The 41,573-nt window shown below is 67.1% G+C and carries 27 protein-coding genes and 3 pseudogenes (1 of these 30 running past the window's edge); 9 read left to right on the top strand and 21 right to left on the bottom strand.

Annotated elements, in window-relative coordinates:
• The 5 genes and pseudogenes from CED_RS00140 to CED_RS00120 form a co-directional block, all read right to left on the bottom strand.
• A pseudogene (locus CED_RS00140) lies at nucleotides 1-333 on the bottom strand (hypothetical protein) (it extends 186 nt beyond the left edge of the window).
• A gap of 183 nt (nucleotides 334-516) precedes the next feature.
• Nucleotides 517-2,019, bottom strand: coding sequence for an NAD(P)/FAD-dependent oxidoreductase (locus CED_RS00135; protein ID WP_011435427.1), 1,503 nt, complete (start codon nucleotides 2,017-2,019; stop codon nucleotides 517-519).
• Nucleotides 2,020-2,669: 650 nt separating this feature from the next.
• Nucleotides 2,670-3,713, bottom strand: coding sequence for an SDR family NAD(P)-dependent oxidoreductase (locus CED_RS00130; RefSeq protein WP_035908035.1), 1,044 nt, complete (start codon nucleotides 3,711-3,713; stop codon nucleotides 2,670-2,672).
• Between the two features lie 105 nt (nucleotides 3,714-3,818).
• Nucleotides 3,819-4,958, bottom strand: coding sequence for a sensor histidine kinase KdpD (locus CED_RS00125; RefSeq protein WP_035908032.1), 1,140 nt, complete (start codon nucleotides 4,956-4,958; stop codon nucleotides 3,819-3,821).
• Between the two features lie 64 nt (nucleotides 4,959-5,022).
• On the bottom strand, nucleotides 5,023-5,781 hold the full coding sequence (locus CED_RS00120) for a response regulator (RefSeq protein ID WP_369807763.1): 759 nt from the start codon (nucleotides 5,779-5,781) through the stop codon (nucleotides 5,023-5,025).
• A gap of 197 nt (nucleotides 5,782-5,978) precedes the next feature.
• Between CED_RS00120 and CED_RS00115 the strand changes: the two genes are divergently transcribed.
• The 3 genes from CED_RS00115 to CED_RS00105 all read left to right on the top strand — a co-directional run bounded on the left by CED_RS00115 (nucleotide 5,979) and on the right by CED_RS00105 (nucleotide 8,097).
• On the top strand, nucleotides 5,979-6,659 hold the full coding sequence (locus CED_RS00115) for a glycosyltransferase family 2 protein (RefSeq protein ID WP_035908027.1): 681 nt from the start codon (nucleotides 5,979-5,981) through the stop codon (nucleotides 6,657-6,659).
• A gap of 11 nt (nucleotides 6,660-6,670) precedes the next feature.
• Complete coding sequence (locus CED_RS00110; protein WP_035908245.1) at nucleotides 6,671-7,378, top strand: DUF2064 domain-containing protein; 708 nt, start codon at nucleotides 6,671-6,673, stop codon at nucleotides 7,376-7,378.
• Nucleotides 7,372-8,097: a methyltransferase domain-containing protein gene (locus CED_RS00105; RefSeq protein WP_011435433.1), complete on the top strand. Its 726-nt coding sequence runs from the start codon at nucleotides 7,372-7,374 to the stop codon at nucleotides 8,095-8,097. The genes CED_RS00110 and CED_RS00105 overlap by 7 nt, the downstream gene beginning before the upstream one ends.
• On the opposite strand, the gene CED_RS00100 is transcribed toward CED_RS00105, so the two are convergent.
• Together CED_RS00100 and CED_RS00095 are read right to left on the bottom strand one after the other, a co-directional pair.
• A complete protein-coding gene (locus tag CED_RS00100; RefSeq protein ID WP_235186819.1) occupies nucleotides 8,030-8,515 on the bottom strand; it encodes a hypothetical protein in 486 nt (161 codons plus the stop codon). The two genes, CED_RS00105 and CED_RS00100, sit on opposite strands and share 68 nt — an antisense overlap.
• A complete protein-coding gene (locus CED_RS00095; RefSeq protein ID WP_235186818.1) occupies nucleotides 8,512-9,630 on the bottom strand; it encodes a molybdopterin-dependent oxidoreductase in 1,119 nt (372 codons plus the stop codon). Before CED_RS00095 ends, CED_RS00100 begins: the two co-directional genes overlap by 4 nt.
• 247 nt (nucleotides 9,631-9,877) lie before the next feature.
• Here CED_RS00095 and CED_RS00090 point away from each other — a divergent pair, with 247 nt between their 5' ends.
• Nucleotides 9,878-11,353 (top strand): glycosyltransferase 87 family protein, encoded by a 1,476-nt coding sequence (locus CED_RS00090; RefSeq protein ID WP_035908023.1) that lies wholly within the window; start codon nucleotides 9,878-9,880, stop codon nucleotides 11,351-11,353.
• A gap of 155 nt (nucleotides 11,354-11,508) precedes the next feature.
• On the opposite strand, the gene CED_RS24525 is transcribed toward CED_RS00090, so the two are convergent.
• The 3 genes from CED_RS24525 to CED_RS21795 form a co-directional block, all read right to left on the bottom strand.
• Entirely contained in the window at nucleotides 11,509-11,664 is a 156-nt protein-coding gene (locus CED_RS24525) for a hypothetical protein (protein ID WP_160323931.1), read from the bottom strand.
• A gap of 11 nt (nucleotides 11,665-11,675) precedes the next feature.
• Nucleotides 11,676-12,479: a metalloregulator ArsR/SmtB family transcription factor gene (locus CED_RS24135; protein ID WP_084680657.1), complete on the bottom strand. Its 804-nt coding sequence runs from the start codon at nucleotides 12,477-12,479 to the stop codon at nucleotides 11,676-11,678.
• Nucleotides 12,480-13,323: 844 nt separating this feature from the next.
• Nucleotides 13,324-13,635, bottom strand: a complete 312-nt coding sequence (locus CED_RS21795; RefSeq protein WP_063613394.1) for a hypothetical protein — start codon at nucleotides 13,633-13,635, stop codon at nucleotides 13,324-13,326.
• Between the two features lie 205 nt (nucleotides 13,636-13,840).
• Between CED_RS21795 and CED_RS00070 the strand changes: the two genes are divergently transcribed.
• Complete coding sequence (locus tag CED_RS00070; protein WP_139341523.1) at nucleotides 13,841-14,917, top strand: hypothetical protein; 1,077 nt, start codon at nucleotides 13,841-13,843, stop codon at nucleotides 14,915-14,917.
• Between the two features lie 185 nt (nucleotides 14,918-15,102).
• On the opposite strand, the gene CED_RS24520 is transcribed toward CED_RS00070, so the two are convergent.
• The 6 genes and pseudogenes from CED_RS24520 to CED_RS00045 all read right to left on the bottom strand — a co-directional run bounded on the left by CED_RS24520 (nucleotide 15,103) and on the right by CED_RS00045 (nucleotide 28,674).
• Nucleotides 15,103-15,243, bottom strand: a complete 141-nt coding sequence (locus CED_RS24520) for a hypothetical protein (RefSeq protein WP_157902460.1) — start codon at nucleotides 15,241-15,243, stop codon at nucleotides 15,103-15,105.
• A 16-nt stretch (nucleotides 15,244-15,259) separates the two neighbouring features.
• The gene (locus tag CED_RS21930; RefSeq protein WP_011435438.1) at nucleotides 15,260-15,697 is read right to left on the bottom strand and encodes a helix-turn-helix transcriptional regulator; all 438 of its coding nucleotides are present in this window, start codon (nucleotides 15,695-15,697) and stop codon (nucleotides 15,260-15,262) included.
• A gap of 427 nt (nucleotides 15,698-16,124) precedes the next feature.
• Nucleotides 16,125-21,601, bottom strand: a pseudogene (locus CED_RS25910) (carboxyl transferase domain-containing protein).
• 145 nt (nucleotides 21,602-21,746) lie between these two features.
• Nucleotides 21,747-22,730, bottom strand: a complete 984-nt coding sequence (locus CED_RS00055; RefSeq protein WP_023841298.1) for a 3-oxoacyl-ACP synthase III family protein — start codon at nucleotides 22,728-22,730, stop codon at nucleotides 21,747-21,749.
• A gap of 24 nt (nucleotides 22,731-22,754) precedes the next feature.
• Nucleotides 22,755-25,985 (bottom strand): annotated as a pseudogene (locus CED_RS00050) (type I polyketide synthase).
• A 250-nt stretch (nucleotides 25,986-26,235) separates the two neighbouring features.
• Nucleotides 26,236-28,674, bottom strand: coding sequence for a LuxR C-terminal-related transcriptional regulator (locus tag CED_RS00045; protein ID WP_131728921.1), 2,439 nt, complete (start codon nucleotides 28,672-28,674; stop codon nucleotides 26,236-26,238).
• A gap of 515 nt (nucleotides 28,675-29,189) precedes the next feature.
• Between CED_RS00045 and CED_RS00040 the strand changes: the two genes are divergently transcribed.
• The 3 genes from CED_RS00040 to CED_RS00030 all read left to right on the top strand — a co-directional run bounded on the left by CED_RS00040 (nucleotide 29,190) and on the right by CED_RS00030 (nucleotide 33,636).
• Complete coding sequence (locus CED_RS00040; RefSeq protein ID WP_235186817.1) at nucleotides 29,190-31,148, top strand: NAD(P)/FAD-dependent oxidoreductase; 1,959 nt, start codon at nucleotides 29,190-29,192, stop codon at nucleotides 31,146-31,148.
• Nucleotides 31,145-32,119, top strand: a complete 975-nt coding sequence (locus tag CED_RS25905) for a RimK family alpha-L-glutamate ligase (protein ID WP_035908009.1) — start codon at nucleotides 31,145-31,147, stop codon at nucleotides 32,117-32,119. Before CED_RS00040 ends, CED_RS25905 begins: the two co-directional genes overlap by 4 nt.
• A gap of 158 nt (nucleotides 32,120-32,277) precedes the next feature.
• A complete protein-coding gene (locus CED_RS00030) occupies nucleotides 32,278-33,636 on the top strand; it encodes a cation:proton antiporter (RefSeq protein ID WP_035908239.1) in 1,359 nt (452 codons plus the stop codon).
• Between the two features lie 1,295 nt (nucleotides 33,637-34,931).
• On the opposite strand, the gene CED_RS21235 is transcribed toward CED_RS00030, so the two are convergent.
• From CED_RS21235 to CED_RS00010, 5 genes are all read right to left on the bottom strand, one after another.
• On the bottom strand, nucleotides 34,932-35,783 hold the full coding sequence (locus CED_RS21235; protein ID WP_082456737.1) for an alpha/beta fold hydrolase: 852 nt from the start codon (nucleotides 35,781-35,783) through the stop codon (nucleotides 34,932-34,934).
• A 31-nt stretch (nucleotides 35,784-35,814) separates the two neighbouring features.
• Complete coding sequence (locus tag CED_RS21920; RefSeq protein WP_023841292.1) at nucleotides 35,815-36,336, bottom strand: lipocalin-like domain-containing protein; 522 nt, start codon at nucleotides 36,334-36,336, stop codon at nucleotides 35,815-35,817.
• Nucleotides 36,337-36,627: 291 nt separating this feature from the next.
• Nucleotides 36,628-37,965 carry a crotonyl-CoA carboxylase/reductase gene (gene ccrA, locus CED_RS00020; RefSeq protein WP_035908007.1) on the bottom strand — a complete coding sequence of 446 codons (1,338 nt, stop codon included), beginning with the start codon at nucleotides 37,963-37,965 and terminating at the stop codon, nucleotides 36,628-36,630.
• Between the two features lie 40 nt (nucleotides 37,966-38,005).
• Entirely contained in the window at nucleotides 38,006-39,784 is a 1,779-nt protein-coding gene (locus CED_RS00015) for a 3-hydroxyacyl-CoA dehydrogenase family protein (RefSeq protein ID WP_035908006.1), read from the bottom strand.
• A 4-nt stretch (nucleotides 39,785-39,788) separates the two neighbouring features.
• Entirely contained in the window at nucleotides 39,789-40,133 is a 345-nt protein-coding gene (locus CED_RS00010) for a helix-turn-helix domain-containing protein (protein WP_023841291.1), read from the bottom strand.
• A 1,069-nt stretch (nucleotides 40,134-41,202) separates the two neighbouring features.
• Between CED_RS00010 and CED_RS00005 the strand changes: the two genes are divergently transcribed.
• Nucleotides 41,203-41,573: reverse transcriptase domain-containing protein (locus CED_RS00005; RefSeq protein ID WP_255361081.1), on the top strand; the 371-nt coding region annotated here is incomplete at its 3' end.

Genomic DNA, 41,573 nt, shown 5'->3' with positions numbered 1-41,573 from the left:
GGNGNNNNTCNCCGCNGTCNNNTTCCCGCGTTNCCCCGCCACTACCTGGAAGCCCTTGCCGGTTTTGACCGTTGCCTCACCGTGTACGCCGCCGCCGGCCCAGATGCCGCCATGGGGANGCAGCCCGTCGTGGGAACGCAGCCGGGCCTCGGCGAGTCGCGGATGGTCGCCCAGGAACGTGTGGTCGGCTGGGGTGGCTGCTGCGCTGGCAGTCCGGTCCGAGGCNGCGGATGCGGCTGTCCCGCCGAACCCGAGCCCGACCCCCAACCCGAGCCCAAGCAGACCCGCTGCGGCGACCCCAGCACCCCATCGTCCGGTCAGGAAGCTGCGCATCTGTGTCGTCCTTCCGCGTCGCGTCACTACGCCGCGAACCGGTCGTCGGCCCTGAGCGGCGGCGATCGGCCGGGCGCCGCGCGCCACGGCGGCACGCGGTCGGAGCCCACGATGCGACAGCGAGATGTGAGCAACATGCGAGCGTGGTGCGAACCACGTGGAAGGCCGGATCCGCGCTACGCGCTAGACCCGGGACGGTTGCCGGCTGTCCTCGCCCTTGCCCTCGCCCTTGGCCTGCGGCTGCATCGGCACGATCGTCCGGGCCCCCGTCCAGGACGGCGCCTCCTGACTCGCGTGCGGGGGCAGGGAGGGCGCGAAGTCCGTTCCGAGGCGTTGGACCGCGACCCGGGCGAAGATCTGCTGCTCGGTGACGGTACGTTCCGACCGGCCCCGGCCGATGAAGCTCACCGTCCAGTGAAGCAGGGTGGTCAGCCGGTGCTTGAACCCGATGATGTAGACGAGGTGCACGGCCAGCCAGACGAGCCAGGCGAAGAAGCCGCTGAACTGCACCTTGCCAATGCTCGCCACCGCGCTGAACCGCGAGATGGTGGCCATGCTGCCCTTGTCATGGTATTCGAACGGCCGGCCCGTCTGCTTGCCGGCGACCCAGGCCTGGATCTCCTTGGCGGCGTGCCGGCCGCCCTGGATCGCGACCTGCGCCACGCCGGGCAGCCGGTTGAGGCTCGCCATGTCCCCGATGACGAACACCTCCGGATGACCCGGCAGGGTCAGGTCGGGCAGCACCTCGATGCGGCCGGCGCGGTCGAGCCCCGCACCGGTCTGCTCGGCGAGCTGTCGGCCCAGCGGGCTCGCGGCAACGCCGGCGGCCCAGACCTTGCAGACCGAGTCGATGCGCCGGCGGGTGCCGTCGCTGTCCTCGACGTCGATGCCGGTCGCGTCGACATTGACGACCTTGGCGCCCAGCTGCACATCGACGCCGATCTTGGTCAGCTTGTCGGCCGCCTTCGCGCCGAGCCGCTCGCCGAACGGCGGCAGGACGGCGGGTGCGGCGTCCAGCAGGATGACTCGGGCCTTGGCGGGGTCGATGCTGCGGAAGTCCCGCCGCAGGGTCCGGCGCGAGAGTTCCGCGATCTGCCCGGCCATCTCCACGCCGGTGGGGCCCGCCCCGACGACGACAAAGGTCAGCAACCGCTCCACGTCCGCGGGATCGGTGGACGCCTCGGCGAGCTCGAACATCCCGAAGATCCGGCCGCGCAGCTCGAGCGCGTCGTCGATGCTCTTCATGCCCGGGGCGTGCGTGGCGAAATGGTCGTTGCCAAAGTACGACTGGCCCGCGCCCGCGGCGACGACGAGGCTGTCGTAGTGGTGCACGGTCGTGCGACCCAGCAACTGGGACGTGACCGTTCTTGCGTTCACGTCGATGGTGGTCACCTCGCCGAGGACGACCTGCGCGTTGTCCTGCCGGCTCAGTACCTCACGGGTGGTCGGGGCGATCTCGCCCTCGGACAGGATACCCGTCGCCACCTGGTAGAGCAGCGGCTGGAACAGATGGTGCGTCGTCTTCGCGACGAGAGTGACCTCGACCGGTGCTTTGCGGAGGGCCTGCGCGGTGAACAGACCTCCGAAGCCAGACCCGATGATCACTACTCGGTGCGGGGAGGTGCTTCGCTCCTCGAGCCGTTCCGGTTCGCCGGCCTGCCCTGTCTGGGCGCTGTCCGTGGTCACGATCCTTCTCCGCTCAGCCTCTTGACTCCGGCGGTGCCCCTTGGCGCCGCGAAGACCATATACCTGATGGTGCCGGCCCCCGGCTACTATTTTCCGCCGTATATCCGAGATGGGATCGTGTTTATCGTCACCTCCTGTCGCCGGATAGCATCGACGGGACATGTGGCATGCAACACAATTCGTGGGCGATTGATGCCTCGTCGAGTGATACGCCCAGTTCGGAGTGCGACCATGGGTGGGCACTGAAGATCGTGTCTGACCGGAAGGCGGCGGCGCAGGGCCGAACGGAAATACGGCGAACCGGCCCCGCGGACGCGGACGACCACCCGGTCCCTGGGCCCCGACGGCGGGGATCGGTCTGGCCAGAGCTATGATCATGTTTTCTTCGTGCGGTGGATTTGACCGAGTGCACTTTCCGGGGGTCCGGTTTAGCGCATCAGTCTATTCGGACACTGCTTTCACCACCTGCACCTTCATTCGGTGCTCGTTCTTTGACGTGACGTTCGCGTCCTGCACGTTCACGGGCAGCGTTCACGGGCAGCGTGTTCGGCGGATGCATCTTCGATCTCATGAAGATGGTCGGCGGGGATTAGTCCTTCGTGGGTCTGCCCCGAGCGGGCCCGGGGAGGATTGCGGACCCGGGGAGAATCTCAGTCCCGCAGCGGATCATGGGCAAAGGCCCGCATCCCCTCGGCGAAGTCGACCCGCGGCCNGTAGCCGAGAAGATCGCCTGCTCGGGCCGAGGAGGCTGCGATATGGCGGACGTCGCCGACCCGGGAGGNGCCGGTCACGACGGGCCTCGGACCGCCGAAGGCACGAGCCAGCGCGTCCGCCATGTCCCCGACGGTGTGGGGATCACCGGAGCCGATGTTGAGGGGAACCAGCCGGCCAGGTGCCTGCGGCTGGCCGGACGCCAGCAGGTTAGCCCGCGCGACGTCGTGGACGTGCACGAAATCCCTCAGCTGCCGGCCGTCCTCGAAGACCCGCGGGGCCCGCCCGTGTTCCAGCGCACTGCGGAAGATCGACGCGACGCCGGCGTAGGGGGTGTCCCGGGGCATCCGCGGACCGTAGACGTTGTGGTAGCGCAGTGCCACGGCGGTTCCGCCGGTTTCCGCCGCCCACGCCGCCGCGAGATGCTCCTGGGCGACCTTGGTCGCCGCGTACGCGTTGCGGGGATCCAGGGGGGCGTCCTCGTGGACCACGATGGGCGCGAGCGGCCGGTGGCACCGTGGGCACGGCGGCTCGAAACGGCCCGCGTCCAGCTCGGCGGCCTGCCGTGGTCCGGGGCGCACTGGTCCGTCCGTCGGGCAGCGGTAACCACCCTCGCCGTAGACCACCATGGAGCTCGCCAGGACCAGTCGCCCCACCCCGGCGCGGGCCATCGCCGCGAGCAGGACCGCGGTGCCGAGATCGTTGTTCGTGGCATACGCCGGAAGGTCGTCCAGATCAACCCCCAGACCCACCATGGCGGCCTGGTGGCATACGACATCGATCCCGCTCAGTGCCTCGGCGACCTGGTCCCGATCGGTCACGTCCCCAACGATCATCTCGGCGGCGTTGTTGACCTGGGGCTTCGTCCGGTGCACCGCCGGAAGCAGGGCGTCGAGGATCCTGACCTCGTCGCCCGCCGCGACCAGCGCGTCAACAACGTGAGAACCGATGAAGCCGGCGCCACCGGTGACGAGAACCCGCATGACGCTGACGCNAACGGTGCCGGGACGCGCCGGATCTTACGAACCACGGAACGTCTCCAGCCCGGCCCGGCCCGTGCCGTCGCAACCCCGGGCGGCGTCCGGACGTCAGGACGTGGGGAGCGCGACGACGAAGCGGCAGCCCTCCCGATGGTTGTGCACGGTGACGTCGCCCCCGTGCGCCTCGACGATGCCACGGACGATCGCGAGGCCGATCCCCGACCGCATCCGTGGCTGGTGCGGATGGTCGTCACCACCGGGGGTCCGGGCCGACTCGCCCCGGAATCCGAGGTCGAACACGCGGGGCAGCTCCTCCTGCGGGATGCCGCCGCACCGGTCCGCCACGGCGAAGACCGCCCGGTCGGCGTCCGCGGTAGCGGTGATCTCCACCGTTCCGTCGTCGGGGGTGTGCCTGATGGCGTTGACGAGGAGATTGGTCAGCACGCGCCCCACCTCGGCCGCGTCGGCGTCAACGTACCCGGCGTGGTCGGCCCGCCCGTTGACGACGACTCCCTTGGCCCGCGCGATCGGGTCCACCGCGGCGATCGCGTCCGAGACGACGTCGGCGACGCGCACCTTCTCCAGGCTCAGCCGCAGCGCACCGGCCTGCAGCCGGGCCAGTTCGAACAGGTCGTCGACCATGCCGGTCAGCCGCTCGGCGTCGGCGAGCATCAGCCGGTGGTAGCGGGCCGTCGTCTCGGCGTCCGTGACCAGGCCGTCCTGCAGGGCCTCGGCCGTCGCCCGGATTCCCGCGAGCGGGGTTCTCAGGTCATGACTGATCCAGGCCACCAGCTCGCGGCGACTTGCCTCCAGTGCCCGTTCCCGTTCCCGCGCCTCGACGAGGCGGACATGGGTCGCGTCCAGGGTCGTCGCCAGCGCGCCGAGCTCGGCGGTCGGAACACGGTCGGCGCCGTGATAGCCCGGCTCGCCCAGGGCCGCCGTCGCCCGGGTCAGCGTCCCGATCGCCGCCACGACCGGGCCACCCAGGCGCACCGCGGATGCCGACGCCACCACCGCCGACACGACCACCACGATGAGCACGACCCGCAAGTCATGATCGGAGAGGAACATTGCCTGTGCCGTGCCGGCGACCCCCACCGTCACCGCGACGACCGGTATCACGCTCAATGACGCTGCTGTCGCCCACAATGGCCGCCTCCGGAGCGCCCGCAGCAACGGCAGGCCGGTGAGCGCGGCCGCCGTCGAACAGCCGAGCGCGATCCCCATGNCCTCCAGGTCGGCGTTCATCGGGGCCTCGCTCTCGCTCGCAGCCCGCCCGTGGGGTCGTCGTCCCGCCGCACCGCCTCGGGTCTCATCCTCGGTGTCGTCCCTCGTCCGGTGCCGCCACCTGTCCGGTGGGGGTGCTGTCGGGGCGCGGGGTGCTGTCGGGGCGCGGGGTGCCGGGATCGTAGCGGTACCCGACCCCCCACACCGTGACAAGCATCCGGGGCGCGGTCGGATCATCCTCGATCTTCTCCCGCAGTCGACGGATGTGCACGGTGACCGTCGAGGGGTCGCCATAGCTCCATCCCCACACGTGTTCGAGCAGCTCGCCCCGGGTGAAGGCCCGGCCGGGCCGGCGCNGCAGGAAGGCCAGCAGATCGAACTCGCGCACCGTCAGCCCGAGCGGAACCCCGTGCCGGGTGGCGGTCCGCGCGGCCGCGTCGACGACGAGGGTGCCGGCCCGCAGGACGCCGGCTTCCGCGCCCGGCNCCGTCTCGTTCGCCCGCCGCAGCACCGACTGCACGCGCAGGGTCAGCTCCCGCGGCGAGAACGGCTTGGTCACGTAGTCGTCGGCGCCGATCTCCAGACCGGTGATGCGATCCGACTCGTCGGCACGTGCGGTCAGCATGATCACTGGTACCGGTCGGTGCGCCCGGAGCCGGCGGAACACCTCGATGCCATCGAGACCGGGCAGCATCAGGTCGAGGACGACGAGGTCCGGTGGGGTTGTCTCGGCCACCCGCAGGGCCGTGGGTCCGTCCGCGGCGCGGTCGACGTCGAAGCCGGCGTTGCGCAGGTAGCGGTCAACCACCTCGGAGACGAGGGCGTCGTCGTCAACGACGAGCACACGGGCCACCCAGCCACGATAGGTAAGGCGACGGCCGTCCCGGCCATGATCGGTTCGGATGTCTCCGCTTCGTAATGCTCCGCTTCGTCGTGCTCGTCGTGCTCGTCGTCGTGTCCGTGCCGAGCCGCCGGACGGGACCCGGGCATTCCTTGTTTCGTAAGGGTTGATCACGCGCGGACGGCACTACAGTCCCGATCATGTTCACGCAACGTAGTGGGATCGGGGCCTCCGTCGACGTCGTCCTGCCCTGCCTGGACGAGGCCGGGGCGTTACCTTGGGTGTTGGACCGGATGCCCGTCGACTATCGGCCGATCGTCGCGGACAACGGATCGCGCGACGGCTCCCGCCAGGTGGCGCTGGAACGCGGGGCGGTCGTCGTTGACGTGCCCGAGCGCGGCTACGGCGCCGCCGNGCACGCCGGGCTGCTCGCTGCGGACGCCGACGTGGTCGGCGTGTGCGACGCGGACGCATCCCTCGACCCCGCCGAGCTTCCCGGTCTCGTCACGCAGTTGCTGGCCGGCCGGGCCGATCTGGTTCTCGGTCGCCGTCGCCCGACCTCGATGCGGGCCTGGCCGCCGCACGCCCGACTCGGGAACGCGGTGGTCGCCGGGCGGCTGCGCCGGCACGGCGTTCCCGTCCATGATCTGGGCCCGATGCGGGTGGCCCGCCGGGAGGACCTGCTCCGACTGCCCGTCGCCGACCGCCGGTTCGGCTATCCGCTGGAACTGCTGCTGCGGGCGGCCCAGGCCGGTTGGCGGATAGTCGAGACCGACGTGGCCTACACCCCTCGGGTCGGGCGCTCCAAGGTGACCGGGACACCGCTCGGCGCCGCCCGGACGGCCCGGGACATGTCCGCCCTGTTGGCGAGCCTCCGGTGAGGCTGCTCGTGATGGCGAAGGAGCCGGTACCTGGGCGGGTCAAGACCCGCCTCACGCCGCCCCTGCGCCCGGACCAGGCGGCGGCCGTCGCGGCGGCCGCGCTCGCGGACACGCTGGCCGCGGTTGAGGAGCTGACTCGCCTGCCCGGGTTCGACGCACTGCGCCCGGTCCTCGTCCTCGACGGCGCGGTCGGCCCATGGCTGGAGACCTCGTTCGCACGAATCCCGGCCGGACGAACCCCGGGCGGACGAACCCCGGGCGGACGAATCGCGATCGAAGTGATGCCGCAGGTGTCGGGGCCGTTCGACGTCCGGCTCGCCGCCGCCTTCGACGCCGGCACCGAGCCGACCCTGCTCATCGGGATGGACACTCCCCAGGTGACCGCAGCCCTGCTCGCCTCCGCCTGCCACGCGCTGCACGCGACCGACGCGGTGTTCGGTCCCGCCGCGGACGGGGGATGGTGGGCACTCGGCCTGACCNCCCCCGACGGCGATCTTCTCCGTGGCGTGCCGACCTCGCGCCCGGACACCGGCGCACGGCAGCGGGCCCGCCTGTCCGAAGCCGGCCTGACGGTCACAACCCTGCCGACGGTGCGTGACGTCGACACCATGGCCGACGCCGACGCGGTCGCCCGGCTCGCGCCCGGTGGACGCTTCGCCGCGGCGCTGCGCGCCACGCACGGGGATCGCATCGCCGCCGGCCGGGCCACCGCGTGTTGACCGGCGTCCCCGACGGCCGGTGGGGACCGACGACCGTCTACGAGGCGGGACTGCGCTCCGCCGGTGGACAGCTGTGGATGCGCCGTCCCGACGGGCGACGCGACCCGCTGCCGGTGAACCGCTGGCGTGGCACCCTGTCCCCGGCGGCGTCGACCCCGCCCACCTGGTCCACCTGGTCCACCGGGGCGCTGTCCCCCGGGGATCTGTCGTTGTTGCGTCACTGCGGCGGCCCGACCCTCGACGTCGGCTGCGGGCCCGGCCGGCTCGCGGCCGCGCTCGCGGCCCGCGGGGTGCCGGCCCTCGGCATCGACGTCGCGCCGTTCGCGGTGCACCTTACCCGGCGGGCCGGTGTGCCGGCACTACGGCGGGACGTGTTCGGCCGGGTGCCTGCCGAGGGACGATGGGTCGCGCTGCTGCTTGCCGACGGAAACATCGGCATCGGCGGCGACCCGACCCGGTTGTTGCGCCGGGCCGGGGAACTCCTCGCCCCCTCCGGCCGGGTGCTCGTCGAACTCGAACCGCCGGGCACCCAGACCGGTCCGATGCGGGTCCGGCTGGAGGACGCGACCGGCCGGGTGTCGCGGCCCTTCTCCTGGTGCCTGGTGGACGGGGACGATCTGACCGGCATCGCGCCGGACGCCGGACTGCTGATCACCCGGACCTGGTGCGACGCCGGTCGGCACTTCGCCGCGCTGCGCCGGCGTCTCCCGACTGGATGATTCCCCGCCGGGCGCGGACCGCCCGACTCACCATGAGGGCCGCCGCGCCGGCCCAGACCACTGCGAGAACGAGCGCGAGGTTGCGTCCGTACGGCAGCGGGTTCACCGTCGGGTTCCCAGGGTCCCCGCCGTAGCCACGCCACAGCGGTAGCGACGACAGGGCGACCGCCGCATTCACCAGCAGTGCGCCCTGTGCGACGGACCGGTAGGGCGGTGGGACCAACCGGGTGAGCAGGAAGCCGACGAGCATCGTCGCGGGCACGAGCAACGCGTCATGGACCAGGACCCCGCCGATCAGCCAGACCACGGTGTTCGGCGGCCGGGTGGCCTGCTGGTGGGTGAGCACGCCGTCGACCCCGTAACCGATCGCGGCCAGCCCGGCCGCCACCGCGACACCGCGCAGCACGACGGCGTTCATACCATCACCACCCGATGTACCCATTTCGTCTGGAGGACCCCGGGCCGGTTCGGCGCGATGAGCCGGGCCGGATAACCGTGATCGAGGTCGAGGTCGGCGCCGTTCACTCCGGTCGCGAGCAGGGTCAACGAGTCCCGGGCGTGCGAGGGGTTGACGTCGCTTGCCCGGTAGCCCCCGCGGGCCTCGAGGGACTCGACCCGGACCGTCGCGTCGGCGGGGATCATGGCGGCGTCCAGTAGATTCCGCAGCCGCGGCCCGTGCCAGGTGGCGTCCGCGGCCCATCCCTCGACGCAGGTGATCGGCAGCTTCGAGCTGTACCGACGCAGCGCGTGCAGCTCCTCGATGGTGTACACCACCCGGCGCGGACCGACCACCTCCAGCCGGTACCCGGGGTCACGGGCGAGGGAGGTGACCCGCGCGGCTCGCGCCGTGCGGTTCACCGGGAGCCCCTGCGGGCCGATGTCGGGCCGCCGCGGCGCGAGCAGGTCCAGCCGGGCCAGGCCCGGAACCGACTGACCGGCGGTCGTCGCCACGATCACCCCGGCGGCGGTCCCCGTCGCGAGGCCGAGGCCGCGCCGCGTCAGACCGCCCGTCCCCGGGGCGGCGCCGGCCATGGTGGTGGTGGCCATGGTGGCGGCGGCCAGGTGCGCGCGCTCATGGCGNCGACGGCCCACATTCGCCCGGATGACGGTGAGCTTCGCGACGATGTGGAGGACCAGCGCGCCGATCGTGATCCAGGCGACCCAGTAATGGGTCACGGTGAAGAAGAAGTGGAACCGGTACCACTGCGCGATGTTCGCGATGCCCGTGCTGAGCTGGAAGATCGCCCCTGCGATCAACGGCACGATCGTCATCCGCTNCACCGCATGGGCGACGGAACGGATCGGGGGCCATTCCCACAACAGCGGATACACCGTCCACAGCTTCGCCAGCAGCAGTGGGACGCTCGCGAGTCCGGTGGTCACGTGCAGGCCCTGGGTCACCCGGTACAGCCAGGCGGGTCGGGAAGGCCATTCCAGCCAGGACGGCGGATGCTGCATGAAATGCGATACCAGCCCGGTCAGAAAGCATGTTCCGAAGGCGATCCCGAGCCAGACTCCGAGGAGAGCCGCCATCCGTGGATCGTGCAGCCGACTGGGGAATGCGTTTTCGCGCAGGGGGCCGCGCCGCAGGACCGGGGGTGGTTCCGGCAGCTTTTCGGTCAGNAGACGAGGTAACCGGCGGGGCAACCAGCGGGGCAACTGTCGCACGAATGCACGGTAGGTCGCCGGGACCACTCGCGACCGAGGACCGGCATTACGGAACGAGGAAGGCCCGGCGCGGTGTTCCCGCGCCGGCGCTGCGCCTGCCAGTCTCGGGACCATGCCCAGAACCCGCACCGCGCCACGCCTCAGGCCCGCCCTGGCCCTGGTCGGGGCGGGTGTCGGGCTCGCGGGTCTGCTCGCGACGCAGTGCGCCGTCCTTGCGGCGCCGGGATACCTGCCTGGCCGGGCAGGGGNGCTCTACCCCGTCATGCTCTGGTGGGCGCTCGGTGTCGCCACGGCCGCGCTGCTGGTCCACGCGGCCCCGCGCCGGTTGGCCGTCGCCATGCTGCTCGGCGGAATCGTCGCCATCCACGCCGTAGCGGCCACCACCGGCCCGCAGCTCTCCGACGACCTGTACCGCTACGCCTGGGACGGTCGGGTCCAGGCCGCCGGGATCGACCCCTACCGGTACGGCCCGCTCGCTCCGGAACTGGCCCGGCTGCGCGATCGCTGGCTGTTCCCGGATCCGGCCGGATGCGCGGCGATCGGGCGCGGCCCGCACTGCATCCGGCTGAACTACCCGCGCGCCCACACCATCTACCCGCCGGTGGCGCAGGCGTACTTCACCGCCGTTCATGTCCTGCCGGGGCCGCCACGCGAACACAAACTCCAGCTCTACGCCTCGCTGATGTCCCTGGCGCTGGTCGGGCTGATGATGCGGATGCTGGTGGCGCGAGGCCGCGATCCGCGCCACGCGGCCTTCTATGCGTTCTCGCCGCTCGCCGGCCTGGAGATCGGTTCCGATGCGCACGTCGACGTCCTCGGGGCCGTGCTGGCGCTCAGCGCTCTGGCGGTCCTCACCGCCCGGTCCCGCCCGCTGCGGACGGGGGTCGCCGGGGCGCTGCTCGGCGGCGCGGTAGCGGTGAAGCTGTACCCGGCGTTGCTGCTGCCCGCGGCGGCCCGGCGCCGGCCCGTCACGCTCGTCGGAGCCGCCGCCGGGGTGGTCGTGCTGTCCTACCTGCCGCACATCCTCGCCGTCGGCACACAGGCGCTGGGCTTCCTCCCGCAGTACCTCGACGTCGAGGGCTACGGGGAGGGCAGCCGCTTTCTCCTGCTCGCCGGGCTGCTGCACCTGGACGGATCCGCAGCGAAGGCGGCAGCGGCCACCCTGCTGGCGGCGGTCACGGTCGCCGTGCTGCGGACCGATCCACAGCGGGTTCCCGTCGAACGGGCCGCGCTGTGGCTGGTCGGTGCCGCGTTCCTTGTCGCGACCCCGGTCCAGCCCTGGTACGGGGTGCTGCTGGCGGCGCTCGCCGTCATCGCCGGGCGGCTGGAATGGCTCGCCGTCGCCGCGGCCGCGCACCCCGTCTACGTCTCGCTGTTCACGGATCTGCCCGGTGACGCGTGGACTTTGCGGGTGTATTCCTACGCCGTCGGTGGTGGCGTCGTGCTCGCCGCGACCGGTCTGCGCCGGTGGACCGGCCGACGGCTGGCGGTCGACGAGCGCGCTGCCGCACCCGCGGCCCGATCCGTCGTCGAACCCCGGCCCGAGTCGTCACCGGGCGCAGGGACTGAAGGGCAGGTGAGGGTGTAATGGCGGGCTCGTTGACGAGGCCGGCGAGTACGAGGCCCTGCTCAGAGCTTGGTCGGCGCGGGNGTGGGNCGCTTGGGNTCCCGCCACGCCACGATCAGGGACTGGATTGAGAAGGCCCTTCCCTGAAGACGACGAGCCCTCGGCCCCCGCGCCGTTTACTCTTGGAGTTCGGCGGCTCTGCGCAGGAGTTGCTGGGCGACGTCCCGATGCTCCGCGCCACTGTCCTCGGCGATGACCGCGACCGCCAAGGCCGCGAAGCGCAGCATGCCGACCCGGGGTCCGGGCGGATCCGGTATCTGTCGGACACACACCGCTGATCAACTTACGCTGCATCGCTTTCGGGCAGGCTTGCAGCTCTGCCGAAGGCTTCCTTGATCTCGGCCTCCACCTCCCCGTGGATATCGGAAGCGTTGGTTTCGGTCTCGGGGTAGCAGCGGCGTCTGAAGTCCGCCCAGACCTCGAGATTGTCGGTCGTCACTTTGAAGGACATCCTGCTTTCGTCGCCGCCGACATCCTTGGCCCGCTGGCTCGAGATTGCGAGATTGTCGGTTTTATTGCCAATTGTAAACATTTGCACGATCCAGCCAGGGTCGTACTCGTGGAAGGTGCCGTAGATATCGACCTTCGAGTCCCCGATGAAACGGAGGCGCCAACGTCCACCAGGTCTGGGGTCCCAGAACATGATCCTGACCTGCGTCTCAGGCGGCGCAATCCATTGCACGTACAGCTCAGGATCCGTTCGGATACGGTGCAGCTGCCTTAGGGGGAACGGGAATTCTCGGACAACTACGAATTCTCCCGGGGCCGGGTTAGCTGTCCTTATGATCTCTCCGGTGATATCGTTGTTCTTGGATCTGAGGCGAGAGTTGTAAAATTCCTCGATCCACTGGGCCGCTGGGCCGAGCGCATCCTCTTCGAGACGTACCGGGCTGCGGTGGCCACCTCCAGGGCGGCGGATCAAGCCGGCTTCCTGAAGCACCTTGAGGTGCCTGGAGACCGCCTGGAGGCTTATCCCATACGGCTTGGCGAGCTCACCGACTGTGGCGTCATTTTCGACAAGTCGCTCGACCATGTTACGACGGGTCGCGTCTGCAAGAGCCGCGAAAATTTTGGAATATTCAGTCATAATCGTACCCAATCAACAACATTATCAAAATTTCTCAATCAAGATCAATCGGGCGTCTCNGCCTGCGAATAATACATATTCAGATGTAACTGGCCAGAGGTGCCGCTTGATTGACAGTGACGGATGGTTGCGCGGCGGCGGTGAGGGCTGGGCTGTTTTCGGGCAGCGACGGGCGGCCCGTGGTGAGACGAGCGAGGGCGTCGAGCGCGCCGAGGCCGTTCTTGCGGGCTGTCGAAGATAGCTGTGCAGAGCACAGAAGTGGCGGATCCCAGCGAGCGAGCGCAGACGGCCAGAGATCTTCTGTCTCAGTTTTGACCATGCGAATTATCCGGGCGGCCTCAAGAGGTCGGTGCATCGACAGCTATAGATGTTAGCATATCATCGAGGCAACTGGCGGTGGTTTGTTGTGATGGGCAGTTCGTGATCTGTGATCTACGGGGGTAGGTAGAGGCAGAGCTGGTGTCCGGCGGCGAGCGTGTCGATCAGTTCGCGGGGTGTGGGGCATCGGGGCGGTGTGCCAGGACGGACCGGGTGCGGGCTGTCGCCGGCTGGGCTGGGTGCGGGCGGCTTGGCGGGGGTGTCGTGCCAGCACAGGCTGAACGCGCAGTTCACCAGGGTCCAGTGGCGGGCGATCGCGGTGGCGGAGCGGACCTGGAAGTCGGCCCAGCCCAGTTCGTGTTTGACCTGCTTGTAGTCCGGTTCGACCCAGCCGCGGGCGGCCCGCGGTGAGACGAGCCGCCCTACGACGAGTCCTCGGCCCCCGCGCCGTTTACTCTTGGAGTTCGGCGGCTCTGCGCAGGAGTTGCTGGGGGGTGCGTCTTTTTGAGAGGTTGGTGATTCCGGGTCATTCCGGTCGTGCAGGGTGGAGTCCGAGGTCGGGGATGCTGGCGGGGTCGTAGCGGGCGAGGTGGTGCTCGGTGAGGTAGCGCTGCTTGTAGTAGGTCAGGTAGGTGTTGAGGTCGCCGTTGATGACGACGGCGCGGAGCTTGAGGATGTCCTCGGCGCCGTCGGGGGACCAGCGGGCGCCGGTCAGGCCGAACCGGTCTTCGATGATGTGGCGGCAGGCGCCCTCGATGAGGCCGGTGGCGATCGGCCAGCCGTTGGCGAGGGCTTGGTCGTAGCGCATGTGCTGGTGGTTGTCGGTCAGGTAGGTCACGGCCCGGTCGACGTCGGCGAGGTCCTGGTCGCGGGTGCGCGGGTTGTTCCGCCNCTTCGCGGCGAGCGAGGCGAGGGTGGCGGCGACCGGCTTGGCGCGGCCGTGCAGGAGGCGCAGTAGTTGCCCGTCGCCCCAGTCGCTGACCTCGGTGGGGGTCTTCCCGCGGTTGAGCTGGACGGGCGGCCTTGCGGACGTATTCGGCGGCGTGGATGTAGTCGATGATGACCGGGACGGTCAGGCCGCGGGTGCGCGCGTGCTCGCCGATGGCGGTGATCTGCTGCCTGTTGCCGTCGACGAGGAAGATCCGCTGGTGCAGGTGCAGGGGGTCGCGCCAGTCGGCCTCGTCGAACGCCCGGCCGATCACGGCGGGGATGTCGTCGGTGATCGACGCGGAGACCCACGTGTCGCGCGCGGTGGGTCCGGGGCGTTCAGCGCGGCGGGCGGGTGGGGCGGCGATGTCCTCGGGTTGGCGGACGGCGGGAGTGAAGGTCGTGACGGCGACGATCTCGGCCATCTTCTTGATCCCGGGATGGGTGGCGTCGCTCCTGGCGGTGGTGCGGTGCTCGGGGCGCAGCGCGATGCCCTTGCCGTCGGCCTGCGTCATCAGCACGTCGCCGGCGGCGAGGTCGCCCGCGGTGGCGGCACGCAGGTCGTAGAAGTCGCTGACCCAGCGGGCCAGGTCGTGGGCGAGCTGGGCGAGTTGGGCGCGCCCGATGGTGACCCCGGTCCTCGCGGTGATGACCTGCTGGGCCTGCCCGTAGCCGCTGGTCCCGAGGTGGAAGGCCGCCAGGGCGCGGATCCCCAGCGAGTAGGCGTCGTCGGCGAGCGCCCAGCGGGCGTCGGCCGGGTAGAGGTTCGCCTCGCGCCGGTTGCGGTAGGCGAGCCGGGACGCCCGGACCGGGCCGAAGACGCTGATCACGCCCCGGTCGTGGCTCTTCTCGACGCCGCCGTGGCGGATCCCGGCCGCGGACACCAGGTGGCTGACGCGCTGTTCGCGGGCGGCGTCGAGGGCGAACGTGGTCTCCAGCAGCGTGCGCAGCAGTTCGCGGCCGTCCGTCTCGAGCGTCTTCTCCCGGTCGCCGTGATCCAGGGCGGCGGCGCCGTCGACCGCCCAGCCGATCAGCGAGGAGCACCGCTCGATCGGACCCGCGAGCAGAGCGGCGGTCTCGGGGTCCAGCGGGACCCTGCCGCCGTCCTCACCGACGCGCTCCACCGTCACCGCAACCGCCACCGCAGGGCCTCCGTGACCTGTCTGGGACAAGGGCACCAACGTCGCCCATGATCCCGCGAACTGGACGGCAGTCGACGANCCCGGCGACGAAGNCCCNCCCCGCCGGTGCTTCCCTCGGTCGGTCAACCAGCCGCTGACCAGCGACGATCACACCTGGTAGTGCCTGAAACATCCGTAAAGGTCCGGACTCGCCGANGGCAGGATGTCTTGACTCCAATCAGACACAAATGACGCTTTCAGAAAAGACGCACCCGTTGCTGGGCGACGTCCCGATGCTCCGCGCCACTGTCCTCGGCGATGACCGCGACCGCCAAGGCCGCGAAGCGCAGCATGCCGACCCGGGGTCCGGGCGGATCCGGTATCTGTCGGACACACACCGCTGATCAACTTACGCTATAGGGCTTTTTCGGGCAGGCTTGCAGCTCTGCCGAAGACGGTCTCCAGCGCGGTCTCCAGCGCGGTCTCCAGCGCGGTCAGCGCCTCCTTTTCCCGGACAGCTATTAATTTCTCCGGGTTAGCTACCCCTGTGAGATTTCCGGCGATATCGTCGTCCTTGAATCTGAGGCGAGAGCTGTAAAATTCCTGGATCCATCGGGCCGCTGGGCCGAGCGCATCCTCTTCGAGACGCACCGGGCTGCGGTGGCAACCTCCAGGACGGCGGATCAAGCCGGCTTCCTGAAGCACCTTGAGGTGCCTGGAGACCGCCTGGAGACTTATCTCATACGGCTCGGCAAGCTCACCTACTGTGGCGTCATTTTTNACAAGTCGCTCGACCATGTTGCGACGGGTCGCGTCTGCAAGGGCCGCGAAAATTCTAGAAAATTCATCCATCTATCGCTCATCCTATCGCTTATCCAATTAATAATATTATCCGAATTTCTCAATCAAGATAAATTATCGATGAAGTCCCGGCCCGCGATAATACATAATTCGGATTATCCGGGCGGTCTCAAGGAGTCGATGCGTCAGCATCTATATGTTAGTGGCAGATCATTGAGGGCGGAATCAAGTGGTCATGGCGACGTATAAGAGCGTGTCTCGTGTGGGTGCGCGGGGTGCATCTCTGATCATGGATGTAATGGAGAACAGCCTCGCGGTGCGACTGGTCCCGGACGATCTATGGGAGCTGGTGGAAGCATTGCTGCCCTCGGTTCGAGACGCGTCGGCAGGGCGGTGGGACCGCACCGATCGGTTGGGACCGCCCCGCTCTGAACGCGTTCGATCTCACGTTCGACGGCCACCGGGCCCCGGCGCGCCGTCACCTCACCTCATTTTCGGGGTCAGCGCCCACGGGCTTTGATGCCTCGATGGCCTCGATGACCCGCGGGCGCAATTCGGCGGGGGGGATGACGGCGTCGACGGAGCCGACCTCGACCGCGCGTTGGATAGTGTGCCGGCGGTCGAACTCCGTGGCTATCTCGCGATGCTTCTCCGCGTGGACCGAGACGCGGAGCTCGTCGAGCTCCGCGGTTAGCGCGGTGTGGTCGGCGCCGGTGGCAGCCGCGACGCGGGCCTCCAGGCCGCGCACCCGCGGGTCGGCCGCGGTGCGGGCGTCGACTTCGCGGGCGAATACCACCGCGGCGGCGGGAGCGCCGCCGAGAACCGAGGCGAACGAGCCCTCCAGCGCCAGCACGGTCATGTTCGGGTTCAGCGCCTTCGAGAACACCACGAACGCGCCACCGTGGTACCGCGAGATCACGCAGAATACAATGGGCCCGCGGAAGTTCACGATCGCGCGGCCGATCTCGGCGCCGTACTCCAGCTGCAGCTTGCGCATCGACTCCGGCGAGCCGTCGAAGCCCGACAGGTTCGCCAGCACCACCAGCGGCCGGTTCCCGCTTGCCGCGTTGATCGCCCGTGCGACCTTCTTCGAGGACTGCGGGAACAGCGTGCCCGGAGTATAGATTTCCGGGCCGTCGGTGGGCGGGAAACCGTGCCGCGGCACAGCGCGCGACTCGATGCCGATCAGGCATACCGGTATGCCGCCGAGGTGTACGTCCCACACCACCGCGGTCTCCGCGCTCTCCATGTGCTTCCAGCGTTCCNGCACCGGGTGGTCCTGGTCGGACAGCGCCTCCATCACAGGGCGGATGCCGAAGGGCTTCTTGCGGTCCGGGTTGGCCTCGGCGGAGAAGATCTCACCGACGGAGGTGAAGTCGCTGCCAGCCACCGAGTGAGGGTAGTCGGAGATGTCGCGGTCGACGGGGTCGTTCGTCTCCGCTCGCCGCGGACCATCCTCGCCGGGGGCGACATACGTGTGGTTGTAGTATGCCATCAGCATGTCCACGGCGGCGGTCAGGTTCGGCGCCCAATACTGCCCCTGCCCGTTCGGGCCCATCACTCGGTCGTAGCCGCCAATGCCGAAGTTGTCCTCGGCCGACACGCCGCCGGAGACATCCACTGCCTGCTTGCCGGTGAGCACCATCGTCGAGTCCGGGATCATCACCAGGATGCCCTTGGTGTGCATGAGCATCGTCGCCTCGGCGTTCCAGTACGGCTGCGCACCGACGGTGATGCCCGTGACCACGATGTTGATCTCGCCGCCGGCCTGGGTGAACTCGACGATCTGCTTGAGTGCCGCGCCCACCCAGTCCATGTTCTCCGTGCCCGATTCCATGGAGATCCGGGCACCGGAGGACAGCGCGTACCATTCCAGCGGCAACCGCCTCCGCTCGGCCAGGTTCAGTGCGGCGATCACGCGGCGGCACTCCGGCTCTGACAGTGCGCCGAGCGACTTCGTCGGGTCGCTGAGCAGTACGACCCTGGTGACACCCTGCGGGTGCAGCCTGGTCGGGGTGGTGGCCACACCCACGACGATCGCCGCGGTGTTGTGCCCCTTCGGCCGGTCGACCGGCACCAGCGCGCAGTTGTCGTCGAGGTCGTACTCGACGAAGTCGCCGAGCAGGTCGGTCAGTTCATACGGGTGCATCATCTTGCGGTTGCTCGCGCGTAGCACCTTGAGCCGGTAATCGTCGATCGGCTCGACCGGCTCGACCGAAGGCTCGCCAACGGTCAGCTCGGCGCCCGTGGTCTTGAAGGAGACACACACGGCGATCTCAGACAGCTCGCCGGTCTGCGGGCTGCGCTGCTGGGCGATGAACAGGATCTCCTCTAGCTCGGCGTCCGCGGTCATCAGCAGCACACGCTCAGCGATCATCTCCAGCTCGGTGCGGGTGATGTCGCTCGGCGGCCAGACGTAGACCACGATCCGGTTGGTGTTGAAACGCTTGTCCGACGGTCGCCGCGACCGCGCGCGGCGGATCGAGTCGACGCAGGCGGCCACGGCGTCCTCGGCCGCTGGCAACGCGACCAGCTGGCCATCATGATCGTGCTCCCTAAACAGGTCGCGTACCTGGATGAACGCGACAAAGCGGTTATCCGACGGATTCTCCCGCGCCACGCACTGGTAGAGGTACACATCCTCGTCTGACGACGGCAACCGGGTGAGGTCGAATTTGCTCAGCCGCTCCAGCTGCATCCGCTGCGCGATGCACGGGTGCAGGCCGCGGATCAGCCGTTCCTCGGCCATCCCGGCGTCCGACGGCCGGAACGTGAAGTGGTGGGTCATCGTGCGGCTGCCTCCGGGGTGATGGTGATGGTGAGCCGACGCACCTGGGGCGGCAGCGGGTGCGCGCTGGCGGCCTCGCCCAGCGCGGCCGCCATCACGTCGGAGTCCGCCGGCTGGTTCTCCCAGGACAGGTAGATGTCAGCATCGACGGAGCGCTCGCCGCCTGCCAGCTCCGCAAGCCCACCCAGCGCCGCGTCCAGCGCGTCGAAGCCAACTGCGCAGGAGACGAGCCTGGAGCCCGCGCGCTCGGCCACCCAGAACCGGTAGCCGGCGTACTCGGTGGCGCGGATGTGGGTGAGGTCCTTGTTGCCGTAGTACCGGCGGGTCAGCACTTCCAGTATGACCGTGTTATCCCGGTCGCCGCGCAGCAGCCGCTGGCCCAGCAGCGGCACCAGCGGCTCGGTGCTGCGCACCATCTCGGCGATGCGCTCGGTGCGATCCGGCGCGTCCGGGTAGGCGTCCAGGTGGAGCAGGTGCTCGAAGATACGGATGCGCTCCTGGGCACGGCGCAGCAACTGCTGATGCTGGAACCAGGCGAACATCACGTCGAGCGCGAGGTCGGCAACCACGGGGAAGTGGCCCTTCGTGGCGGCCACCAGCCGCTCCAGCGCCAGACGCACCGGTTTGTGCACGGACTTGTCCGGCGGCGGCTCCCACCGCCACGATTCCAGCAGCGCCGCAACTACCTTGGCGGCCACCTTGGCGGTGGCGGGCTGCCGGGCGAGGAAGATCCGGAACACCGCGGCCTCGAGCTCGGGGGAGCGTTTCAGGTCGGTGACGTCGTAATGCCCGAGCGCCTTGGCCAGTTTGGCCTGGAACGCCTCCGGTAGCCCGGCCCGCTCGACGTCGAGGCTGCGCAGGTAGGTGTGGAAGTGCTCGTGAGGGTTGCGCAGGTGGCCCTCATCGCCGACGTCCATGCGGGCAGGCCGGTTCCGGCTCAGCTCGGCCAGGTCGGCGAATATTTCGATGATCTCTAGCTCCTTGGCCAGCGGCTGGTGGCCCTCCTCGGTGGCCGCCCGACGCGCGGCGAGGTAGTCGTGGAGCACCTGGCGCTCATCGTGCAGGTCGAAGCCCAGCAGCAAAGCGCGCAGATCCTCCAGGCCGCGCGCGGTGCGCTCACGCGCCGGGACCTCCTCGGGCGCGGTCGGCAGGTCCAGCCCGGCCGCCGCGGCGGCCGGGCTGTCCTCGACCTCGGCGCCGGCGATCGGCTCCAGCCGCAGCAGCGGCGCACCCGCCTCTACCTGGCTGCCCACGGAGACGAAGTATTCCCTCNCCCGCGCCTTGAACGGCGCCTGCAGCACCGTCTCCATTTTCATGCTCTCCAGCACCAGGATTTGTGCGCCCGCCTCGATCTCGGCGCCAACCTCCAGCGGCGTGGCGATAACCATGGCAGGCATGGGCGAGCGGACGACGTCGCCCTCGTCGCGGCTGACCCGGTGGGTGACGCCGTCCACCTCGATCAGGTGGACGGGCCCGTGGATGTCGGCGAGTAGCCGGTACCGGGCACCGTTGACGACGATCTGCCCGGTGTGCCGATCGAAGCGGTCAATCTTGACGTCAGCGGTGCGGACGTCGGCGCCCGCTTCGAGGCTGACGTGGAACCGGCACGGGCCCCGCCGCGCCACGCGCGCCCGGTAGCCGACGTCGCGCAACTTGAGGTCCAGCGGCCGAGCGCTGTCGTGCTGCACCTGCGGGCGTCCGCCGAACGCCGTCAACAGCAGCCGCTGCCGCTCGACGTGCTCCTTCTCCTCGTACGCGTCGATGGCCGCTGCCACCAGGGCCACGGCGGAGTGCCGGTGCGAGACAAGCCCGTCCCCGACGCGGTCGATCCAGCCGGTGTCCGCGCTGGCGTCGATCAGCTCGGGCCGGTTGAGCAGGTCCAGCAGGAAGCTCTTGTTCGTGACACCACCCTTGATGATCACTTTGGTCTCCTGAATCGCCCGGCGCAGCCGGCCCAGCGCCCCGTCGCGATCGCGGCCGTAGGCGATGATCTTCACGATCATCGAGTCGAAGTCGGCCGGGATGGTGTCGCCCTCGCTGAAGCCAGTGTCGACGCGGATGCCGGGTCCGGCTGGCAGCTCCAGCCGCGTGATGTGGCCCGGGCACGGCATGAAGTCGCGGTCGGGGTCCTCCGCGTTGAGCCGGGCCTCGACGGCGTGTCCGCGCTCGACCGGCCGCACGCCCTGCAGCCGGCCGGCCGAGGCCACGTGTAGTTGGGCCTTGACCAGGTCGAACCCGGTTGTGGCCTCGGTGATCGGGTGCTCGACCTGCAGGCGGGNGTTGACCTCGAGAAACGTGACCTGCTTGTCGCCGGGATGGTAGAGGAACTCGACGGTCGCCGCGCCCCGGTAGCCGACCGCGACGATCAGCCGCTCGGCCGCGGCCTTGAGGTTGGCCGCCTGCTCCGGGCTGAGCACCGGCGAGGCCGACTCCTCGATTACCTTCTGGTTGCGCCGCTGCACCGAGCAGTCACGGACGCCGAGCGCCCACGCGGTGCCCTGGCCGTCGGCAATCACCTGGACCTCGACGTGCCGGGCCCCAGTAATTAGGCGCTCCAGGAACATGACATCGATGCCGAACGCCCGCGCGGCCTCTTGCCTGGTGCGCTCGAAGGCGTTGACAAGCTCGGACTCGTCCCTGATCACACGGATGCCCCGACCGCCGCCGCCCGCGGCCGCCTTGAGCATAAGCGGATAACCGATCTTGGCAGCCGCTGCCAGGGCGGCGTCCAGGCTCTCGACCGGACCGCGGCTCCACGGCGCGACCGGCACGCCGACCTCCTCGGCGATCCGCTTCGCGCCGATCTTGTCGCCGAGCTTACGCATGGCCTCGGAACTAGGCCCGATGAAGGTGACCCCGAGCCTCTCGCAAAGCTCTTCGAACGCCGGGTCCTCCGCGACGAAGCCCCAGCCGACCCACGCGGCGTCGGCCCCAGTCTCCACCAGCGCGCGCTCTAGGACCCTCAGATCGAGATAGGGACGCGCGGCGGCCGGGCCAAGACAGTAGGCCCTGTCGGCCTCGCGCACGAACGTCGCGGTGCGGTCGACGTCGGTGTACAGGGNGACGGTCTCGATCGCTGTCGCGGTCTCGGCGACTATCTCCCGAACGGCTCGGATGAGGCGCATCGCGGCCTCACCACGGTTGACGATGGCGACGCAGCGGAACACGGCTGAGTCCTTCCTGCTCAAGACACATCATTCGGCTGGCGGGTGGCCGGTTCGTCCTCGCGACTGGTGACTGACCGGAATGTGGGGATGGCGCCCGGCCGGTCGCGATGACCGCGCCGGGATCGGCGACTGCTTGATATCGGGCCTACGCCCAGCGCAAGGCGACTCCACCCCACGTCGCGCCGCCGCCGAAAGCCACGATAAGGAGCAGGGAGTCCCGCTGGAGCCGACTGGCCCGTACAGCGTCATCCAGTGTGATCGGCACGGAAGCGGCACCGGTGTTGCCGTACTTGCCGACGGTGAGATGCAACATTCCCGAGGCGAGCCCCAGGTTCTCAGCCAGGTCGGCCAGCATCACGCCGTTCGCCTGATGAGACACGATGAGATCAACGTCGGGCAGCGTTATACCCACAGTCGTGCACAGTTCCGTCACGACTGCTGCCAACTTCTCGGTTGCCAGGCGACGAACCTCCCGGCCGTTCATCATGAAGTAGTGCTGATGTTTCTCGATGCTGAGATGGCTCGGAGGTATTCGACTGCCTCCGCCTGGGATCTGGATCAAGTCCTTGTTGCGCCCGTCCGAGTACAGGGTGCTCGCCAACAGGCCTTGTCCGTCAGGTACCTTGCCGAGGACGACCGCGCCAGCACCGTCTCCGAAAAGAGTCGAGGTGCGGTAGTCGGTGTAGTCAAGAATGCGCGAATAGGTGTCGGCGCCAATAACCAAGGCGGTGGAGTAATCCGGGTCCGCGGCAAGTAGGGAGTCGGCGCACTTCAGCGCGTAGATGAAGCCGGTGCAGACCGCTTGAATATCGAAGGCGAACGCTCGAGTGGCGCCGATGGATGCTTGAACGTGGCATGCGGTGGCGGGCATGGGCTGGTCGGGTGTGGATGTGGCAAGCACGATCAGATCGATGTCCCGGGCCTGCATGCCTGCCGCGGCGAGCGCCTGTCGTGCGGCGTGGGCAGCCAGATCCGAGGTGGCCTCGTGCGGTGCTGCCACACGGCGTTCGCGGATGCCGGTCTTCTCGAAGATCTTGCCACGGTCGAGACCGAGGCGATCTTCCATTTCTTCACTCGTCAAAATTTTTTCTGGGACGTATGACCCGGTTCCCAGAATGGCTGTGTTCACGATTAATCCTTTCAGGGGTCGAGGCTACAGCAGTTCGGCGATATACTCACTGAATTCTGCGATTGTGGGATGCTCCCGGATTGCGGCGAGCGAGATGGAGACCTTGAATATTTGCTGGATTCGTCCGCGGAATTCCACGGCGCGTAGGGAGTTCAGACCGAGTTCCGAAAAGGCGGCACTAGGGCTCAGTCGACGCGCTCGCAAGCTGAGGATCTCACGCAAGATTTCAATGATCATCTTTCTGATGATCTTGAGGCGTTCATCTCTGGTAGCCTGTGAAATCTCGGCGCTGATGTCGGCGTCCGTCCCAGTGTCCGGACGTTGCTCGGTCGGCTCTGTATGCGCTGACCGGGCCGAGTCGGTCGGGGGCGCCAGGTTCCTGAGTAGCTTGATCAGATAGGTGCGTCTGTCCCACGTCGTAGGCGGCACGTCCGCGATGGCTCCATCGCCGTGCCACCGCCGCCAATTCATGTCGAGCCCGGCGCAATGAAGCGCTGCGATGCTCGTTCGTAGGGCTGTGGCCTGATCGTGCCTGTTATCGGTAGTCGGTACAACCGTGGCCTCCGGCGCCCCGGCCGCCTGGAGGGTCAGAATAAGCGGGTGGATTGCCACCGGATGTGGAGAGATCTCCTGGAAAAGCTGGTGTCCGTCGTTGACGATGGCGGTCGTGGCATCCACCGCCCGAACCGGGCAGCGCATGTTCTCACCCCAGTAGGCAGCATCGAATGTGGGTGTCTGCCGCGGATCAGGCAGAACCGTGGTATAGAAACGGATCGTCGGCTGCCTAGGCCGTATATCGCTGAGCTCAGCGGTCAACGCGTCGGCGACTGGATGGATCAGGGGACAGTGCGAGGCGACATCGACATTGATCATATGCGCGGGAACGTCGCGGGATGTCCAGCTTTCGACCAGGCGTTCGACTTCGACTCGAGTACCGCCGATCACGGTGGACCGGGGTGCGGCGAAGAACGCGACAGCCACGTCGGGAAGATGGTCGATCTCTGCCTGGACCGTGGCCGCATCCAGTTCGACGACCGCCATCGCCGCAACGCGGGCTTCGGCGATGGGAACGCACAGCCGAGACCGACGGCAGATGACGCGGATGCCGTCTTCCACGGTCAACGCCTCCGCGATCACGGCGGNGGCGATTTCACCCATGGAGTGTCCTACTACGGCGGCGGGGTGGATGCCGTGGGATTGCAGGGTGCGCGCCAGAGCGACCTGTACCACGAAAATCAAGGGCTGTACCTGGTCGATTCGGGTCACCTCGTCACCGGCCCGCAGCACCTCCTCCGGCGAGAAACCCGACTCGGCGCGAATCAGGGGGTCGAGCGCCGCGATCGTGTCGGCAAACACGGGTTCGGTGGCGAACAGGTCTCGCCCCATACCGGGCCACTGCGAGCCGTGGCCGCTGAACACCCACACCGGTCCCGTTGCGTGCTCGGCGTGGACATAATCGTTGACCATGCCTTCAGGACGGGGGTGTGTCCCGTCGGCATATGCGCGTAGGCGGTTGACGAGATCGNCCNGGGAGCGAGCGACGACCGCCAGTCTCTCGGGGCCGTGCGAGCGGCGTACCGCGAGCGTGTGCGCGATATCTTTCAAGGGTGTCGTCGCGCCGGAGCGGATGAGCCAGTCGGCGAGCCTGATCGCGGAATGCTGCAGCGCAGTTTCTGATCCTTCCGACAGCAGGAACGTGAGAACGGAATCGTCGCTGCTGCTGGACGACCTCGGCGCGACCGGGGAGCTGGAATCCGGCGGTTCCTCCACGATGGCATGCGCGTTGGTCCCGCCCACACCGTAGGAGGACACGGCCGCGAGGCGCGGACCACCGGTGACTGGCCATGGTGTCGTTACGGTCGGAACGAACAACCTGGTGCCGGACGGGTTGATAGCGGGGTTCCACCGTCGGAAATGCAGGGACGCCGGGACCTCACCGTGGTACACCGCCAATANGGCTTTGAGTAGCCCCACCATGCCCGCGGCGGGTTCGGCGTGGCCGAAGTTCGTCTTAGCCGAACCCAATGCACACCGGCCTCGTCCCCGTCCGTAGACGGCGGCCAGCGAACGGAACTCGATCGGGTCGCCAACGATGGTTCCGGTGCCGTGCGCTTCGATCATTCCAATTTCTTCCGGGTCGACATCGGCAATACTCAGGGCGGTACGGAACACCTCTTCCTGAGCTTGCTCGGAAGGAACGGTGAACGGGGACGTCTTCCCGTCATGATTGACCGCCACCCCCCGTAGCACGGCGAGCACGCGGTCCTGGTCACGCATCGCGTCGTCGAGACGTTTAAGTACGAGGACCACGCAGCCCTCGGCCCGAACGTAGCCGTCCGCTCGTTCGTCAAAGCTGAAGCATCGCCCGGTGGGAGATAGCACTCCCAACTCGTTATAGGCCAGGAACGTTCGGGGGCTGAGTAGCAGGTTGACCGCGCCAGTGATCGCGAGGTCACACTCGTCCTGCCGAAGGCTGTTACATGCCAGGTACACGGTGGCCAACCCTGTCGAACACGACGTGTCCACGGTCATGCTGGGACCGCGCAAACCGAAGACGTGCGATATCCGACCGGATGCCGGTCCGGCCTGGTTACCGGGCANAAAGTAGGGGCCCCCGCCGCTCGGGAGCTGATGTGCGTGGAGCATATGNTCCAAGTTGGACATGCCGACGAACACAGCAGTGCTGCTCCCTACCAGGTCATCGGTTGGCAATCCAGCGTGCTCGAACCCCTCCTGCACGACCTCCAGCAACAGCCGATGTTGAGGATCGATCAACTCTGCCTCGGTCGGGTCGATACCGAAGNCCTCTGGATCGAAGGCNCCGACGNCCNCCNANAAAANCCCGCCACGCCACAGCACGTTCCGATCGGTCTCTGCCTGCGATGCTTCCCGCGACGCCTCACTCCATCGCTCTGATGGCACATCGGTGACCGCATCACGACCGTCGCGGAGGAAATCCCACAGCGACGCCGCGGAACCAACGCCGCCAGGAAGGCGGCACCCGATCCCAATCACCGCAACCGCGCTGGAGGTGTTTCCCCCAGCATCCCGCGTCCGTTCACCCGAACCCTTACTCGGATCCGCGCGGATGGTCTGATCCGCCTTCTTGACCGGAGCGTCGTTGGCGGAGTCGTCGGTTGTAGTGACCGTGATGTCACTGTTGGTCAGCTGTTCGACCAGGACGGGCCGGATCGGGTCCGCAAGATCCGGGGAGACCCGGGGCAGTCGATCGTCGCTCTTCCTCTGCTTCGACACGAGGACGCTCCTCAGCGACTCGGTTGAGATGATGAAGGAAGAGTACCCCAATCCGGTCGCTTATCAACCACTTGGTTAATATATATTCCACTTTGGTGTGGTTGTCGGCGGGGCGGACACGCCGGGCCTCGACCGGGCCCACGCAGGNGGNGGNGCCTGGTGTCCCGGTCCGGAGATCTGCGCTCTGATGAGATCTGTGATGAGGCCCCGTCAGATGATCCACAGCCGCCAGCGAAGTCGCGGCCCGTGACTACCCGTGAGGTTGTACGCCTCCAGACTCTCCATGAGGAGGCGGGGGTGAGGTGGAGGCGCTCCGCTCGCGCTCGCCAACATGTCGCTGCGGCTCACACGTACGTTCCTGGGGGCTCCTGCTGCTGTCCTTAACCCACGCGACGATCTGGGCCCGTGAGGTGAAACCGAGCTTGCCGAGAATGCGCTCGACGTGACCTTCCGCCGTGCGCTGGGCGATCACCAGGTAGCTCGCGATCTCCTTGTTGCTCAGACCGCGGGCGACGAGGTCCGCCACCTGACGCTCCCGAGGGGTCAGGGGCACCTCCGGCTCGCCGGCGGGAACGACGGGGTGGGCGACGGGAGTCCCGGTGCCCTGGGTAGCCGCGGCGACGGCCTCGTCCAGGTCGAGTTCCGCGCCCTGCGCTAGGGCGCGTTCGAGCTTCCGTTGATCCAGGACGCGTCGCAGGGACGCCTCGCATCGGTGGTGGAACGAGGCGAGCCCGAAGACGGCGATCGACGCCCCGGTCTCACGCCAGATCCGCCCGGCCGCGCCGAGCAGGACCGCGGACTCGTGGTGCCGACCGGCCGAGGCCATGACCCACGCCTGCTGCTCCAGCGCGACGGCGATGCCGACATGGTCGTGGAACGCGTATTTGAGGGAGATGGCCGCGGCATGGTGCTCCATCGCCTGCTCCAACTCGCCTAGCTGCCAGGCCGCCAGACCGAGGCCGCACAGAGCGAACGAGCGGAAGCAGCATTCGCCGAAGCGCTCGGTCAACGCCACGCATTCCGCGAAGACGGTCGCCGCCGCGTCCTGTTCCTCGCGGATTCCGTGGGCCAGCCCGAGATAGAGCAGTGATTGGGCGAGACCGAGCGGCTCGTCGAGGTCAGTGAACCGGCGGCGGGCGTCCTGACTGCGCTCCACCGCCGCCGACGTGTCCCCGCTGATGGCGGCGAGCCTGCCCTCGACGCAGGCGATGCGTGCGAGCACCCGCTGCTCGTGCAGCCTGGCGGCCAGATCGCGAGCCTCGGCCAGCAGCGACGCCGCCGCGGTGATGTCGCCCTGGAGGGACGCGGCGTGGGCGGCCGATTGCAGACCGATGGCCCGGATCCCGTCCGGCTCCGTGGCCTTGCTCAGCCCCCGATCAAACCAGAAGCGCGCCTCGCTGAGTAGCCCGATGGCGGCCCAGTATTGCCACAAGGCCACCATGATGGACAGAGCGGTCTCCGCCAGGCCCGGTGTGGTGAGGCAGAGGTCCAGCGCAACCCGTAGGTTCGCTTGCTCGTTCCGGATCCGCCGGATCCAGTCCAGTTGGGCCGGGCTGCACCACTGAGCGTCGGCGAGGGCCGCCATCCGGCGGTAGTAGGCGAGATGCCGACGGCGCACGTCCTGTTCCCGACCGGACTCGCGCAGGCGGTCCTGGCCGTACTGGTGAATGGTGTCCAGCATCCGGAACCGGACCATCCCCTCGTCGTCGTCACGGACCAGAATCGACTTGTCAACCAGCCCGCTCAGCACGTCCAGCACGACTGCCGGCGGGTACCTGGCGCCCTCCACCTGCTCAGCCGCCTCCAAGGTGAACCCGTCGGCGAACACCGACAGGCACGCCCACATCTGCTGCTCCTCGGGATTGCACAGGCCGAAGCTCCAGTCGATCAGCGCGCGCAGGGTCTGCTGGCGGCGGGGTCCGGCCCTGTTGCCTCGCGTCAACAGGGCGTAGCGGTTGTCGAGCCGATCGAGGATCTGCTCCAGGGACAGCGTCCGGAGCCGAGCAGCCGCCAGTTCGATCGCCAGCGGGATGCCATCCAGGCGATGGCACAGCGACGCGACGGTCCGCCAGTTGCCCTCGTCGAGGCTGAATTCCCCCAGTACCGCCGCCGCGCGCTCCGCCAGCAGGCTCACCGCCTCGTACTGGATGAGCCCGCCAGCCAACGCGGACTGGTCCGCGCCCGGGGCCGGCACCGGGGGTACTCTCAGCGGGGGCACCTTCAGCACCCGTTCCCCCGCCACCCCGAGCAGGTGGCGGCTGGTTGCGATGACCCGCAGGTCCGGGCCCGCGCGCAGCAGGGTGTTGACGAGCCGGGCACACGTGTCCACGAGGTGCTCGCAGTTGTCGAGCACGAGCAGGATCCTGCGCGGAGCAAGGTGCGCGGCGAGCGTCGCCGCGGTCCATCGCCCGGAGAGGAACTGCAGGTCCATCGCCTCGGCGACCGCGTCGACGACCAGTGACGGGTCGTCGAGGTCGGCCAACTCGGCGATCCAGACACCGTCGGGGAACGCGCGCTGCCGGTCCGCCGCGAGCCGAAGGGCGAGGCGGGTCTTCCCGACCCCCCCNGGCCCGGTCAGCGTGAGCAACCGGGCGCCGGCCAGCAACCGCAATGCCTCTGCCAGCTCCTGTCTGCGACCGACGAAGCTGGTTAGTTCCGCCGGCAGGTTCGACCTTCCACGTCCGGACACACACAACACCGTCCCGCTACCTGTGGGGGGACACAACTTGGTCGGATAAGTGGACAACTGGGACGGACAGGTGGACAACTGGGACAGACAGGTGGGCAGGCGAGCGGACAGGTAGTGAGACAGGTAGTTCTCCCGTCCCCGCACACCGGTCCGTCGCTCAGGCTGCACCCATGCCGAGGACGCAGACTGCACTGCCAGCAGCCTTGGGATGCCGGGGACCGGAGCCGACCGGCTGGAGCGGGTGTAGGCAGCCAGGGCAATGGCACATCCACAGGCCAATCAATTGTAATAGTCGGGTGTTGTACATCCGTGTTCCATGCAATGAGATGACGCCAGAGTTGGGGGAGACCCTGCGAAGCAGGGCAGTTAGGAAGATCGTTAACGTGGCGGCCGGATCTGGTTGCGGAGCTAGCCAACAAAGTCCCTTGGTATCGTCGACACCAGTCCTGTGCGCTTATGACGAAGTAAATTTATGCGAGACTAAGCACGCGAGACCAGNTGCGAAAATCCAGCCGGTGGGCGAGGCCGACCGCGTTTCCCGGAAACTTCGACAAAGATCTGATTTGATGACCAACGAGAAAGCGCATTCACCGAAGGGCTTGCCGGTGATTCGGCAGACGACCTCCGAAACTGATGTCGTGGTAGTCGGTGCCGGCATCATAGGCCTGGCGAACGCCCTTCAGCTTGCCAAACGAGGCCTGCGAGTAACGCTGATCGACAACCTTCGCGACAAGAAACACAGCTACAAGGTTGGAGAGTCGTTCCTAGTCTTCACAAGTGCTTTTCTCCGCACTGTGGGCGAGCTGGATGAGTTCATCACCGAGGAATCATTCGCGAAACTCGGTGTATGGTTCTCCCACGGCACGGAGAACAGATCAGACTTCCACGACGCCACCGAGTGGGCCATCAACGCCGACCCGCATCCGCCGCATTATCTCTACGATCTTGCGCCCGACAAGAAGTGGTTCCGCTGCATGTTCCTCGACATGCAGATCGTCCGTCCCGAAGCGGAGGATTCGATGTGTGCGGCCGTCCGACGGCGTGCTGGAATCACTTTCGTCGACACCGCCCGAGTGAGCGACATACAGATCTCCCCGGGAGCGGACTGGCACCAGGTGGAATGGCTGGACGGCACAACCGGGCACAGCAACATCATCCGAACGCGCTGGGTCGTCGACTGTTCTGGACGCAACCGGTTGTTGGCCCGCGGCCGCGGACATGCCGCGGAGCGGCGGGAACTGACTGACGGATTTCAGACGACAGCGGTCTGGGGCCAGTTCGAGGGCGTGACCGACGGCCTGTTCGGTGACGAGTGGACGCATACCTTCCCTAACGGCCGCGATACGCAACGCGACCTGTACACCGTACATTTGTGGGGGGCCGGTTACTGGATCTGGGTCATCCGGCTCTCGAAGGAACGGATCAGCGTCGGCGCGACTTTCGACCAGCGGTCGGCGCCACCCGGCCGAACTCCGCAGGAGCAGTTCTGGAATCTCATCCGGCGGCACCCCGTCCTCGACAAGGTGATCGCACCGGAGTCACTCCTTGAGTTCCGGACCTACCGGAACGTCCAGCACTGGACCGACACGTTCGTCAGCCCGCAGCGCTATGCAATGGTAGGCGACGCGGGCAGCATCATCGACGCCTACTACAGCCAGGGAATCGCGCTGGCGTTGGTGACCAGTTGGCATCTCGCCAACATTGTCCAGGACGACGTCCGCTCCGGGAACCTGGACCGGGCGTATATCGAGCGGGTGAACCGAGCCACTCGCCAGGACTGGCACATGCTGCGCGCGATGGTCCGCGAAAAGTACACTGCCGCGATCGCGGATCCTCGCTTCTTCGTGTTGTCCCACGTGCTTGATATGATGGTGTTCTGGTCGGTGGGCAGCACCCGTTCAGCGCTCACCCGATGGCTCGTCGACACCGAGGGCGACACCACTCGGGAGACCCCGAAGAACCGCCGCGTCCGGCGGCGTCTGCAATCCACGCTATTCTACTCCCGGGCCCCGCTGTGGCGGTGGTTGCCGCCGGAAACCGTGCNTTGGATACAGAGCCGGCTACAGGCCAACCTCGCGGCCCGCGCACGGTGGCGGCTGGATCACGGTGTCAAGCTACCAACGGTCCGTAGTGTCCAGAACGTCACCGCGCCGCTGCCTAAGCTGTGGTGGCTGGCGATCGGCGGGGACCGCGGNCGAGATATTTNAGCTCATGACCTGGTGGAACCCGCGGAACTACGACCAGAGGGCACCGCGACCTGGTTGGACCGGTTGCCCGTGCCGGCCAACACCCGATTGCGATGGGTGATCCGGCTGCGGCCGTACGCCCTGCTCGCCGGATTCTCCGCTGCCTATCTGTGGGACGGGGCGGACACGGCGATCCGACGCCTGCGCCTGCTTGTACGCCGCCCCAGCGACAGCGCGACGGCCAGCGAACTCGCTAACCACGAGGCCTTGCTAAGGAAGAATGAATGAAAGCCGTTACCACTGGGCGACCGATCGCTTATCTACATTTGGACTCGCCGCACGCGGAGTACCCACAGATCGTTACCGCCCTGGCTGATTACGGTGTCACGGCAGTCGCGGTCCATCTCGACAACGTGCACACCGTCGACTGGACAGCGTTCGACGGCGTGAACCTACGAATGTGCCGCGGCTTCCACGAGCGGCCCGACTTTCTTGACAGGATCCGGAGACTGTATCTGGAGCTGGACGGGAAGATTCCAATTCTGAACTCGATGCGGGTGGCCGTCGGGACGCTCGACAAACGTCGGTNCCTGTCAGAGCTCGAACAGGACGGCATCGCGGTGATCCCGACCCGGTGGGTTTCCCGGGGCGAGGACGTGACGATTGACACGCTCATGACCCAGACCGGATGGGACCATGTCGTCATCNAGCCAACCGTCTCGGCCGGCTCCTGGCGCACCTTCCGGGTCTCACGGAGCGGGCCGAGCACCTCAGCAACGCACTTCGTCCGGCACGGCCACGAAGCAACGTCGGCGACGGGCGTGGCACCACGCCGCGACACGGAACCCGAGACACTGCTCCGTGACTTGGTGTCCACCCATCACGTCTGTGTCCAGCCCTTTCTTTCATCGATCCTGGCTCACGGTGAACTCTCCTTCGTCTTCCTAGGCGGAAAGTTGAGCCACGCGGTCCGCAAAAGAGTCGCCCGGGACGGCGGCTGGTGGGCACACGAACGGTTCGGTGGCCGGAATGAAGTGATCCAGCCGACACCAGCCGAGCGTGAGTGGGCGTACTGTGTATATGAAGCACTAGAGAACCGATACGGACCGTTGATCTTCGGCCGGGTTGACGGCTTGCGGGACGAACACCGTGTGCTGCGGCTACTGGAATGTGAGCTCGTCATCCCCCGTCTGCTCCTGACCGAGGGCAACGCCTACGACACGTACGCAAAGACCATCGCGCGGGCGGTTGGCGGCTGACCCGATGACCTACCGAGAAACGCTCGCCGGCCCCGGGGAGTAACGGTTACGCACGCAGCGCATCGGATCTACCGGCGGTTTACCTCATCCTGCCACTCTCGCTCGTGCTCGGCGTCACCGTCGGTTTAGACGTCCGCCTGACCTTCCCAGGAGTAGTGATGGTCAACGCATCCGGTCCGGTAGCCGCGCTGTCGCCCCATGCGCTTCTCGTTTTCCTGCTCCAGATCGCTTTCCTGCTCGGGCTAGCTTATCTCCTCGGGCGGGCGGCAACGCGGCTGGGAATGCCGGCAGTGGTGGGTGAACTCCTCACCGGCGTGATCCTCGGGCCATCTCTGCTTGGCGCGCTCGCGCCTGGCTTCGCCGGCTGGCTGNTGCCCGCACGGGCCGACCAGTTCCATCTCCTCGACGCCGTCGGCCAGCTCGGCGTGATTCTGCTGGTCGGATTCATCGGCATAGAGATGGACATCCAGATGGTGCGGCGCCGGGGTCTGGCCGCCGCCCGGGTCGGCCTCGCCGGGCTGCTGGTTCCGGTGGGCCTCGGCGTCTCGGCGGGTCTACTGCTGCCTGACTCTCTCGTCGCGGACGGCGCCCATCGGCTGGNGTTNGCGGNGTTCCTCGGCGTAGCGCTCGGGGTCAGCGCGATCCCGGTAGCCGCGAAGATCCTCATCGACATGAACCTGTTGGACCGCAACGTCGGCCAGCTCACCCTGGCCGCGGCCGCAGTCGACGACGTGGCCGGGTGGTTCGCACTCTCCATAGTGTCGGCGATGGCGACCACGGGCGTGCGTGGCAGTGACATCGCCGTNCCGGTGGTCAGCGTGCTCGGCACCGTGCTGGCCGCCCTGGTGGTCGGTCCTCCGACGGTCCGACGGGCACTTCGATACGCCAGCACGGCGCGCGACGGCGGTGGCCACATCGTGGTCGTCACCGTACTGATCCTGGCCGCGGCGGCGGCCACGGAGGCACTGAAGCTTGAGGCGATCTTCGGCGCGTTCATCGCCGGCGTCGTCATCGGGTCCAGCCGGGGTTTCGCTCCCGACCGGGTCGCGCCGCTGCGGACGGTGGTGCTCACCGTGCTGGCGCCGATCTTCTTCGCCACCGCCGGGCTACGGGTCGATCTCGGCAAGCTCACCGACCTGTCGGTCCTCGCCGCCGGCCTGGTGGTCCTGCTGCTTGCCGTCGCGGGCAAGTTCGCCGGCGCCTACCTCGGAGCCCGGGCCAGCCGGCTTGGCCACTGGGAGGCCCTCGCGCTCGGCGCCGGGCTGAACGCCCGCGGGGTCATCGGTCTGGTCGTCGCCGGAGTGGGGCTGCGCCTCGGCGTGTTGAACACGGCGGCCTACACGGTGGTGGTCCTCGTGGCACTCATCACCACCATGATAACTCCGCCGATCCTGCACCTCACGATGCGACGGGTGGAGCACACCGCGGACGAGACACTACGGCGACTGGACCCCCCGGCGACACCGAAAGCGCACATTCCGGTGCCCGACGCTAGCGCCGGCATGGACGTCAAATAACCGCATCCTGCAAAAGGCTGTTTCGTAACTCGATCGGGTGTGGTGTGGGTGGGGTCGGGGTGTGCTCGACCCGCGCGACCCGACCGGCTCACTCCCGCTCGTCAGCCCGTCGGGAAGACCACGGACAGGCCAACGACTGCGTGGCAGATGAAGGATTTTGACCCTTCGGAGTCGCCCTGCCCCTACCAGCCCAGGAGTGCGAATCCCCTGGGCCACCCGACCCAAGAAGCTGTTTTGGAATTACCCTGGTCCCATATCCNGACCCGATAAAGCGGGCTGTCGACCGGTTGGCACGCCGAGCGCCGGAGTCCGATCCTCTGGCGCCCAGCATGCGTCCGAGGTTAGAGCAAGATCTAAAATAGGTTCTTAGAATTTTCCTCCGGGAGGGGTTGGGACCGCTGTCTGGGCTATGACCGCAACGTGGCTGGTGGCCCCGGCTGGCGCCGGCCGGGGTGTCGCACTTTGCGGACTCTCGATACTGGCCCGTGGTACGGGTACGGCGCCGCCGTTGTCCTGCTTGGAGTTCTGGCCGCAACCGCTGAGGAACAGAGTCGATGGGATGACGAGGGCGCCAAGCACCGTCACCATGGCTCGACGGCCACGGTGCCTCGGCGTCCGGGGCCATCGGGATTGGAAGGAATGTATGGTGTCCATAATGATTCAGTAGTCTACTGCCCTATGCGCAACTTTTCCACCTACCCGAGAGGCCGGGTTTTCCACCCGTCCGCGAGGTCAAAAAGATCCTGAAGCGTCCTTCCGGTGATCACATCAGTACCTTCGGCGGGTAAACCAGCCCGCCTCTTCCGAACCTTGCTGGTGCCATTGATGATCAGGTGTGAGCTCAATGGAAGTACTTTAAGAGCGTGTCTCACGCGGCGGTTCCCGGTAGATAAACGATCATGGATGTGATGGAGAGCGGCTTGCTCTACGTCCGGTCCCGGACGAGTTGTGGAAGCTGGTCGAACCGTTGCCACTCCGGTTCGAGGCAGGTCCGCAGGGCGTTGAACACCCCCGGCTGCTCGGCGAGGATCGGGCGGCCAGCGTCTGCTCGCCGACGTGGGAGCCGTCGATCGCGGCCCCGAGCGTCGCTCGCGACGCGTAGGTGGTCATGAGCGCGGCGCGCACAAGTAGGTGGGGCGGGTCGTCGGCGGTGCCCGACGGGCCGAACGCGGCCCGGCTCGCCGTCGTGTCCAGGCAGCGGGTCTGGGTGCCATCGTCCCGCACGCCGGCGGGNCACATACCGTTATCAACCTCCATTCTCAAACCCCTTCTGACCGACAATCTCAAACACCTTCTCAGATCTCTGCGAATTCGCGAACGGCCTGGATGAACTGGTTGAACTGGCTACGGTGCACGTCGTGTGATGCGTTGTGCAACTCGACGGTGGTGCAGCAGGCGGGCAGGATGCGGCGTGCGTGCGCCCATTCCTCGTCGGACCACAGTCCGCCCCGCAGCGGGTTGGCGCGGATGAGAAGGGTCCGAACAGTGAGCTGACCTAGGAGCGGGAGTAGCGAGCCCGTACAGGATCCATCGCGCACCAGGCTCTCGACGATGGCAGGGTCGGCGTACCGGAAACCCTCCAGCAGACTGTCCACATCATCGGGGTGCCAGCTGGGATGAACCATGGCGAGGATTTCCCGCAGTTCTATTTCGGGCAGTGCGATGGCCTTGATCAGATCGTTGATCTGTTCGCGCTGCAGCTTTGGTGACATCATCACCGGGGGGTCTTCNAGAACAAGACTCGACACCGTCGGGGGAAGCTGCTCCGACTCGGCACCGGTCGCGGTGACCAGGGCCACGGCGGCTCCCCACGAGTGGCCGACCAGCATCGGCTCCTCCACCCCCAGGGCGGTCAGGAAGGACACCACATCATCAGCGGCCTTGCGTAGGCCGTACGACCCGATGGGTGCTCGAACACTGGCACCATGTCCTCGCAGATCGAGCGCGAACACCTGGTACCTATCCCCCAGCGCGGGGCCGACACGAGACCAGCTTGCAGCCGATCCCGCGTTGGCATGCAGCAACACGACCCGCATTCGTTCATCTCGATCTTCACTCCAGACCCGATAGCTGAATCGGCCGGCAGGCAGATCAATGAATCGTGCGTGCCAGCCAAAATTGGCACGGCCAGCGTGTGCGCCCGTCATGGCAGGCTCTTTTCTTCGTCAGCGGTGGCCGCTATGGTGCTACGGTCGCACCAGCTGGCGATTCCGCGGGCCGGATCCGCTCCCACGTCAGGTACGGAAGCCGGATGCCAGAGCCGTCCCACTTCGCCGGACAACACAGCGTCAACACATTCTCTCTCAACGCGAAATTGCGAACCTGGTTCCCTCCAATCCATTCGGGAACAGACGCCACCTGCACATGATGGATGACTTGATCATCCTCTAGGCAATAGGTTCCGCAGTATCCGATGTAGGGATGGTTCATGGCGATCGATTCGGCGTCGACCTGCGAGCTATTCATGAATTCGGAGACGGATGCGCTTGAGGTGCGACGCTGAGGGTCGCGCAGGTGTGCGGACATGTGGCCGTCGGCCGCGTAGATCACTAGACCGCTCGGTTGGGTGCCCATGGGCATGCTGAGAATTATTCCATTGCGGTCAGTAACGATGAACGAGACAAGCTTCCATGCTCCGACTAGCAAAGGTCCATGCGTATCGAGGTGGTCCGAAAAATCCGAACTGGTTACGCCGCTCATGAAGGCAAACCTCCATTGATGTTGGATTAGCTTAGATTGTTGACTTGCTAGTCCGAGGTCGACAGTTCGGAGGCCACGCCACATCCCCTCCCTTCAGCGTCCGGTGATGGCGGTACAGGANCCCCTNCCCTGATGNGGGGGTGANCCCCCGCCGATGATCCTCGCGATCCGTAGGAGGTGGAGGCCGCGTGCAACAACACCGCGGTACACGTCCGTCTTGGTGGCGGCAGGGCCGGGGAGGCTGGCGAATTCCGACCTCCGCTATTCCCGCGGAAAATCCAAAATTCATGATCACGTCTCGCGGAAGCGGTTGATCGCTTCCAGATGGCGGGTCCGTATCGCGTTGTCGCGCACGCCGAGGCCCTCCTGCGGCGCGAGGCACAGGACCGCGACCTTGCCCTGGTGCAGGTTGCGGTGCACCTCGTAGACGGCCTGGCCGGTCTCGTCCAGTGGATACACCCGTGACACGGTCGGATGAACCAGCCCCTTGGTGATCAATCGGTTGGCCTCCCAGGCCTCGCGGTAGTTCGCGAAATGCGACCCCACTATCTTTTTCAGATTCATCCAGAGATAGCGGTTGTCGTAGGAGTGGACGAAGCCGCTGGTGGAGGCGCAGGTGACGATCGTTCCGCCGCGGCGGGCCACATAGACCGAGGCGCCGAAGGTCTCCTGTCCGGGATGCTCNAAAACGATGTCCGGANCCNCCCCGCCGGTGAGCTGCCGGATCTTCTTGCCAAAGCGCTGCCATTCCTTCGGGTTCTGGGTGTGCTCATCCGTCCAGAACCGGTAGCCTTCCGACGTCCGGTCGATCACCAGCTCGGCGCCCATCCTGTGGGCAATTTCGGCTTTCTCGGAAGAAGAGACAACGCAGACTGGGATGGCACCGCCGCGCACCGCCAGCTGCGTGGCGTAGGAGCCCAGACCCCCGCTCGCGCCCCAGATCAGCACGATATCTCCCTGCTTCATGTCCGCGCCGTTGCGCGACACCAGCTGACGGTATGCGGTGGAGTTCACCAGGCCCGATGCCGCGGCCTCCTCCCAGCTCAGATGCGCCGGTTTCGGCATGAGCTGGTTCGCCTTGACCAGAGCCAGTTCGGCGAGGCCACCGAAGTTGGTCTCGAAACCCCAGATGCGCTGCTCCGGATCCAGTATCGTGTCGTTGTGGCCCTCCGGCCGTTCCAGCTCGACCGACAGGCAGTGGGCCACCACCTCGTCACCTGGCGACCAGGCGTGTACCCCCGGCCCAGTGCGCAGCACGACACCGGCGAGATCGGACCCTACGACGTGATAAGGCAGGTCGTGTCGCTTGCTGAGCGGGGAGAGACGGCCGTAGCGCTCCAGGAAACCGAACGTCGGCAGGGGTTCGAAGACCGACGTCCACACCGTGTTGTAGTTGATCGAGGACGCCATCACGGCGACCAGCGCCTCACCGGGGCCGATCTCCGGTGTCGCGACCTCGTCCAGGTGCAGTGAACGTCGGGGGTCTTTGTCGCGGGATGCGAGCCCACTGAAAATGTTGACGTCTTCCTTTCGGACGACCACTCCCCGGTAGGTCTCCGGCACCCGGAGGGATGTAAAGGCCTCCTTGGGCGTGTCACCGGCGAGAATAGCTGACCTTATTTCTTTCACGGTCGAACTCTCCTATACGATGCCGACATCGAGCAGATGTTCAGTAGACCCGGAAACCCCGCCCGGTCTTGTACNCCAGACATCCGGACCTGACGAGGTCTTCCAGCAGGAGCGTCGGGGTGTACCCGGGTTCGCGGAACTCCCGGTACAGGGCGCGCTGGATGGCGAGTGTCACGTCCAGGCCGATGACATCGGCGAGTTCGAACGGCCCCATCGGGTGTGCGCAGGCGACCTTCATGGCTGTATCGATCACATCGATATCCACGTAATGGGACTCCAGCATCTTCACCGCGTCATTGAGATATGGGAACAGTAGGGTGTTGACGATGAAGCCGGCGCGGTCGGCACACCGGACCGGGTACTTGCCCGCCGTCCTGGCCACGTCGAAGACAGTCGCGGTCACGTCGTCCGCGGTTACGATGGTCGGCACGATCTCGACCAGGCGCATCTTCTTCGCTGGGTTGAACCAGTGCATACCGACCACATCCTGCGGGCGGGACGTGGCGGTGGCACACTCGATCACTGGCAGCGAGGACGTGGTCGTCGCGAGGACCGCTCCCGGGCGTGCAACCGTGTCGAGTTCAGCGAACAGCGCCCGTTTGACGTCCAAGTCCTCAACGACCGCTTCGATGATGAGGTCACACTCGGCGAGGACGGACAGATCGGTCGAAGCTCGANCCCGTGCCAGTGTCGAAGTACGCTCGTCCGATGAGATCTTTCCCCGTTCGACCGCTTTGTCCAGTGACCGCTCGATCTTCGTCCGGACAGCGGCGATTTTCTTCTCGCTCCGTGCACGGAACACCACCTTGTAGCCATGGTGGGCACAGACCTCGATGATTCCGCTGGCCATGGTGCCGGTGCCGACCACGCCGATCGTGTGCACCGGCCGTCCTGGGACCGCGAAGAAGCCGAGTTGGGGTGGTTCGACCATGTCGACGATCTCGGAGGAGTAAGGGGCGGCATAGGTGTAGAAACCCCGCCCGGTCTTGCGGCCGAGCATGCCGGCGGTCACTAGCTGCTTGAGCAGCGGGGCCGGTGCGTGCAGGTGGTCGCGGGAGGTGTGATAGATCGAGTCGAGAATCTCGTACGCGGAGTCGAGACCGATCAGATCGAGCAGTGCCAATGGGCCCATCGGGTGACCGCAGCCGAACCGCATGGCGGCGTCGATGTCCTCACGGGTGGCGTAGCACGCCTCCAGCATCCGGACAGCGCTGTTAAGGTACCCGAACAGCAGGGCGGTCACGATGAAACCCGCCCGGTCCCCGGCGACCACCGCGGTCTTTCCGACCTTCGCGACGAGCGTCCCGACATCCTCCAGTACAGACGGGTCGGTGACCGCAGTATGGATGATCNCGACCAGGCCCATGACCGGTGCGGGGTTGGACCAGTGGGTCCCGACAACCCGGGAGGGGCGTGAGGTAGCGACGGCCAACGTGATGATTGGCAGGGAGCTGGTGTTCGTCGTAAAGATCGTCTCTGGCGGACACAGCCTGTCCAGCTCGGCGAAGAGCCCGAGCTTCTTCTCGATCCGCTCGGGAATCGCCTCGATGACCAGCTGGCAGTCGGCCACGGCCTCGATCCCGGTTCCGGCCTGGATACGGGCGAGCAGGGCGTCCCGCTCGACCTTGGTCAACTTGCCGCGGCTCATCGCCCGGTCCGTGGAGTGCCGGATCCGATCGAGCCCACGGGCCAGCGTCTCGTCGTTGAGCTCGACGCCGACCACCTCGATGCCGGCGCGCGCCATTACCTCGGCGATGCCGGCGCCCATCGTGCCGAGCCCGACAACTCCGACCTTCGTGCCGTTGAGCTGGATATCCATCAGGTCACCGGTGGACGATCCGGTGCGCTCGCCCCGGATTCTTCACTATTATCCCCATCAATTGCGCCCTGTCTGGGGCGATGCCCCAATGCTCCGGACGGAAGCCGTCGACAATCCGTGTGGTTATCAGGTCGAACACCTCCGCGTTGAGGCGCACCAGGCTGCGGTGGGCATCCCCGGTGCGGCTGACCAGGCCGGCCTGCTCGAGTACCTCGATGTGCTTGCAGACCGTCTGCACGTCGGCCTTGCACCACTCGGCGAGCTCGCCGACCGTGGCGTCGCCGTCGCTCAGCCGCTCGATCAGGTCACACCAGGGCGGATTCGCAAGAGCCTCGAAGATCTGAAACATGATCCTGACCTTCCCCTGCAACCACGATACATCAGCTGATTCGTTTACGATAGCCCACCGAGTGGCCCATGTCGTCAACTGTACGGATGAATATGGGCGTCCTCGGGGCGACGCGTGAGGCCTGCGGTCACCTATGGTCTGGCGGCGCGGTGGCGAACATGATCATTTTTGATGACGGACGGTCCGCCCGAACCCGCCGTGGTTGGCGCTGGAAGCCAAGGGATGGCAGGATGACCTGCAGCTTCGCGACTGTCGCCAGACGGCGGCGGTTGGCGCTAGGAACGTCTCTCTGTAACGGGCAACTGGCTGAGTGGTTGCGATCTACGTGATCGCTTGTGATCGCTCGAGTCTCGTCTGAGGTGCTCGGAAGTGGTGTGTTCCGCCGGGTGCGTGGTTCGGTGTCGGCCGACTGCGCTGCGACCGGGTCTTCCGCCTGCCCGCCCCGCCCGCCGAAGGCGTCCGGCCGGCCACCCCGCCACGGCCCCGGCAGCCCACCCGGCCACGCCAACCGACGACAAGCGATCATCCAACCGGTCGGGAAGACCACGGACAGGTCAACGACCGCAGGACCTGAAGGACCGACAAGTTAAACGACAAGGTGCGCCACGAACGTGGAAGGGAGTGAATTGTAGGAAGAGCTTCTGACTGCGGTGCTGTGTAGCAGATGAAGGATTTGGCCCTTCGGAGTCGCTCTGCGGAGGGAGGCTCCAAGCCGCCACATGCAGCTACCGCCACATGCAGCTAGGGGGAGGCAGGCATTCCCCTGCCCTACATCCGCGACATATTAGGACACGTCGACCTGTCCACCACTGAAATCTACGCACGGGCCTCGACCGAAGCCAAGCGCAAGGCGCTCGAAGCCGCCTACACCGACATCGTCACCGACGACCTCCCCGAGTGGAACCAGGACCCCGACCTGCTCAACTGGCTCACCTCGCTGTGAGCCCCCGCCGCTGACAGGTTGACAGGTTATGCGCAGCGCTCAAGCCCCGATCGGGTCCTCACCAGGCCCGACAGGCCAGCACTGCGCATAATCCAGCGCTGCTCATTAGGCTCTCCGATCTCACCCGTGCTGGCGAACCTGTTCATGCACTACGCGTTCGACGCGTGGCTGGCCCGGACCTACCCGGGCGTCGCGTTCGAGCGCTACGCCGACGACGCGATCGTGCACTGCGACAGCAGGAGTCGGGCTCGCCACGTGCTGGCCGCGCTCGACGACAGGATGGGACAGGTCGGACTGCGACCGCACCCGACCAAGACCAGGATCGTGTACTGCAAGGACAGCAACCGGCGCGGCTCCCATGAGCACACGTCGTTCACGTTCCTCGGCTACACCTTCCGCGCCCGCAAGGCACGCAGCAGGCACGGGAAGTTCTTCACGAACTTCCTGCCCGCGATCAGCAAGGAAGCCCAGAAGAAGGTCAGCGGGCAGGTCCGCCG

It is taken from the genome of Frankia sp. CeD (assembly GCF_000732115.1).
Taxonomy (GTDB): Bacteria; Actinomycetota; Actinomycetes; order Frankiales; family Frankiaceae; genus Frankia; species Frankia casuarinae.
This window is presented reverse-complemented; position numbering and strand designations above follow the sequence as displayed.

Excerpts from the sequence above, each read along its gene's own strand:
- CED_RS00100 (WP_235186819.1), bottom strand. The coding sequence starts at position 8,515 with ATGAACGCCGTCGTGCTGCGCGGTGTCGCGGTGGCGGCCGGGCTGGCC.
- CED_RS24135 (WP_084680657.1), bottom strand. The coding sequence starts at position 12,479 with ATGACTGAATATTCCAAAATTTTCGCGGCTCTTGCAGACGCGACCCGT.
- CED_RS21920 (WP_023841292.1), bottom strand. The coding sequence starts at position 36,336 with ATGAGCGGCGTAACCAGTTCGGATTTTTCGGACCACCTCGATACGCAT.
- CED_RS00010 (WP_023841291.1), bottom strand. The coding sequence starts at position 40,133 with ATGTTTCAGATCTTCGAGGCTCTTGCGAATCCGCCCTGGTGTGACCTG.